The 57,372-nt window shown below is 69.7% G+C and carries 48 protein-coding genes (2 of these 48 only partly in view); 20 read left to right on the top strand and 28 right to left on the bottom strand.

Annotation, left to right across the window (positions count from 1 at the left end):
• Together edd and glk are read right to left on the bottom strand one after the other, a co-directional pair.
• Positions 1-883, bottom strand: the beginning of a protein-coding gene (gene edd, locus EAT51_RS10820) for a phosphogluconate dehydratase (RefSeq protein ID WP_130517841.1). 1,028 nt of this gene lie to the left of the window's left edge; the window shows 883 of its 1,911 coding nt (coding positions 1-883); the start codon lies at positions 881-883; its stop codon lies beyond the left edge, outside the window.
• Between the two features lie 170 nt (positions 884-1,053).
• Positions 1,054-2,082 (bottom strand): glucokinase, encoded by a 1,029-nt coding sequence (gene glk, locus EAT51_RS10825; RefSeq protein ID WP_130517843.1) that lies wholly within the window; start codon positions 2,080-2,082, stop codon positions 1,054-1,056.
• Positions 2,083-2,383: 301 nt separating this feature from the next.
• Here glk and EAT51_RS10830 point away from each other — a divergent pair, with 301 nt between their 5' ends.
• The 3 genes from EAT51_RS10830 (at position 2,384) to zipA (ending at position 8,272) form a co-directional block, all read left to right on the top strand.
• Positions 2,384-3,463 (top strand): ABC transporter ATP-binding protein, encoded by a 1,080-nt coding sequence (locus EAT51_RS10830; protein WP_130522799.1) that lies wholly within the window; start codon positions 2,384-2,386, stop codon positions 3,461-3,463.
• 434 nt (positions 3,464-3,897) lie between these two features.
• Positions 3,898-7,401, top strand: coding sequence for a chromosome segregation protein SMC (gene smc / locus EAT51_RS10835; protein WP_130561603.1), 3,504 nt, complete (start codon positions 3,898-3,900; stop codon positions 7,399-7,401).
• A 151-nt stretch (positions 7,402-7,552) separates the two neighbouring features.
• Positions 7,553-8,272 (top strand): cell division protein ZipA, encoded by a 720-nt coding sequence (gene zipA, locus EAT51_RS10840; protein WP_130517849.1) that lies wholly within the window; start codon positions 7,553-7,555, stop codon positions 8,270-8,272.
• Positions 8,273-8,355: 83 nt separating this feature from the next.
• Here zipA and opgC read toward each other — a convergent pair whose 3' ends face one another.
• On the bottom strand, positions 8,356-9,495 hold the full coding sequence (opgC, locus tag EAT51_RS10845) for an OpgC domain-containing protein (RefSeq protein WP_165422705.1): 1,140 nt from the start codon (positions 9,493-9,495) through the stop codon (positions 8,356-8,358).
• A 264-nt stretch (positions 9,496-9,759) separates the two neighbouring features.
• Between opgC and ligA the strand changes: the two genes are divergently transcribed.
• From ligA to pbpC, 9 genes are all read left to right on the top strand, one after another.
• Positions 9,760-12,318 carry an NAD-dependent DNA ligase LigA gene (gene ligA / locus EAT51_RS10850; RefSeq protein WP_130517853.1) on the top strand — a complete coding sequence of 853 codons (2,559 nt, stop codon included), beginning with the start codon at positions 9,760-9,762 and terminating at the stop codon, positions 12,316-12,318.
• Complete coding sequence (gene epmA, locus EAT51_RS10855) at positions 12,315-13,280, top strand: EF-P lysine aminoacylase EpmA (RefSeq protein WP_130517856.1); 966 nt, start codon at positions 12,315-12,317, stop codon at positions 13,278-13,280. Before ligA ends, epmA begins: the two co-directional genes overlap by 4 nt.
• 95 nt (positions 13,281-13,375) lie before the next feature.
• Positions 13,376-13,903, top strand: a complete 528-nt coding sequence (locus tag EAT51_RS10860; protein WP_130517858.1) for a DUF3011 domain-containing protein — start codon at positions 13,376-13,378, stop codon at positions 13,901-13,903.
• Positions 13,904-13,934: 31 nt separating this feature from the next.
• A complete protein-coding gene (gene mtnA / locus EAT51_RS10865) occupies positions 13,935-14,990 on the top strand; it encodes an S-methyl-5-thioribose-1-phosphate isomerase (RefSeq protein ID WP_130517860.1) in 1,056 nt (351 codons plus the stop codon).
• A 241-nt stretch (positions 14,991-15,231) separates the two neighbouring features.
• Positions 15,232-17,925 (top strand): DNA gyrase subunit A, encoded by a 2,694-nt coding sequence (gene gyrA / locus EAT51_RS10870; protein WP_130517862.1) that lies wholly within the window; start codon positions 15,232-15,234, stop codon positions 17,923-17,925.
• Between the two features lie 372 nt (positions 17,926-18,297).
• Complete coding sequence (locus tag EAT51_RS10875) at positions 18,298-23,292, top strand: alpha-2-macroglobulin family protein (RefSeq protein ID WP_130561605.1); 4,995 nt, start codon at positions 18,298-18,300, stop codon at positions 23,290-23,292.
• Between the two features lie 249 nt (positions 23,293-23,541).
• The gene (locus EAT51_RS10880) at positions 23,542-23,778 is read left to right on the top strand and encodes an antitoxin (RefSeq protein WP_130517866.1); all 237 of its coding nucleotides are present in this window, start codon (positions 23,542-23,544) and stop codon (positions 23,776-23,778) included.
• On the top strand, positions 23,775-24,188 hold the full coding sequence (gene vapC / locus EAT51_RS10885; protein ID WP_228257895.1) for a type II toxin-antitoxin system tRNA(fMet)-specific endonuclease VapC: 414 nt from the start codon (positions 23,775-23,777) through the stop codon (positions 24,186-24,188). Before EAT51_RS10880 ends, vapC begins: the two co-directional genes overlap by 4 nt.
• Positions 24,189-24,317: 129 nt before the next feature.
• Positions 24,318-26,678 carry a penicillin-binding protein 1C gene (gene pbpC / locus EAT51_RS10890; protein WP_130517868.1) on the top strand — a complete coding sequence of 787 codons (2,361 nt, stop codon included), beginning with the start codon at positions 24,318-24,320 and terminating at the stop codon, positions 26,676-26,678.
• Positions 26,679-26,859: 181 nt separating this feature from the next.
• On the opposite strand, the gene EAT51_RS10895 is transcribed toward pbpC, so the two are convergent.
• Positions 26,860-27,432, bottom strand: coding sequence for a ferritin-like domain-containing protein (locus EAT51_RS10895; protein WP_130517870.1), 573 nt, complete (start codon positions 27,430-27,432; stop codon positions 26,860-26,862).
• A 37-nt stretch (positions 27,433-27,469) separates the two neighbouring features.
• Positions 27,470-27,952, bottom strand: coding sequence for a peroxiredoxin (locus tag EAT51_RS10900; protein ID WP_130517873.1), 483 nt, complete (start codon positions 27,950-27,952; stop codon positions 27,470-27,472).
• Positions 27,953-28,130: 178 nt separating this feature from the next.
• On the opposite strand from EAT51_RS10900, the gene EAT51_RS10905 reads away from it, so the two are divergent.
• The gene (locus EAT51_RS10905; RefSeq protein ID WP_130518741.1) at positions 28,131-28,571 is read left to right on the top strand and encodes an Hsp20/alpha crystallin family protein; all 441 of its coding nucleotides are present in this window, start codon (positions 28,131-28,133) and stop codon (positions 28,569-28,571) included.
• Between the two features lie 121 nt (positions 28,572-28,692).
• Positions 28,693-29,574, top strand: a complete 882-nt coding sequence (locus EAT51_RS10910; protein WP_130517876.1) for a DnaJ C-terminal domain-containing protein — start codon at positions 28,693-28,695, stop codon at positions 29,572-29,574.
• Between the two features lie 78 nt (positions 29,575-29,652).
• Here EAT51_RS10910 and pilH read toward each other — a convergent pair whose 3' ends face one another.
• The 12 genes from pilH to purB all read right to left on the bottom strand — a co-directional run bounded on the left by pilH (position 29,653) and on the right by purB (position 42,292).
• Positions 29,653-30,045: a twitching motility response regulator PilH gene (pilH, locus tag EAT51_RS10915; RefSeq protein ID WP_130517878.1), complete on the bottom strand. Its 393-nt coding sequence runs from the start codon at positions 30,043-30,045 to the stop codon at positions 29,653-29,655.
• Between the two features lie 692 nt (positions 30,046-30,737).
• Complete coding sequence (locus EAT51_RS10920; RefSeq protein WP_130517879.1) at positions 30,738-31,331, bottom strand: LOG family protein; 594 nt, start codon at positions 31,329-31,331, stop codon at positions 30,738-30,740.
• A 136-nt stretch (positions 31,332-31,467) separates the two neighbouring features.
• Entirely contained in the window at positions 31,468-32,910 is a 1,443-nt protein-coding gene (gene lpdA, locus EAT51_RS10925; RefSeq protein ID WP_130553976.1) for a dihydrolipoyl dehydrogenase, read from the bottom strand.
• Positions 32,911-33,029: 119 nt separating this feature from the next.
• Complete coding sequence (sucB, locus tag EAT51_RS10930; RefSeq protein WP_130553977.1) at positions 33,030-34,247, bottom strand: dihydrolipoyllysine-residue succinyltransferase; 1,218 nt, start codon at positions 34,245-34,247, stop codon at positions 33,030-33,032.
• A gap of 50 nt (positions 34,248-34,297) precedes the next feature.
• Positions 34,298-37,126 (bottom strand): 2-oxoglutarate dehydrogenase E1 component, encoded by a 2,829-nt coding sequence (locus tag EAT51_RS10935; protein ID WP_130561606.1) that lies wholly within the window; start codon positions 37,124-37,126, stop codon positions 34,298-34,300.
• Positions 37,127-37,353: 227 nt separating this feature from the next.
• The gene (locus EAT51_RS10940; RefSeq protein WP_130561607.1) at positions 37,354-37,824 is read right to left on the bottom strand and encodes a DUF7931 domain-containing protein; all 471 of its coding nucleotides are present in this window, start codon (positions 37,822-37,824) and stop codon (positions 37,354-37,356) included.
• 7 nt (positions 37,825-37,831) lie between these two features.
• Positions 37,832-38,281 carry a GNAT family N-acetyltransferase gene (locus EAT51_RS10945; RefSeq protein ID WP_165394515.1) on the bottom strand — a complete coding sequence of 150 codons (450 nt, stop codon included), beginning with the start codon at positions 38,279-38,281 and terminating at the stop codon, positions 37,832-37,834.
• On the bottom strand, positions 38,256-39,497 hold the full coding sequence (locus EAT51_RS10950; RefSeq protein WP_130561608.1) for a ribosomal protein uL16 3-hydroxylase: 1,242 nt from the start codon (positions 39,495-39,497) through the stop codon (positions 38,256-38,258). The genes EAT51_RS10945 and EAT51_RS10950 overlap by 26 nt, the downstream gene beginning before the upstream one ends.
• A 17-nt stretch (positions 39,498-39,514) precedes the next feature.
• Complete coding sequence (locus EAT51_RS10955; protein ID WP_130561609.1) at positions 39,515-39,865, bottom strand: DUF2834 domain-containing protein; 351 nt, start codon at positions 39,863-39,865, stop codon at positions 39,515-39,517.
• Between the two features lie 65 nt (positions 39,866-39,930).
• On the bottom strand, positions 39,931-40,392 hold the full coding sequence (locus EAT51_RS10960) for a DUF3060 domain-containing protein (RefSeq protein WP_228257896.1): 462 nt from the start codon (positions 40,390-40,392) through the stop codon (positions 39,931-39,933).
• Between the two features lie 80 nt (positions 40,393-40,472).
• On the bottom strand, positions 40,473-40,871 hold the full coding sequence (locus EAT51_RS10965) for a VOC family protein (RefSeq protein WP_130561611.1): 399 nt from the start codon (positions 40,869-40,871) through the stop codon (positions 40,473-40,475).
• A gap of 53 nt (positions 40,872-40,924) precedes the next feature.
• A complete protein-coding gene (purB, locus tag EAT51_RS10970; protein ID WP_130561612.1) occupies positions 40,925-42,292 on the bottom strand; it encodes an adenylosuccinate lyase in 1,368 nt (455 codons plus the stop codon).
• A 195-nt stretch (positions 42,293-42,487) separates the two neighbouring features.
• Here purB and EAT51_RS10975 point away from each other — a divergent pair, with 195 nt between their 5' ends.
• The gene (locus tag EAT51_RS10975; RefSeq protein WP_130561613.1) at positions 42,488-43,921 is read left to right on the top strand and encodes a class II fumarate hydratase; all 1,434 of its coding nucleotides are present in this window, start codon (positions 42,488-42,490) and stop codon (positions 43,919-43,921) included.
• 176 nt (positions 43,922-44,097) lie between these two features.
• On the opposite strand, the gene EAT51_RS10980 is transcribed toward EAT51_RS10975, so the two are convergent.
• The 8 genes from EAT51_RS10980 to EAT51_RS11015 all read right to left on the bottom strand — a co-directional run bounded on the left by EAT51_RS10980 (position 44,098) and on the right by EAT51_RS11015 (position 50,192).
• Positions 44,098-45,615, bottom strand: a complete 1,518-nt coding sequence (locus tag EAT51_RS10980) for an alpha/beta fold hydrolase (RefSeq protein ID WP_130561614.1) — start codon at positions 45,613-45,615, stop codon at positions 44,098-44,100.
• A 70-nt stretch (positions 45,616-45,685) separates the two neighbouring features.
• Complete coding sequence (locus EAT51_RS10985) at positions 45,686-46,117, bottom strand: hypothetical protein (RefSeq protein ID WP_130522772.1); 432 nt, start codon at positions 46,115-46,117, stop codon at positions 45,686-45,688.
• A gap of 59 nt (positions 46,118-46,176) precedes the next feature.
• Positions 46,177-46,791 carry a YggN family protein gene (locus EAT51_RS10990; protein WP_130517905.1) on the bottom strand — a complete coding sequence of 205 codons (615 nt, stop codon included), beginning with the start codon at positions 46,789-46,791 and terminating at the stop codon, positions 46,177-46,179.
• Positions 46,792-46,826: 35 nt separating this feature from the next.
• Entirely contained in the window at positions 46,827-47,672 is an 846-nt protein-coding gene (locus EAT51_RS10995) for a DUF2807 domain-containing protein (RefSeq protein ID WP_228257897.1), read from the bottom strand.
• A 32-nt stretch (positions 47,673-47,704) separates the two neighbouring features.
• Complete coding sequence (locus EAT51_RS11000; RefSeq protein ID WP_130561615.1) at positions 47,705-48,700, bottom strand: ABC transporter permease; 996 nt, start codon at positions 48,698-48,700, stop codon at positions 47,705-47,707.
• The gene (locus EAT51_RS11005; protein ID WP_130522771.1) at positions 48,697-49,569 is read right to left on the bottom strand and encodes an ABC transporter ATP-binding protein; all 873 of its coding nucleotides are present in this window, start codon (positions 49,567-49,569) and stop codon (positions 48,697-48,699) included. The genes EAT51_RS11000 and EAT51_RS11005 overlap by 4 nt, the downstream gene beginning before the upstream one ends.
• Positions 49,566-49,925 (bottom strand): GntR family transcriptional regulator, encoded by a 360-nt coding sequence (locus tag EAT51_RS11010; protein ID WP_130532124.1) that lies wholly within the window; start codon positions 49,923-49,925, stop codon positions 49,566-49,568. The genes EAT51_RS11005 and EAT51_RS11010 overlap by 4 nt, the downstream gene beginning before the upstream one ends.
• Before the next feature lie 3 nt (positions 49,926-49,928).
• Positions 49,929-50,192 carry a hypothetical protein gene (locus EAT51_RS11015; protein WP_130561616.1) on the bottom strand — a complete coding sequence of 88 codons (264 nt, stop codon included), beginning with the start codon at positions 50,190-50,192 and terminating at the stop codon, positions 49,929-49,931.
• A gap of 272 nt (positions 50,193-50,464) precedes the next feature.
• Between EAT51_RS11015 and EAT51_RS11020 the strand changes: the two genes are divergently transcribed.
• From EAT51_RS11020 to EAT51_RS11030, 3 genes are read left to right on the top strand one after another with little or no spacing between them, the layout of a single operon-like run.
• Positions 50,465-51,328 (top strand): FKBP-type peptidyl-prolyl cis-trans isomerase, encoded by an 864-nt coding sequence (locus EAT51_RS11020; RefSeq protein WP_379655308.1) that lies wholly within the window; start codon positions 50,465-50,467, stop codon positions 51,326-51,328.
• Positions 51,328-51,564: a SlyX family protein gene (locus EAT51_RS11025; RefSeq protein ID WP_130517917.1), complete on the top strand. Its 237-nt coding sequence runs from the start codon at positions 51,328-51,330 to the stop codon at positions 51,562-51,564. Before EAT51_RS11020 ends, EAT51_RS11025 begins: the two co-directional genes overlap by 1 nt.
• Positions 51,565-51,584: 20 nt before the next feature.
• The gene (locus EAT51_RS11030; protein ID WP_130561617.1) at positions 51,585-52,271 is read left to right on the top strand and encodes a DUF2058 domain-containing protein; all 687 of its coding nucleotides are present in this window, start codon (positions 51,585-51,587) and stop codon (positions 52,269-52,271) included.
• An 83-nt stretch (positions 52,272-52,354) separates the two neighbouring features.
• On the opposite strand, the gene EAT51_RS11035 is transcribed toward EAT51_RS11030, so the two are convergent.
• The 3 genes from EAT51_RS11035 to cysS form a co-directional block, all read right to left on the bottom strand.
• On the bottom strand, positions 52,355-53,605 hold the full coding sequence (locus EAT51_RS11035; protein ID WP_425477747.1) for an MFS transporter: 1,251 nt from the start codon (positions 53,603-53,605) through the stop codon (positions 52,355-52,357).
• A gap of 2 nt (positions 53,606-53,607) precedes the next feature.
• Positions 53,608-54,048: a SufE family protein gene (locus tag EAT51_RS11040; protein WP_130517923.1), complete on the bottom strand. Its 441-nt coding sequence runs from the start codon at positions 54,046-54,048 to the stop codon at positions 53,608-53,610.
• Positions 54,049-54,183: 135 nt separating this feature from the next.
• A complete protein-coding gene (gene cysS, locus EAT51_RS11045) occupies positions 54,184-55,641 on the bottom strand; it encodes a cysteine--tRNA ligase (RefSeq protein WP_130517925.1) in 1,458 nt (485 codons plus the stop codon).
• A 128-nt stretch (positions 55,642-55,769) separates the two neighbouring features.
• Here cysS and EAT51_RS11050 point away from each other — a divergent pair, with 128 nt between their 5' ends.
• A complete protein-coding gene (locus EAT51_RS11050) occupies positions 55,770-56,273 on the top strand; it encodes a hypothetical protein (RefSeq protein ID WP_228257898.1) in 504 nt (167 codons plus the stop codon).
• Between the two features lie 277 nt (positions 56,274-56,550).
• On the top strand, positions 56,551-57,372 hold the 5' portion of the coding sequence (locus tag EAT51_RS11055) for an N-acetylornithine carbamoyltransferase (RefSeq protein ID WP_130517927.1). The gene runs 204 nt beyond the window's last position; the window shows 822 of its 1,026 coding nt (coding positions 1-822); its start codon is at positions 56,551-56,553; its stop codon lies beyond the right edge, outside the window.

The following is a 57,372-nucleotide window of genomic DNA, read 5'->3' on the forward strand; positions in this document are numbered from 1 at the left end:
CGGCGATCGCGTTGACGATCGCGCGCTCGTCCACCAGATGCCCGATCGGGCGGTAGTCCTCGCCCAGGGCGGTGATGCGCAGCGCGCGCTCGGCCGCCGCGCGGGTCAGCACGTCGCGCAGCGGCAGGTCCGGGTTGACGAAGCTGGTGCCCGGCAGCTGCAGGCCCATGGCCTCCAGCAGGGTCTGGTTGGAGTTGGCCGTGCCGTAGAAGGTGCAGGTGCCGGCGCCGTGGTAGCTGGCCGATTCGGCCTCCAGCAGCTCCTCGCGGGTGGCCTCGCCGGCGGCGTAGCGCTCGCGCACGGCCGCCTTTTCCTTGTTCGGGATGCCCGGCGTCATCGGCCCGGCCGGCACGAACACCGCCGGCAGATGGCCGAAGGCCAGCGCGCCCATCAGCAGGCCCGGCACGATCTTGTCGCACACGCCCAGGTACAGCGCCGCGTCGAACATGTCGTGGCTCAGCGAGATCGCCGTGGCCTGGGCGATGACATCGCGCGAGAACAGCGACAGCTCCATGCCCGGCCGGCCCTGGGTGACGCCGTCGCACATCGCCGGCACGCCGCCGGCGACCTGCGCGGTGGCGCCCAGCTCGCGCGCCAGCTGACGGATCATCTCGGGGTAGTGCTCGAAGGGCTGATGCGCCGAGAGCATGTCGTTGTAGGCGGTGACGATGCCCAAGTTGGGCGTCACGTCCGCACGCAGCCGGCCCTTGTCGGTCGGTCCGCACGCGGCGAAGGCGTGGGCCAGGTTGCCGCAGCTCAGGCGGGTGCGCTGCGGGCCGTCCTTGAGCACCGCGTCGATGCCTTCCAGGTAGGCCCGGCGCGGCTGCGCGCTGCGGCGGCGGATGCGGTCGGTAACGGCTTCGATGCGCGGATGCAGGGTCATGGCAGGCGGCTGTGACAGGCGGGAAAGAGGGCGCGTCGCGAACCGGGCTGAAGCAGACCACTGGCAATACCAGTGGGATCTGCAATTCCGCTGCGGTCGTCAGCAGGCCCCAAGTCTAGCGCGATCGCGTTTCGACCGGGCGCGCGGCGAAGATACCAATACGATTCCAGTCAGGCGACCGGCGGTTCCGGCGCGTGCTTGTAGGCGGGTCCGAACACCTCCACGGCCATGGCCGCCGCGCCCAGCAGGCCCGGCTGCTTGTGCAGGTTGGCCAGCACCGGGATCTTGCCCATCGCCGGCGAGAAGCGGCCCTTGTGCTCGAAGCGCTGGCGGAAGCCCGAGCGCTGCAGCTGCGGCAGCAGGCGCGGGACCAGCCCGCCGCACAGGAACACGCCGTCCCAGGCGCCCAGGGTCAGCACCAGGTCGCCGGCGATCGCGCCGAACACGGCGAAGAACACGTCCAGCGCATGCAGGCAGCGCGCATCGCCTTCGGCCGCGCGCGCGGTCACGTCCGAGGGCTGCATCGGACCGGGGTCCTCGCCGGCCATCTCGCTGAGCGCGCGATGGATGTTGACCAGGCCCGGGCCGCAGATCAGCCGCTCGTTGGACACCCGGCCGAACTGGCGCGAGAGCCGCTCCAGGATCTCGATCTCCTCCGGATTGCCCGGCGGGAAGCTGACATGGCCGCCCTCGGTCTCCAGCGCATAGCGCTTGCCGTCGCGCACCAGCAGGCCGCCGGCGCCCAGGCCCGTGCCCGGGCCGATCACCGCATAGGTCAGGTTGCGCGACAGCGGCACCGGTTTCCACGGCGTGCCGCCGACCTGGGCCACGTCGTCCGGGCCGAGCAGGGAGGAGGCCATGGCCTGGGCGGCGAAGTCGTTCATCAGCTTCACGCCCTCGAAGCCGAGCATCTTCTTCAGCCGCGGCACGCGGATCACCCAGGGGTGGTTGGTGACGCGGACCTCGTCGCCGTCGACCCGGCCGGCCGCGGCGAACACGCCGTTGCGCGCCGTGGTCCCGGTCTGGTCCATGTAGTGCTTGGCCGCATCGGCCAGCGAGGGGAAGTCGGCCACGACGTACTCGCGCGTGCTGTCCACCAGCAGCGGGTTGTCGGCACCGGTGTCGGCCAGCGCAAAGCGCACGTTGGTGCCGCCGATGTCGGCCAGCAGGACGCACTGCGCGGGGTCGGAAGAGCTCATGCGGGATTCCTGGAACGAGGAAGAAGGATCGGGCGCCGGCCACGTCGACGGGCCGGGGCGCGAGGCGCGACGGATGGTAGCGCGTGGCCCCGTCCGGCCATGCGGCGCATACGAATGCGTGGGAGATTTCGACATCGCCCCCTCCGGCAAGTCGATTGTGGGATTGGCGTGGTGAAAACGCTTACATGGCAGAATAGCGCGTCGCGCCTGCGCTCGTCACTGGGTCGGGCGTAGCCTTCGCCGCAGCGCGCGCCCAGCGCGATGCCGTGTGCGGTGCAGCAACGAAACTGAAGGAGACACGATGGCGAGTGTGCAGCTGGATCAGGTCCGCAAGGTGTACGACAACGGCCAGGTGGCCGTGCACGGCGCCAGTTTCGAGGTCGCCGACGGCGAGCTGATGGTGCTGGTGGGGCCCTCGGGCTGCGGCAAGTCCACCCTGCTGCGCATGATCGCCGGGCTGGAGGAGATCAGCGGCGGCACGCTGAAGATCGGCCCGCGCGTGGTCAACGACGTGGCGCCCAAGGACCGCGACATCGCCATGGTGTTCCAGTCCTACGCGCTGTATCCGCACATGACGGTCGCGCAGAACCTGGCCTTCGGCCTGAAGCTGCGCAAGCACGACAAGGCCACCATCGCCGCGCGCATCCAGGCCGCGGCCGAAACGCTCGGGCTGACCTCGATGCTGGACAAGCTGCCCAAGGCGATGTCCGGCGGCCAGCGCCAGCGCGTGGCGCTGGGCCGGGCGCTGGTGCGCGAGCCGGCGGTGTTCCTGCTGGACGAGCCGCTGTCCAACCTGGACGCCAAACTGCGCAACTCGGTGCGCAGCGAGATCGCCCGCCTGCACCGGCAGCTGGGCACGACCATGATCTACGTCACCCACGACCAGGTCGAGGCCATGACCCTGGGGCAGCGCATCGTGGTGCTCAAGGACGGGCAGATCCAGCAGATCGACACGCCGATGGCGCTGTACGACCGGCCGGCCAACCTGTTCGTGGCCGGCTTCCTGGGCAGCCCGGCGATGAACGTGCTGCGCGGCACCGCGCAGGCCGAGGGCCTGCGGCTGGACGACGGCACCGTGGTGCCCTGGCACGGCGCCGCCCCGGCGCCGGCCACGCCCGGCCGGGCGCTGATCGTGGGCGTGCGCCCGGAGGACCTGCATCTGGTCCAGGCCGGCGCCCCGGGCAGCTTCGCGGCCACCGTGGAGAACATCGAGCCGGTCGGCAACGAGATCTTCGTCCACCTGCTGGCCGGCAAGCTGGCGCTGGTGGCCCGCGTGGCCCCGCGCGCGCTGCCCGCGCCGGGCGAGCCGATCGGCCTGCAGCTGGACCCCGCGCGCCTGCACTGCTTCGACCCGGCCGACGAGCGCCGCCTGGAAGCCTAGGGCCTGCCATCAACTCCTGGGCAGGTCGCGTTGGCGCTGCAAGGCCGTCAGGTTCGCGTCGCGTGGCGCAGGCTTGACTGGCCGTCAGGCCAAGCCGCGCGGCGCGAAGATGGCGGCCTTGCAGCGCCAACCCGAAGGGCCGCCCTTGCGCGCACCCGGGGCCGCGTCATTGCTCGGTCGTGGACGGACGTCCACTCCCTCCCGCTTCCTTGCCCCGGGCACGCGCAAGGGCGGCGCGACCCACCCAGGAATTAATGACAGGCCCTGGGTCCGGCCGCCCAGGTAGGGCGCCGGTATACTCCGGTGTCCGCCGACGGCCGTGCCGCGCCGGGCCCCGCAGGCCCGCGCCAAGCGCCGCCGGACTCCATCACCCCGGCTGCGCGGCCTTCTCCCCCCTTTGAGAGGGCCCGCGCGCCGCCAACGCGACGCGACGCATGCGCCTGTCCACGATCAAGCTGTCCGGCTTCAAATCCTTCGTCGATCCCACCACGCTGCACCTGCCGACCAACATGACCGGCGTGGTCGGCCCCAACGGGTGCGGCAAGTCCAACATCATCGACGCGGTGCGCTGGGTGATGGGCGAGAGCTCGGCCAGCCGCCTGCGCGGCGATTCGCTGACCGACGTGATCTTCTCCGGCTCGGCGGCGCGCAAGCCGGTGGCGCAGGCCACGGTCGAGCTGATCTTCGACAACGCCGACCACACCATCTCCGGCGAATTCGCCGCGTTCAACGAGATCTCGGTCAAGCGCACCGTCAGCCGCGACGGGCAGAGCAACTACTACCTCAACGGCACCAAGTGCCGCCGGCGCGACATCACCGACCTGTTCCTCGGCACAGGCCTGGGGCCGCGCAGCTACTCGATCATCGAGCAGGGCATGATCAGCCAGATCATCGAGGCCCGGCCCGAGGACCTGCGCGTCTACCTGGAGGAGGCCGCGGGCATCTCCAAGTACAAGGAGCGCCGCAAGGAGACCGAGACCCGCATCCGCCACACCCGCGAGAACCTCGAGCGCCTGTCCGACCTGCGCGAGGAAGTGGACAAGCAGCTCGAGCATCTCAAGCGGCAGGCGCGCCAGGCCGAGCAGTACCAGGCCTACCAGGAAGAGCGCCGGATCAAGGACGCGCAGTGGAAGGCGCTGGAATATCGCGGCCTGGACGGCCAGCTGCGCGGCCTGCGCGAGGGCCTCTCGGTCGAGGAGACCCGCCTGCAGCAGCTGATCGCCGAGCAGCGCGAGGCCGAGGCCCAGATCGAGGGCGACCGCGTGCGCCGCGACGAGGCGGTCGAGGCGCTGGGCCGCGCCCAGGCCGATGTCTACCAGGTCGGCAGCACGCTGGCCCGCATCGAACAGCAGATCCAGCATCAGCGCGACCTGTCCACGCGCTTGGTCAAGGCCCAGGCCGAGGCCCAGGCGCAGCTGGCCGAGCTGGGCACGCACATCGAAAGCGACAGCGCGCGCCTGGACGTGCTGCGCGAGGCGGTGGAAGAGGCCGAGCCGCAGCTGGAGCAGCTGCGCGAGGACGACGTCATGCGCCAGGATGCCTTGCGCGAGGCCGAGGCGAAGCTGGCTGACTGGCAGCAGCGTTGGGAAGCCCACAACCGCGCCACCGCCGAGTCCTCGCGGGCCGGGGAGGTCGAGCGCACCCGCGTGGACTACCTGGATCGGCAGTCGCTGGAATCCGAGCGCCGGCGCGAGGCGCTGACCGCCGAGCGCGCCGGGCTGGACCTGGAGGCGCTGTCGGCCGCCTACGAGGCGCTGTTCGAGCAGTACGAGGTCAAGAAGGCCTCGCTGGACGAGCTCAACGAGACCGTCGAGCAGCACAAGCAGGCCGTCTCCGGCGTGGCCGAGCGCCAGCAGGCGCTGCAGGCGCAGCTGGCCCAGGTGCGCAAGGACGCCCAGGCCGCGCGCGGCCGGCTGTCCTCGCTGGAGACCCTGCAGCAGGCCGCGCTGGGTCAGGAGCAGGGCGCCGCGCTGGCCTGGCTGCGGGCGCGCGGACTGGATTCGGCCACCCGCGTGGGCGAGTCGCTCACCGTCGAGGCCGGCTGGGAGAACGCGGTCGAAGGCGCGCTGGGGCGGCTGATCGAAGGCGTGCTGGTGCAGTCGCCCGAGTCGCTGGTCGAGGCGCTGGCCGACCTGGACGAGGGCCGCATCGCGCTGGTCTCGCCGCAGGAGGGCGAGGAGACCTTCGCGCCGACCTCGCTGGCGGCCAAGGTGCGCGGGCCCCTGGCCGTGCGCCGCCTGCTGGCCCGCCTGCACGCGGCCGAGGACCTCGCCCAGGCGCGTAGCCTGCTGCCGACCCTACCGGCCGGCGATGCCATCGTCACCCGCGGCGGCGAGCGCCTGGGCCAGGGCTGGGTGCACGTGCAGCGCTCCAGCGCGTCCAGGCAGGGCGCCCTGCTGCGCGAGCGCGAGATCCAGACCCTGCGCGAGCAAATCGACCAGCTGCAGGCGCAGGAGGCGCAGGCCGAGCAGGACCTGGCCGAGCTGCGCGAGGTCGCCCTGGCCGGCGAACAGGCGCGCGAGGAAGCCCAGCGCAGCCTGTACCAGGCCCATCGCGCCGTGTCCGAACTGGCCGGCCAGCTGCAGGGCCAGCAGGGCCGGCTGGACGCCGCGCGCACCCGCATCGAGCGCATCGATGGCGAGCTGGCGCAGCTGTCCGACGCGCTGGAACAGGCCCGCGACCAGGCCGCCGAGGCCCGCGCCCGCCTGGAGGACGCGGTCACCCGCATGGCCGACCAGGAGGACGCGCGCCAGCAGCTGGACGCCGAGCGCCGCGCCCTGACCGCCGCGCGCGATGCCGCCCGCGAAGCGGCCCGCACCACGCGCGAGGCGACCCACGCGCTGGCCCTGACCCTGGAATCCCAGCGCACCCAGATCGCCTCGCTGACCCAGGCGCTGGAGCGCATGGGCGGCCAGCGCGGCCAGCTCGATTCGCGCCTGGGCGAGATCACCGCCCAGCTCAACGGCGGCGAGGATCCGGTGTCCGAGCTGGAAGCCCAGCGCGAGAACGCCCTGCACGAGCGCGTGCGCGTCGAGCGCGTGCTGGCCGAGGCGCGCACCGCGCTGGACGGCATCGACAACGGCCTGCGCCAGTACGAGCAGACCCGGCAGAAGCGCGACGAGCAGGCCCTGGCCCAGCGCGAGGCCATCGCCCAGCGCCGCCTGGACCAGCAGGCGCTGGTGCTCAAGGCCGAACAGCTGTCCACCGCGGTGGAGCAGGCCGGCTTCGTGCTGCAGGCGGTGATCGAGACGCTGCCCGAGATCGCCGACCCGGCCGAGTGGGAAGCCGCGGTGCAGCAGCTGGACTACAAGATGCGCCGCCTGGAGCCGGTCAATCTGGCGGCCATCCACGAGTACGGCGAGGCCAGCACGCGCAGCGAATACCTCGAATCGCAGAACGCCGACCTCACCGCCGCGCTGGAAACGCTGGAGGAGGCCATCCGCAAGATCGACCGCGAGACGCGCGGCCGCTTCAAGGAGACCTTCGACCGGGTCAACTCCGGCGTGCAGGCGCTGTACCCGCGCCTGTTCGGCGGCGGCCATGCCTATCTGGAGCTGACCGGCGACGACCTGCTCGACACCGGCGTGTCGATCATGGCGCGCCCGCCGGGCAAGCGCGTGTCCAGCATCTCGCTGCTGTCGGGCGGTGAGAAGGCGATGACCGCGGTGGCGCTGGTGTTCGCCATCTTCCAGCTCAATCCCGCGCCGTTCTGCCTGCTCGACGAGGTCGACGCGCCGCTGGACGAGGCCAACGTCGGCCGCCTGGCCAACATGGTCAAGGAGATGAGCGAGAAGGTGCAGTTCCTGTTCGTCAGCCACAACAAGGCGACGATGGAAGCGGCCGATCAGCTCTCCGGCGTGACCATGCGCGAGCCGGGCGTTTCGCGCCTGGTGTCGGTCGATCTGGCCGAAGCCTCGCGCCTGGCGGGCGCGGCCTGAAGGCAGGAGTGAGTGTGGAGGCGTGAGGAGTAAGCAAGGCAAATGCCGTACTCCCGCTTTCACTCGCTCCTCACTCCTCAGCGCTCGCTTCTGGCCCTGAAGCACCAGCCGTGGCACCATCCGGCCAGTTTTTGAGAAGGAGCCCCAGCCCATGTCGGACGTGATGATGCTGAGGATCGGCATTGCCGTGGTGGGCGTGATCCTCATCATCGCGATGGTGATCTTCGGCCGACCCAAGAAGGCGCCGCAGGGGCGCCGCGTGGAATCCGGCGAGCGTGGCGATGCGGCGCGGGTCGAGCCCAGCCTGGGCGGCGATCCGGCCGATCCGGACTACAGCGGCGAGGGCGTCAGTCAGCCCGACCTGGGCCTGGCCGATCCCGGCGCCGGCGACAGCGACCTGGGCAAGCGTCCGGGCTCGGACTTCGACAAGATCATATCGCTGTACGTGGCGGCCAAGTCGGGCCAGATGCTGCGCGGCGAGGACATCGTGGTGGCCGCGGAGAAGACCGGCCTGACCTTCGGTCACATGAACGTGTTCCACCGCCTGATCGAGCATCACCCCGAGCGCGGCCCGGTGTTCAGCATGGCCAACATCATGCAGCCCGGCAGCTTCGACATGGCCGCCATCCGCGAGCTGGAAACCCCGGCCATCGCCTTCTTCCTGACCCTGCCGGCGCCGATGACTGCGCTGGACGCCTGGGAGATGATGCTGCCCAACGTGCAGCGCATGGCCGAACTGCTCGACGGCGTGGTCCTGGACGACAGCCGCAACGCGCTGGGCCGCCAGCGCATCCAGCACATCCGCGAGGAGCTGCGCGGCTACGACCGCCAGCACGAGGCCCCGCCGCTGAGCAAGGCGCCGCGCTGGTAATCCGCGGCTTGCGGCGTCGCCTCGGCGACGCCAGGCCGACGCGCTAGCGTCGCATCACTCCCTCCAGGAACCGCGTCGGCGCCTCATCGCGGCTGCGCCGTTTGGGCGGCGCGCGGGCGCGACACGCGCCGGCGCCAGGCCAGGTAGCGGGAGAAACCCCACAGCACCGCGGCCAGGCAGGCCAGGGTGAGGAAGTAGCCGGCGGTGCCCAGGTCCAGCCTGCCCACCAGCAGCGCGGCGGCGTAGGTGAGCAGGATGCCGGCGGTGAAGACCTCCAGCGAATGGCGGCCCATCGCGGCGAATACCTCGTGCAGCGCCAGCGCCGGGCGCGGCATCCGCCGATCGCGCAGTGCGGCGGACAGCCAGAAGTAGGCGGCCAGCACCAGCGCCGCATGCGGAATGCGCAGCAGGCCGAGCTGATGCTTGTCCCACCACCAGGCATCGCTCAGGCCCAGCTTGCGGTCGGCGACGAAGGCCACCGTCGCCAGCGCCAGCGCGCCCAGGACCGCGACGGCCGCCGCGGGCCGTCGCATCCAGCGCTCGAGCCGGTCCAGGACGCCCAGCCGCCCGCACAGCAGGCCGCCCATGAAGCACAGCTGCCAGGCGAAGGGATTGAGCCCGTAGCCCTCGCCGTGCAGGCCCAGCGCCGCGCGCGCGGCCGGCAGCTGGCACAGCAGGTACAGGCCGAGCGTCAGGCCGAAGGCCAGCGGCGCGGCGCGCTGGGCCAGCGGCACGAACACGATCGACACCAGCAGGTAGGCCACGTACAGCGACAGGATGTCCAGCAGCGGCGGGCTGTTGGCCAGCAGCAGGAAGGACAGCGCCGAGTCGTCCGGGCGCTGCACGTGGTCGGCCAGGCCCAGCGCCTCCAGGCTGGAGGGCAGCATGATCGAGCAGATCGCCAGCAGCGCGACGAAGGCCAGCGCGTTGTACAGGTACAGGTGCCCGGCCCGGTGCGAGAGGCGCACGAAGCGCTGGGCGAAGGTCACGCCCGGGCGCGTGTGCAGGATCCCGATCAGCGCGCCGGAGACGAACAGGAACAGCTCGGCCGCCGAGGAATACCCCAGCATCGTCGGCGTGAACCATTCGCGCCCGTCGTAGCCCAGTTTGCGCGCGAAGCTGGAGGTGTGGTCGAAGGCGATCACCAGCAGGCAGAGGCCGCGGACGAAATCCAGCGCCTCGATCCGGCTGCCCGCGCGCGGCGCGGCGACCGGCGCGTTCAAGCCCAAGGCTCCGAACGGTGGGGCACGATGCGTGTGCAGGGATCGTGGCTCCCGCGGCCGAACGGCTGGGCGCAGGTGAGGAGCGAGGGGAACAGAAACAGGGCCGACGGGCGGCCGTGTGCGGACGTGGGGGTTCGCATGGGCAAGGGCAGCGGCGGGGGAGATCCGACCCTAACGCCTGCCATGTTCAGTGTTTGTAAGTCGCCACGCCTAGCGTGCATCGACATCGCAGGCTGTGACATGCCGCTCGCGTAAGATTTGCCGATGAGCCCGGCCAAGACCCCCCAGGCGCGCGTGACCGAGCTGCGCCAGCAGCTGGATGACGCCAGCTACCGCTACCACGTCCTCGATGAGCCCAATATTCCCGATGCGGAATACGACCGCCTGCTGCGCGAGCTGGACGAGCTGGAGGCCGCCCATCCCGAGCTGGTGACGCCCGATTCGCCGACCCAGCGCGTGGGCGCGGTGGCCTCGGGCCGCTTCGCCGAGGTGCGCCACGCGCTGCCGATGCTGTCGCTGGGCAATGCCTTCGACGACGCCGAGGTGGAAGACTTCGTGCGGCGCATCGCCGAACGGCTGGGCCGGCGCACGCTGAAGTTCTCGGCCGAGCCCAAGCTCGACGGCCTGGCGATCAGCCTGCGCTACGAGCAGGGCGTGTTCGTGCAGGGCGCCACGCGCGGCGACGGCACCACCGGTGAGGACGTCACGGCCAATCTGCGGACGGTGCGGGCCATTCCGCTGCGGTTGCGTGTGGCGGGAATGGGGAATGGGGAATCGGGAGTCGGGAAAGGCAAGAGCGGAGCTGCTTCTGCCATTCCCCATTCTCCATTCCCCATTCCCAGCGTCCTGGAAGTCCGTGGCGAGGTATATATGCCGCGGGCGGCGTTCGAGGCCTATAACGAACAGGCGCGCCTGCATGGCGGCAAGGTGCTGGCCAATCCGCGCAATGGCGCGGCCGGTTCGCTGCGCCAGCTCGATGCGCGCATCACCGCGCAGCGGCCGCTGGCGTTCTACGCGTACGGCGTCGGCGAGGTCGAGGAGGGCGCGCTGCCGGACACGCACTCGGGCACGCTGCAGCGCCTGCGCGAATGGGGCTTCCCGGTCAGCGACTTGTCGCAGGTGGTCGAAGGCGCCGAGGGGCTGTTGCGCTACTACCGCGAGATCGGGCAAAAGCGCGATTCGCTGCCGTTCGACATCGACGGGGTGGTCTACAAGCTGGACGACGTGGCCGGCCAGCGCGAGATGGGCTTCGTCTCGCGCGCGCCGCGCTGGGCGCTTGCGCACAAGTATCCGGCGCAGGAACAGGCCACCACGGTGGAGGACATCGAGATCCAGATCGGTCGCACCGGCGCGGCCACGCCGGTCGCACGCCTGGCGCCGGTGCAGGTGGCCGGGGTCACCGTCACCAACGCCACCCTGCATAACGCCGACCAGATCGCGCGCCTGGACGTGCGCGTGGGCGATGCGGTGATCGTGCGCCGCGCCGGCGATGTGATCCCCGAGGTGGTCAGCGTGATCCTCGAGCGCCGTCCCGCCGACACCGCACCCTGGCAGATGCCGGCGCAGTGCCCGGTGTGCGGCTCGGACATCGTGCGCGAGGAGGGCGCGGCGGTGTGGCGCTGCTCGGGCGAGCTGAGCTGCCCGGCCCAGCGCAAGGAGGCCATCCGCCACTTCGTCTCGCGCCGGGCGATGGACGTGGACGGGCTGGGCGAGAAGTTCATCGAGGTGCTGGTCGATGCCGGCGTGGTCCAGGGCGTGGCCGATCTCTACACGCTCGACCTGGATCAGCTGCTGCAGCTGCGTCTGGTCACCGGTGCCGAGACGCCGGAGGGCTTCCTGCGCGAGGCGCGCGAGCATCTGGCCGCCGGCGCGTACGCGAAGCTGGAGGCCGCACTCGCCCGCGTGCGCGGCGACGGCGATGCAGTGCCGGAGACCTGGCAGGCCGACCTGCTGCGCGCCGGCCTGCCGGCCTTCGATTGGAACCGCAAGAAGATCGCGACCAAGTGGGCCGAGAACCTGGTCGCCGCGCTGGAGGCCAGCAAGCGCACGACCCTGGAGCGCTTCCTGTTCGCCCTGGGCATCGAGCATGTCGGCGAGAGCACGGCCAAGGCGCTGGCAGCGTGGTTCGGCGACCTGGAGCTGGTGCGCAGGCTGCCCTGGCCCGTGTTCAAGCGCGTGCCGGACATCGGCGGCGAGGTGGCGCGCGCGCTGGGGCGTTTCTTCGAACAGTCCGGCAACCAGCAGGCCATCGACGACCTGCTGGCGCGCGGGGTGGAGATGGTCGACAGCCATCCGCCCAGCGCGCTGCTGCGCGAAGGCCTGGACCTGGCCACGCTGCTGGTCGACCTGGAGATCCCCAAGCTGACCCGGATCCGCGCCACCGCGCTGGCCGCGGCGATGCCGCAGGTCGCCCAGATCCTCGCGGCCGACCAGGACGCGCTGGTCGCCGCCGGCCTGCCCAAGGACACCGCGGCCGCCCTGGTCGAATGGCGCGACGCGGACGACCACGCCCACCTGCTGCAGGCCACCGGCGAGGCCCTGGCGCGCCTGGACGCGATCACGCCCCAGGCCAGCGCGATCCAGACCGGACCGCTGACCGGCCAGACCGTGGTGCTCACCGGCAGCCTGGAATCGATGACCCGCGACGAGGCCGGCGCCCGGCTCGAGGCGCTCGGCGCCAAGGTCGCCGGCAGCGTGTCGAAGAAGACCGCCTTCGTGGTCGCCGGCAGCGAGGCCGGTTCCAAGCTGACCAAGGCGCAGGACCTGGGCATCGAGGTTTGGGACGAGGCGCGGCTGACCGCCTTCCTGGATCAGTACGCGTGAGCTGGCAGCCCAGCGCCCGCCTGGAGGTGCTGCGCCTGCGCGCCAGGCTCAACGCCCAGGTGCGTGCGTTCTTCGCCCAGCGCGAGGTGCTGGAGGTCGAGACGCCGGTGCTGTCCCAGGCCGGCAACACCGAGCCCAACATCGACAGCTTCACGACCGCGTTCAGCGGCCATGTCAGTGCCGGCGCGCGCACGCGCTGGCTGCGCACCTCGCCCGAGTACCCGCTCAAGCGCCTGCTCGCCGCCGGCATCGGCGACTGCTACGAACTGGGCCGCGTGTTCCGCAATGGCGAGGCCGGCGGCCGCCACAACCCCGAGTTCACCATGCTCGAGTGGTACCGCGTGGGCTGGGACCACCGGCGCCTGGCGCAGGAGACGGTCGAGCTGGTGCGCCTGGCCCTGGCCCTGGTCGATCGCCGGGCGCGCGTGGACGAGCTGACCTACCGCGAGCTGTTCCTGCGCGGCCTGCGGCTGGACCCGTTCAGCGCCACGCTGGAACAGCTGCAGGCGCCGCTGGCGTCGGTGCGCATCGACGGCGAAGGGCTCACCCGCGACGACTGGCTGGACCTGCTGATCACCCACCACCTGCAGCCGGCGTTCGCCGCCGACTGCATCACCATTGTCCATGACTGGCCGGCCAGCCAGGCCGCCCTGGCCAGGCTGCGCCCGGACGACCCGCCGGTGGCCGAGCGCTTCGAGCTGTACCTGGGCGCGGTCGAGCTGGCCAACGGCTACCACGAGCTGCGCGACGCGGCCGAGCAGGGCGCACGCTTTACCGGCGACCAGCGGCGCCGGGCCGAACGCGGTCTGGTGCAGCCGCCGCAGGATCGCCTCTTGCTAGAGGCCCTGCCCCTCATGCCACACTGCGCCGGCGTGGCGGTAGGCATCGACCGGTTGCTGATGGCGATGCTGGGGACGGCGAGCATCGCCGACGTGCTGGCCTTCGATTTCGCACGGGCCTGACACACCAAAGGCATACACGGATCGTAAACAGGTCACTATGCTGGCATGCAGTGCTCGCAGGGAGTTGAAGCTTGCGTATCGCTCAGGGGAATGTCGTGTCCATCCGTCGTGTGCTGCAGGCCGGGCTTCCGGGAACCGCCGCCTTGATGCTGTCCGCCTGCGGCAGCGTGGGCTGGATGTTCGGCGGCCACGACACGCCGCCGGGCGAGGTGCCGGTGGAGCACTTCAGCTGCGAGTCCAAGGACCAGAACCTGAGGTATTGCGACGTGGACACTTCGGCCGGCGTGCGCCTGACCCGGCAGGTGTCCAACATGCCGTGCATCAAGGGCCGTACCTGGGATTACGGCCGCTTCGGCGTCTGGGTCGATCATGGCTGCCGCGGCGAGTTCATCAGCGGCGCCGGCGATGACGACGGCGGCGAGTTCGACCTGCGCCACAAGGTGCTGCGCTGCGAATCGCAGGACCAGCAGCGCCGCCGCTGCGATGCGCAGGTGACCAGCCCGCCGGCCACGCTGCTGCGCCAGCTCTCCGACACCGCCTGCAAGGAAGGCAGCACCTGGGGCTGGGACGCGCAGGGCGTGTGGGTCGATGGCGGATGCCGGGGCCTGTTCCGGGTCCGATGAACCGCCACATCGGCGCGGGTAAAATGCGCCGATGAACGAGACCTTCGATTACGCCCGCTACGACCGCATCCGGCCCCTGCTGTGGACCGGCGATGCCCTGCAGCTGCTCGACCAGCGCAAGCTGCCCTTCGTCGTAGAACACCTGACCTGCAGCACCAGCGACGAGGTCGCCGCGGCGATCCACGCGCTGGCCGTGCGCGGCGCGCCGGCGATCGGCATCGCCGCGGCCTGGGGCACGGTGCTGGCCGGGCGCGCCATCGAGGCGTCCGACGGCGCCGAGGCCGCGCTGAAGCTCGAACCGGCCCTGCAGCGCCTCAACGCCGCCCGTCCCACCGCGGTCAATCTGGCCTGGGCGCTGGCGCGCATGCGCCGCGCGCTGCAGCCCGCCGGCGCCGACTGGCGCGCCGTGCTGGAGCGCGAGGCGCAGGCCATCGCCAGCGAGGACCTGGCCGCCAACCGCCACATGGGCGAGCTGGGCGCGGCACTGATCGGCGAGGGCAGCGGCGTGCTGACCCACTGCAACACCGGCTCGCTGGCCACTGCCGGCTTCGGCACCGCGCTGGGCGTGATCCGCGCCGGCGTGGCGCAGGGCCGCATCGGCAAGGTCTTCGCCGACGAGACCAGGCCGTGGCAGCAGGGCGCGCGCCTGACGGTGTGGGAGCTGCAGCAGGACGGCATCGACGCCACGCTGATCGCCGACTCGGCCGCCTCGCACCTGATGAAGACCGGCGCGGTGCAGTGGGTGGTGGTCGGCGCCGACCGCATCTGCGCCAACGGCGATACCGCCAACAAGATCGGCACCTATCAGCTGGCCATCGCCGCGCGTCACCACGGCCTGAAGTTCATGGTGGTCGCGCCGTCCTCGACCGTGGACATGGACACGCCCAGCGGCGAGCTGATCGAGATCGAGGAGCGCGATCCGGGCGAGCTGCACGGCATCGGCGGCGTGCGCACCGTGGCCGAGGGCATCAAGGCCTGGAACCCGGTGTTCGACGTCACGCCGGGCAGCCTGATCGATGCCATCGTCACCGAGAAGGGCGTGGTCGAGCGGCCCACCACCGAGAAGATGCGCGCCGCCTTCGGCTGAAGAACGCGACCGGGGCTTGCGATGCGCCCCGCGCAAGGCCTTGGGCGCGGTCGCCGCAGGCCCGCGCGCAAGGCCCGCTTCCGCGCGCAAGTGATTGATTCTTGGCGCTTCCCGGTACGCATCGGGGGGCGTGCGCGTGTTACAATTTCAAGGTTGAAATCCCCTCCGAAACCAGCCTGCCGCGCCGTTGGCGGCCTGGCCTGTTTCGGCCCGATGTACCGAACACAAGCACGGACCTCGAATGGCTGATCTCGCCAAGGAAATCATCCCCGTCAACCTCGAAGACGAGATGCGCAAGAGCTACCTCGATTACGCCATGAGCGTGATCGTGGGCCGCGCCCTCCCGGACGTCCGGGACGGCCTGAAGCCGGTGCATCGCCGCGTGTTGTACGCGATGAACGAACTGGGCGCGCACAGCAACAAGCCGTACTACAAGTCCGCGCGCATCGTCGGCGACGTGATCGGTAAGTACCACCCGCACGGCGACCAGTCGGTGTACGACACGCTGGTGCGCATGGCCCAGCCGTTCTCGCTGCGCTACCTGCTGGTGGACGGGCAGGGCAACTTCGGTTCGGTCGACGGCGACTCGGCCGCGGCGATGCGTTACACCGAGGCGCGCATGTCGCGCCTGACCCACGAGCTGATGGCCGACATCGACAAGGAAACCGTCGATTTCGTGCCCAACTACGACGAGAAGGAGCTGGAGCCGTCGGTGATGCCGACGCGCTTCCCGAACCTGCTGGTCAACGGCTCGGCCGGCATCGCGGTGGGCATGGCGACCAACATCCCGCCGCACAATCTGTCCGAGGTGGTCGACGGCCTGATCGCGCTGATCGACAACCCGCTGATCGACATCGATGCGCTGATGGACTACATCCCCGGGCCGGACTTCCCGACCGCGGGCATCATCAACGGCACCGCCGGCATCATCGCCGGCTACCGCACCGGCCGCGGCCGCGTGCGCATGCGCGCCAAGGCCGAGGTCGAGGTCGACGACCGCACCGGGCGCGAGGCGATCATCGTCACCGAGATCCCGTACCAGGTGAACAAGGCGCGGCTGATCGAGAAGATCGCCGAGCTGGTCAAGGAGAAGAAGCTCGAGGGCATCAGCGAGCTGCGCGACGAGTCCGACAAGGACGGCATGCGCATCTACATCGAGGTCAAGCGCGGCGAATCGGCCGAGGTGGTCCTCAACAACCTGTATTCGCAGACGCCGATGGAATCGGTGTTCGGCATCAACATGGTCGCCCTGGTCGACGGGCGACCGCAGCTGCTGAACCTCAAGCAGATGCTGGAAGCCTTCGTGCGCCATCGCCGCGAGGTGGTGACCCGCCGCACGATCTTCGAGCTGCGCAAGGCGCGCGCCCGCGCCCACATCCTCGAAGGCCTGACCGTCGCGCTGGCCAACATCGATGAGATGATCGAGCTGATCAAGACCTCGGCCAACCCGAACGAGGCGCGCGAACGCATGCTCGCCAAGACCTGGGAGCCGGGCCTGGTGGGTTCGCTGCTGGCCGCCTCCGGCGCCGAGGCCTCGCGTCCGGAAGACCTGCCCAGGGGCGTGGGCTTCATCGACGGCCGCTACCAGCTGACCGAAGTCCAGGCCACGCAGATCCTGGAGATGCGCCTGCACCGCCTGACCGGGCTGGAGCAGGAAAAGCTCACCGAGGAATACCGCCAGCTGCTGGACACCATCGCCGGGCTGATCCGTATCCTGGAAAACCCCGACGTGCTCAAGGAAGTCATCCGCGAGGAGCTGCTGAACGTCAAGGCCGAGTTCGGCGATGCGCGCCGTAGCGAGATCCGCCAGAGCGAGGAAGACCTGGACATCCTGGATCTGATCGCCCCGGAAGACATGGTGGTCACCCTGAGCCACGCCGGCTACGCCAAGCGCCAGCCGGCCAGCAGCTACCGCGCGCAGAAGCGCGGCGGCCGCGGCCGCAATGCGGCCACGACCAAGGACGAGGATTTCATCGACCAGCTGTGGCTGGTCAACACCCACGACACGCTGCTGACCTTCACCAGCAAGGGCCGCGTGTTCTGGCTGGCCGTGCACCAGCTGCCCGAGGCCGGGCCGAACGCGCGCGGCCGCCCGATCATCAACTGGATCCCGCTGGAAGGCGATGAGAAGGTGCAGGCGGTGCTGCCGGTACGCGAGTACGCGCAGGGTCGCTACGTGTTCTTCGCCACCCGCAACGGCACGGTCAAGAAGACCCCGCTGACCGAGTTCGCCTTCCGCCTGGCGCGCGGCAAGATCGCCATCAACCTGGACGAGGGCGATGCGCTGGTCGGCGTGGCGCTGACCGACGGCGAGCGCGACGTGCTGCTGTTCGCCTCCAACGGCAAGGCCGTGCGCTTCGGCGAGGAGGCGGTGCGCTCCATGGGCCGTACCGCCACCGGCGTGCGCGGCATCAAGCTGGCCAAGGGCGAGGACGTGGTCAGCCTGATCGTGGCCGAGCGCGCGGCCGGCGCCGGCGCCGAGTCGGAGGACGAGTCCACCGACGAGGTGGCCGAGTCCAATGATGAGACCGTGCTGGAGACCCTCCAGGACGAATCGGGCTGCTACATCCTCACCGCCACCGAGAACGGCTACGGCAAGCGCACTCCGCTGGCCGACTACCCGCGCAAGGGGCGCGGCACCCAGGGCGTGATCGGCATCCAGACCAACGAGCGCAACGGCAAGCTGGTCGGTGCGCTGCTGCTGGGCAATACCGACGAGGTGATGCTGATCTCCGACGGCGGCACGCTGGTGCGCACGCGCTCGACCGAGATCTCCTGCGTGGGCCGCAACACCCAGGGCGTGACCCTGATCCGGCTGTCCAAGGGCGAGAAGCTGCAGGCCATCGAGCGTCTGGACGCCTCGCTGGAGGAGGAAGAGGATGCGGTGGCGGCCGACGCCAGCGCAGAAGCGCCGCCGCCGTCGCCTGCGGGCTGAGCCGGCAGAGCGGCCGGCGGCGCGGTTCACCGACCGCACCGCCGCCAGCGCTTCATCCTCCAGCGGCCGCGCCCTCAAAGGCGCGGCCGCTTCGTCTTTGTGGGAGCAACGGTCTTTCCGATCAAGTCACGGCCTGTTTGTAGAGCGGAGCTTGCTCCGCTGCTCTTCGTCTGGTTCATGGGAAAGCCCCAGCGGAGCAAGCTCCGCTCTACAGGGTGCGCCGCGCTTGTGGTCTTTTTGGCCGACGGCGGCGATGAGGCTCTACCGGTTCAGCCCATCGCCGATTGCCCCAAAAGCCACAAATCGCAGCACCGGCCCGCATCCGCGCCCTCTATACTCCCGCGCAAAACCGGCTGAAGGGACTGGTGTTGCATGGAGAGTATCCAGGGTCGCGGCGCGCTGTCGCCGCAACGTGTCGCCGCGCAGGACGCGCCTTCTTCGATCCGGTCGCGACCGTCGCGCCGCCCCTGGCGTGCAGCCCTGCTGGCCGGCGCCTTCGCGCTGCTCGCCCTGACCGGCTGCGACCGTAACAAGACCGGCGATCTGCCGGCGGTGTCCGGCGAGGCGGTACAGGCGCAGAAGGCCAGGTCCGTCGCCGGCTTCGGCCTGGTCAACGCTTATCCGGACCAGCACGAGGGCCAGGTGGCCATCGCGCTGGAATTCAGCCAGCCGCTGGTCGAGTCGCAGGACTTCGACAAGCTGATCCACGTCAGCGACGACAAGGGCGCGGTGGTCAGCGGCAGCTGGGTGCTGGATGAGCACGCCAAGATCCTGCGCTTCCCGTCGGTGGAGGCCGCGCGCGACTACACGGTCAAGATCGATGCGGGCCTGCTGGCCGCGGCCGGCGGCAGCCTGGGCAAGGCGGTCGAACAGGTCGTGCACACCGGGCAGATCGAGCCGGCGGTGGCCTTCGCCTCGCAGGGCAGCGTGCTGCCGGCCAAGGACACCCGCGGCCTGCCGGTGGTGTCGATCAACGTGCCGGAAGTGGACGTGGAATTCCTGCGCGTGCGCGAATCGCAGCTGCCGCGCTTCTTCGCCCAGTACCAGCGCGGCGGCAGTCGCGGCGCCTGGTCGCTGGACGAGGACTATAGCGAGAACAAGCCGCTGGGCGAGCTGGCCGATTCGGTCTACCTCAACCGCTTCGTGCTGGGCGGCAAGCCCAACGAGCGCATGGTCAGCTATCTGCCGGTGCAGGACATCAAGCAGCTGCAGGAGCCGGGCCTGTACTTCGCGGTGATGAAGCGCGTGGGGCGCTACTCAGACCAGCTGCAGACCGCGTTCTTCAGCGTCAGCGACCTGGGGCTGCACGCGCGCGCCTACAAGGACACGCTGTTCGTCCACACCGCCTCGCTGGCCGACGGCAGCGCCACCGGCGGTGCGCAGCTGCGCGTGCTCGACGCCAAGGGCGAGACCGTGCTCAAGGGCGAGACCGACGGCAACGGCAACGCGCTGCTCAAGTACACGCTCAACGCCGGCCAGGTGCTGGTGGCCAGCCGCGGCAAGGATGTCACCCTGCTGCCGTTCAACCAGCCGGCGCTGGACCTGTCCGAATTCGCCGTGGCCGGGCGCGAGCAGGCCTGGTTCGACGTGTTCGCCTGGTCCGGCCGCGACCTCTATCGCCCCGGCGAGACGGTGCGCGTGTCGGCGCTTCTGCGCGACTTCGACGGCAAGCCGGTCAAGGCCGGGCAGCCGCTGTACCTGCGCCTGAAGCAGCCCGACGGCAAGATCTTCCGCGAGACCCGGCTGACGCCGGGCGAGCAGGGCTATTTCGCCTTCGAGCAGGCCATCCCGGTGGAGGCGCCGACCGGGCGCTGGCAGGTGGAGTTCCGCACCGACCCGGCCAGCGCGCAGGCGGTGCAGGGCATGACCCTGCGCATCGAGGAGTTCCTGCCCGAGCGCATGAAGCTGGACCTGTCCGCGCCGGAGATCCTCAAGCCCGGCCAGGGCCTGGCGCTGAAGGCCGACGCGGCCTATCTGTACGGCGCGCCGGCCGACGGCAACCGCTTCACCGCCAAGCTGGCCGTGGCGGTGGAGCAGCATCCGCTGGACAAGCTGCCGGGCTGGTTCTTCGGCGATGCCACGGTGGATTTGCCCAAGGAGGCCAAGGACGTGGTCGATGCCACGTTCGACGCCAAGGGCCACTACGAGGACACGCTGTCGCTGCCTGACGAGGTCAAGCCGGTCACCCCGGTGGCGGCGATCGTCACCGGCAGCGTGTACGAAACCGGCGGACGCACGGTCAACCGCTCCCTCAAGCGTGTGCTGTGGCCGGCCGACGTGCTGGCCGGCGTGCGGCCGCTGTTCGACGACAAGGAAGGCTCGGCGGCCAACGGTACGGCGGGCTTCGAGATCGCCCGCTTCAACGCCGCCGGCGCGCGCCAGCCGGGCAAGGGCCTGAAGGTCACCCTGGTACGCGAGCGCCGCGACTACCACTGGACCCATGACGAGGACACCGGCTGGTCGTTCGACTACACCCAGCGCTTCGAGAACGTCGACACCAAGACCGTCGATGTCGGCGGCGATGCGGTGCGCGTGGACTTCCCGGTGGAGTTGGGCGGTTACCGGCTGGAGGTGTTCGACCCGGCCACCGGGCTGACCACGCGCTATCCGTTCACCGCCGGCTGGAGCTGGAACGACGACAACCGCGGCCTGGACGCGCGCCCGGACAAGGTCAAGCTGTCGCTGGACAAGACCGGCTACCGCGCCGGCGACACGCTCAAGGTCACCCTCACCCCGCCGCACGACGGCAAGGGCGTGCTGATGGTCGAGTCCGACCACATGCTCTACGTCAAGAACATCGAGGCCAAGGCCGGCAGCGTGTTCGAGATCCCGGTCACCCCGGACTGGGAACGCCACGACGTCTATGTGACCGCGCTGGTGTTCCGCGGCGGCAGCGCGCCGTCCAAGATCACCCCCGCGCGCGCGGTCGGCGTGGCGCACGTGCCGATGGACCGCAGCGCCCGGCGCGTGGCCGTGGGCCTGAAGGCGCCCGAGCAGATGAAGCCCGGCCAGGACCTGGCCGTGACGGTCAGCGTGCCGCAGCTGGCCGGCAAGGACGCGCATGTCACCGTCTCGGCGGTGGACGTGGGCATCCTCAACATCACCCGCTATCCGGTGCCCGACGCCACCGCGCACTTCTTCGCCCAGCGCCGCCTGGGCGTGGACAGCTACGACGTCTACGGCCGGGTGATCGAGAGCTACGAGGGCGACACGGCCAAGCTGCGCTTCGGCGGCGACATGGCGCTGGGTGCCTTGCCGCAGGCGCGGCGGCCGACCGCCAAGGTGCAGACCGTGGACCTGTTCGCCGGGCCGGTGAAGCTGGACGCCAAGGGCAATGCACGCGTGCTGCTCAAGGTGCCCGACTTCAACGGCACCCTGCGCGTGTCGGCGCTGGTCTATTCGGACGACCACTACGGCAGCCGCGACACCCAGATCCTCGTGCGCGCGCCGGTGGTGGCCGAGGCCAGCATGCCGCGCGTGCTGGCGCCGGGCGACCGCAGCATGGTCACCCTGGATGTGCAGAACTTCACCGGCAGGCCGGGCACCTTCCGCGTGCAGGTGGACGGCACCGGGCCGCTGGCCATCGGCGAGGGCAGCCGCAGCGTGTCGCTGGCCGACGGCGCCAAGACCACGCTGAGCTTCCCGCTGCAGGCGCGCGAGGGCTATACGACCGCGCAGGTGCGCGTGCGCGTGGACGGCGCGGCCGACGGCTTCAAGGTCGACCGCAGTTTCGACCTGCCGGTGCGCGCCGGCTGGCCCAGCGTGACCCGCACCGAGAGCCGGGTGATCGATCCGCTGGCGCCGGTGACGATGGGCGCGGGCTTCGCCGATGGGCTGATGCCCGATTCGGTGCGCGCGCGCATGGTGGTCAGCGCGCTGCCGCCGATTCCCTTCGCCGCCGCGCTGGAGGACCTGCTCAAGTACCCCTACGGCTGCATCGAGCAGACCACCAGCAAGGGCTACGCCGCCCTGGTGATGGACCAGGCCACCGCCGACCTGCTAGGCACCAAGGGGCTGGACCCGGTCAAGCGCCGCGAGCGCATGGAGGGCGCCTTCGCCCGCATCGCCTCGATGCAGGTGGCCAACGGCAACTTCTCGATGTGGGGCGACGATGGCGACGTGGTGCCGTACATCACCCCATACGTGGCCGACTTCCTGCTCGACGCGCGCGAGGGCGGCTTCGCCGTGCCCGACACGGTGCTGCAGAAGGCCTTGAACCGCCTCAGCGAGGATTTGCTGTCCGGCGGCAACCAGTTCTACGGGTCCAACTTCCGCGATCACCTGCGCTTCGCCAACCAGGCCTATGCCGGCTACGTGCTGGCGCGCGTGGGCCGCGCGCCGCTGGGCACCCTGCGGGCGCTGTACGACAACGACCGGGGCAAGTCGATGACCGGCCTGCCGCTGGTGCAGCTGGGGCTGGCGCTGTCGCTGCAGGGCGACACCAAGCGCGGCGCACGCGCCATCGCGCTGGGCTTCGACAAGACCGGCGACCGGCCGGAGTGGCTGGGCGACTACGGCACCCGGCTGCGCGACGACGCGCTGATGCTTGCGCTGGTGCGCGAGCGCAAGCTGTCCAAGCCCGAGTACGACGCGCGCGTGATCGCCCTGGGCCGCGAGCTGGACGAGCGCCGCAAGGCACGCTGGTTCTACCTGAGCACGCAGGAACAGGTCGCGATCGCGCGGCTGGGCAAGTCGCTGCTGGGCGATGCGCAGGCCAAGACGCTCGGCGGCACCTGGTCGGCCGACAGCGCCAGCGAGACGGTGCAGGACCTGCGCCTGTTCGCGCGCAGCTTCGACATGGCCACCCTGGCCAAGGGCGTGAGCTTCAGCCCACAGGGCCAGCCGCCGCTTTACGCCAGCCTGGAGATCGCCGGCGTGCCGCGCACCGCACCGGCCGAGGACCAGTCGAAGATCGGCGTCACCCGGCGCTACTACGCCACCGACGGCAGCGAGTGGAAGGGCGGCACGCTGAAGGAGGGCGAGGCGCTGATCGTGGGTCTGCGCATCACCGCCGACACTGAGGTGCCCGACGCGCTGCTCACCGACCTGCTGCCGGCGGGGCTGGAGATCGAGAACTTCAACCTGTCCGACGCCAAGCAGTGGGCCGACGTGGTGGTCGATGGCATCACCCTTACCGAGCGCGGCGAGGCGGCCGAGGTCAAGCACGAGGAGTTCCGCGACGACCGCTACGTGGCCGCCCTGCGCCTGGGGCGCGGCGGCAGCGGCGCCAAGGTGTTCTATCTGGTCCGCGCCGTCACCCCGGGCACCTACACCGTGCCGCCGCCGCTGGTGGAGGACATGTACCGCCCCGACATCCGCGGCGTCGGTACCTCCACTCCGACCACGATCACGGTGGTGCAGCCGTAGTGCCCGTCGATTGGAGTGCCGTTGTTCCCGCCTGATCGGGATGGCGGTGCAACACACCCGGCGAGACGGGTGCTTCGGCCTGCGTGCAAGACGTCCTGTTCGGCGCGGCGGTGCCTAACCGCCGGTGTTCGTGCGGTGATCGCTGCGATCAGCACGCGCGACCGTCCCGGACGTCGAGGCGCATGCCATTGACTCGGTGGACATGATATCTATCATTGGTGTATACCTGGCCTCAGTCGGAGCATCGCCATGACCACGACCGCAAAACTTTTCCAGTCGGGACGCAGCCAGGCCGTGCGCCTGCCCAAGGCCTTGCGCTTTGAAGGTGATCAAGTCATTGCTCGGCGCTTCGGCAACGGCGTGTTGTTGCTGCCGGTGGAGGCGCCCTGGCAGTTGATGCGTGAGGCAGTCGAAGAGTTCGAGCCAGGCTTTGCCCTGCAACGCGACCAACCCGAGCAGCAGGTGCGGGAGGACTGGTTGCGATGAGCCGCGTGCTCTATCTGCTGGATACCAACATCTGCATCTACATCATCAATCGGCGTCCGCCTAGGGTGTTCGAGCACTTCGCTGGCCTGCAGATCGGGCAGGTCGCGATTTCCAGCATCACCGGCGCCGAGTTGGACTATGGCGTGGCCAAGAGTGGATCCCAGCGCAACCGTCAGGCGCTGGACAAGTTCCTGGCACCGCTGGATGTGCTTTCCTTCGATGAAGCCGCCATGCGTCGTTATGGCGCGCTGCGCAGCGGATTGGAGCGTCAGGGCACACCGATCGGAGCAATGGATCAATTGATCGCGGCGCATGCGCTGGCGCTGGACGCGGTGCTGGTCAGCAACAACCTACGTGAGTTCGAACGTGTGCCTGGGCTGCGACTGGAGAACTGGGTGTCCGCCGGATGAGTTCGCCGGTCGCAACGGTGCCGCGCCAGGATTCCGCCTGGCCGCAAGGCTTTGCCGATCAGGCGATGCGCTGGCACCAGTCGACCCCGTGATTCAGGCCCTGCGCCAGCTGGCCCCGCCGGGGCCGGAATGAGGCGGCCACCACGCTTGCACCTGCATGGGTGGTTGCGGACCTTGCGCTGGACGGCCGTCGCTGTGCTGGTGGCGCTGATGGTCCTGGACTTCGCCTTCCCGCCGCCGCTGCCCAAGGCGCGCGATACCAGCACGCTGGTGGTGGCGCGCGACGGCACGCCGCTGCGGGCCTTCGCCGATCGCGACGGGGTGTGGCGCTATCCGGCCTCGCCCGAGGGCGTCTCGCCGCTGTACCTGCAGGCGCTGCTGACCTACGAGGACCGCTGGTTCTGGCGGCATCCGGGCGTCAATCCGTGGGCGCTGCTGCGCGCGGGCGGGCAGATGCTGCGGCGCGGGCAGATCGTCTCGGGCGGCTCGACGCTCACCATGCAGGTCGCGCGCATCCTCGACCCGCACACGCGCACGCCCTGGGGCAAGGCCAAGCAGCTGCTGCGCGCGCTGCAGCTGGAGGCGCACCTGAGCAAGCGGCAGATCCTCGACCTGTACCTGGAGCGCGCGCCGTTCGGCGGCACCATCGAGGGCGTGGAGGCCGCCAGCTGGGCCTACCTGGGCAAGCCGGCCGCGCGCCTGTCGCATGCCGAGGCCGCGCTGCTGGCGGTGCTGCCGCAGTCGCCCAGCCGGCTGCGCCCGGACCGCCACCCGCAGGCCGCGCGGGCGGCGCGCGACAAGGTGCTGGCGCGCATGGTCGCCCTCGGCGTGTGGACCCAGGCGCAGGTGGACGATGCCCGCATCGAACCGGTGGTCGCGCGCGCCCTGCAGCCGCCGCTGAGCGCGGCGCTGCTGGCCGAGCGCCTGCATCAGCAGCAGCCGCGCGCCGCGCGCATCGTCTCCACGCTGGACGCCGACCTGCAGCGCACGCTGGAACAGCGCGTCACCGCCTACTTCTCCAACCTGCCGGAGCGCACCTCGGCGGCGCTGCTGGTGGTGGACAACACGACGATGGAGGCGCGCGCCTACGTGGGCTCGGTGCAGTTCGGCGACGACAAGCGCCTGGGCCACGTGGACATGGTGCAGGCCTGGCGTTCGCCGGGCTCGACGCTCAAGCCCTTCCTGTACGGGCTGGCGCTGGACGATGGGCTGATCCACTCGGAGAGCCTGCTGGTCGATGCGCCGCAGGGCTTCGGCGGCTACCGGCCGGGGAACTTCGATGCCGCCTTCAACGGGCCGGTCGGCGCGGCCGAGGCGCTGCGCCTGTCGCTCAACGTGCCCGCGGTGGACGTGCTGGACCACGTCGGCCCGACGCGCTTCGCCGCGCGGCTGGCCAACGGCGGCATCGCGCTGCGCTTCCCGCGCGGGGCGGTGCCCAACCTGGCGATGATCCTGGGCGGCACCGGCGCGCGCCTGGAGGACCTGGTCGGCGCGTTCGCCGCGTTCAACCGCGACGGGCTGGCCGGGCGCGTGCGCTATCGCCCAGAAGACCCGGTGTCCGACCGTCGACTGCTCTCGCCGGGCGCGGCCTGGATCATCCGCCAGGTGCTGCAGGATAACCCACGGCCCGGCGAGAGCGTGGGCACCTTCGACACTGGTGGCCGCCCGCGCGTGGCCTGGAAGACCGGCACCAGCTACGGCTACCGCGACGCGTGGGCGATCGGCGGCACGCGCCGCTATACGGTCGGTGTGTGGGTCGGCCGGCCCGACGGCACGCCGCTGCCGGGCCAGTACGGGGCGGTGACCGCGCTGCCGCTGATGTTCGAGGTGATCGACAGCCTGCCGCGCAGCCGTGGCGATGCGGCGGCCGTGGCGCCGCCGGCCAACGTGGCCCAGGTCGAGGTGTGCTGGCCGCTGGGCCTGCCGCCCGACCCGCAGGCGCCGCAGCTGTGCCAGCGTCGGATGCAGGCCTGGACGCTGGACGGCAACGTGCCGCCGACCTTCGCCGAGCGCGACGCGCGGCTCTGGCGTGCCGGGCGCGAGAGCTTCCAGCGCGATGCCGCCAGCGGCCAGCGTCTGTCGGCCGAATGCACCCGGCCGCATGCGGCGCAGGAGGCGAGCATTGCGCGCTGGCCGGCGCTGACCTCACCCTGGCTGAGCGTGGCCGAACGCCGCGCCGCCCAGCTGCCGCCGCTGGCGCCGGACTGCGCGCCGGATGGACGCGAGGCCAGCGCCGCGCTGCGCATCGAGGGCCTCAACGACGGCGCCACGCTGGCGCGTGCGCCGGGCAGCGACAAGCCGGCCAGCGTGCGCCTGCGCGCCTTGGGCACCGAGGCCGAGGTGCAGTGGCTGCTCGACGGGCGCTGGATCGGCCTGACCCGCGGCGCGCGCAGCTTCGAGCACGGCTTCGAGCAGCCGGGCGAGCACACGCTGACCGCGCTGGCCGACAGCGGCGCGTGGAGCACGCTGCGTTTCCGTGTGCTGCGGTAGGGAAGCAGGGGGCAGGGGTCAGAGGTTGGCGCTAGTCGTCCGGGCGCGCATGCAGGGATTGGGGGCATGTCCTAAAGAAAACGCCGGGCGATGCCCGGCGTCTGTGTGTCAAATCAACTTCCTTGCAGGAGATGCTTACTGAAGCAAGAGTCGGCGATACGCCTGGCCCCTGTCCCCAGCCTTACTTACCGATCCACCCTTCCAGCATGTCCGCGAACTCATCGGCATGCTCTTCTTCCTGCTCCAGGATGCGCTCGAGGATGCGCTTGGTGGTGGTGTCCTTGTCGCCGATGTAGTTGATCATCTGGCGGTAGCTGTCGATGGCGATGCGCTCGGCGATCAGGTTCTCCTTGACCATGTCGCGCAGGTCGCTGCCTTCCTTGTACTCGGCGTGCGAGCGCGCGGTCAGGGTGTCGGGGTTGAGATCCGGCTCGCCGCCGAGCTGGACGATGCGCTCGGCCAGCATGCCGGCGTGGTCCTGCTCCTGCTTGGCGTGCTCCAGGAACTCGGCCTTGACCGCGTCGGCCAGCATGCCCTTGGCCATGAAGTAATGGCGGTAGTAGCGCAGCACGCACACGTATTCGGTGGCCAGCGCCTCGTTGAGCAGCTTGACGACTTCCTTGCGGTCGGCCGTATAGGAATCGGTGATCGCGCCGTCCTCGAGCTTCTTGCGCGCGTTGGCGCGCAGGGTCTCGCGATCGGCCAGGTCGGCGGCCGAGGTGTGGTTGAACTTGGTGGCTGATGTCTTGGACATTGGCTTGCCTCGCTTGATGGATGTGCGGTGGGAAGGATCAGTCGGGAAGGTGTTGCAGCACGTAGTCGGCGGAGGAGACCTCGAACGCACCGGGCTCCTCGACCCAGAGTTGCTTGACCACGCCGTCCTCGGCGTAGAGCGCGTAGCGCCTGGAGCGCAGGCCCATGCCCTGCGCGCCCAGGTCCAGCTCCAGGCCCAGCGCGCGTGCGAAGTCGCCGCTGCCGTCGGCCAGCAGCTGCAGCCCTTCGGGCACGTGCAGCGATTCGCCCCAGGCCTTCATCACGAACGCGTCGTTGACCGACACGCAATACACCTCGATGCCGCGCTTGCGGAATGCGTCGAAGTGCTCGATGAAGCCAGGCAGATGACGCGCCGAACAGGTCGGGGTGAAGGCGCCCGGGACCGCGAACAGCACGACCTTGTGCGCGCCGAACAGGGTCGGGGTGTCGACCTTCTCCACGCCCTGGCGGATGCGGGTCAGGATGACTTCGGGGATGGGGTCGCCGATCTGGATCGTCATGGGAGCTTTGGAGGCGCGGGAGGGCGGCCGCGTGAACCGTACCCTAGGCAGGGCCGTGGGAAGGCGGCGTCAAAACCCTTGAAAAGCCGCATGCCGCGCTTATCTGTTGGTCACGGAGGCCACGGGCCCCTGCCGCACGCACGTCGCGTCTGCGGCCATCCAATCGGAGACATTCATGATGAATTTCGTGCGCTATCAAGGCTGGCCCGTCCGCCCCGGCCAGCTCGAACTGGGACGCGTGTTGGACCGCTTCGCGCAGGCCGGCCAGGCCGCCACCGACAGCGTGGGCTGGACCCCGCGCGTGGACGTGAAGGAAGAAGCGAACCGCTTCGTGATCTTCGCCGACCTGCCGGGCGTGGACCTGGAGGCGATCGAGGTGCAGATGGACAAGAACGTCCTGAGCATCCGTGGCGAGCGCGCCGCGCCGCAGGCCGGCGAGGACGCCCGCTTCACCCGTCAGGAGCGTCGCCATGGCGCGTTCGCGCGCAGCTTCACCCTGCCGGACACCGCCGACGCCGAGGGCATCGTCGCCACCGGTCGCAACGGCGTGCTGGAAGTGGTGATTCCCAAGCGGCCCGAGGCCGCGCCGCGTCGCATCCAGGTCGGGTCGATCCAGTAACCTGTACCCCGGCCCGCGTTCCGCGCGGGTCCCATGAACCGGTCGCGATGCGGTGTTTGCCGCATCGTGGCCAGGATCGGGCCCGCGGCTGCCAAGCCGCGGGCCTTCTTGCGGAGGTACGATGGAATTCAAGGACTACTACCAGACGCTTGGCGTTGAACCCACGGCCGGCGAGGCGGAGATCAAGACCGCCTACCGCCGCCTGGCGCGCAAGTACCACCCCGACGTCAGCAAGGAGGCCGATGCCGAGGAGCGCTTCAAGGCGGTCAACGAGGCCTACGAGGCCCTGCGCGATCCGGAGAAACGCGCGGCCTACGATCAGCTGCGCGCGCGCGGCTATCGGCCCGGGCAGGAATACCAGCCGCAGGACTTCGGCGGCGGCTACGGCGGCCAGGGCTTCGACTTCGAGGAAGTCTTCGGCAGCGCCGGGGGCGGCGGTGCTGGCTTCAGCGATTTCTTCGAGAACCTGTTCGGCCAGCGCGCGCGCGGCGGTCCGGGCTTCCGCAGCGGCCAGGCGCCGCGCGGCGATACCCGCGCCAAGCTGTCGGTGCCGCTCAAGGCGGTCTACGAGGGCAGCAGCATCCGCGTGACCGTCAACGGCAAGCAGCTGGACGTGCGCGTGCCCAAGGGCATCAAGCCCGGCCAGGCAATCCGCCTGAGCGGGCAGGGCAACGGCGGCGGCAACCTGCTGCTGGAGATCGAGTACGCGGCCGATCCGCAGTTCGAAGTGGACGGGCGCAACATCATCCACGTCCTGCAGGTCACGCCCTGGCAGGCGGCGCTGGGCGCCACGGTGAGCGTGCCGACGCTGGGCGGTTCGGTCGAGCTGAAGATCCCGCCCGACTCCGACGCCGGGCGCAAGCTGCGCCTGCGCGGCCGCGGCCTGCCGGGTCCGCCGGATGGCGACCAGATCGTGGAGCTGGAGATCACCGCGCCACGCGCGGTCACCGAGGCCCAGCGCAAGGCCTACGAGAAGCTGGCAAAGGCCTTCGCCGACAGCTGACCCACGCCCGCGTTGAGCCAGAATGCGAAACGGGCGCCGCAGGGCGCCCGTTTCGTGTTTCGCGATGGCCGGCTGGCGTCAGGCGGCCGAGGTCGGCGGCTGGCGCGCGGCGCTGAGGATGCGCTCGATGACCTCGGACAGTTCGTCCTCGGAGAAGGGCTTGGTCAGATAGGCCTTGGCCCCCTGGCGCATGCCCCACATGCGGTCGGTGTCCTGGTCCTTGGTGGTCACCAGGATCACCGGGATGTGCTTGGTGGTGGGCTCGCGGCTGAGCTGGCGGGTGGCCTGGAAACCGTTGAGGTTGGGCATCACCACGTCCATCAGGACCATGTCGGGCAGCTCGCGCTTGGCCAACTCGACCCCCTGCACGCCATCCTCGGCGGTGATCCACGTGTGTCCCAGCTTTTCCACGATGCGCTGGATGCCCAGCAACTGCGACGGTGAATCGTCGACGATGAGAATGCGCGCCATACCCTGTGTCCTGACCTGTCCCCTGCGCAGGATTGTAGAGGCCTTTGGTGGCGCTGCGTAGGCGGCGCGCACCGTCAATCCGCATGCCTTCTGCCGTCCATCCGCGGCCGCGACCCGCAGCGTGATCGCGCTCACGGAATCTTCGCTGGTACGAGGCGACGCGACAGCGCCGGTCGCCCGCGTGGAGACGTCGATCGACAGGCCCGTGGCCTGACGCCTCCGTTGCCTTGGCTCAGCGCAGCGCCTGCGGCGCTTTCCGTCGATCCGCACCGCAACAGGCTTTGGGCGCCAATCCGATCAACGCGTCGCTACGCGCCTGTTGCTTACCGCAGCGCCTCGCGGCGCTTCTCGTCGATCCGCGCCGCAACAGCCCTTGGGCGCCAGTCTGATGAACGCGTCGCTACGCGCCTGTTGCTTACCGCAGCGCCTCGCGGCGCTTCTCGTCGATCCGCGCCGCAACAGCCCTTGGGCGCCAGTCTGATGAACGCGTCGCTACGCGCCTGTGGCTCACCGCAGCGCCTCGCGGCGTTTCTCGTCGATCCGCGCCGCAACAGCCCGTGGGCGCCAGTCTGACCAACGCGTCGCTACGCGCCTGTTGCTTACCGCAATGCTTCGCGGCGCTTTTCGTCGATCCGCGCCGCAACAGCCTTTGGGCGCCAGTCCGATCAACGCGTCGCTACGCGCCCTATTGCTTACCGCAGCGCCTCGCGGCGCTTTTCGTCGATCCACTTGCTCGCCTGTGCTGGCGTATACGCGCGCATCCACCCCAGCAGCGCATCAATCTCCTCGCCATGCCACAGATCGGCGCGCTGGGCCGCGTGCAGGAAGCGCTGCTCGACCATGCGGTCGATCATCGCGATCAGCGGCTGGTAGAAGCCGTCGATGTCCAGGAACGCGCAGGGCTTGTTGCCGATGCCCAGCTGGCGCCAGGTCAGCATCTCGAAGATCTCCTCCATCGTGCCGAAGCCGCCGGGCAGGGTGATGAAGCCATCGGCCAGGTCGAACATGCGCGCCTTGCGCTCGTGCATGGAGCCGACAATCTCCAGCTGGGTCAGGCCGCGATGGGCCACTTCCCAGTCCACCAGCTGCTGCGGAATCACGCCGACCACCTCACCGCCGGCGGCCAGCACCGCATCGGCCACCGCTCCCATCAGCCCGACCTTGCCGCCGCCGTAGACCAGGCGCAGGCCTTCGGCCGCCAGCCGCTGACCGAGTTCGGTGGCGCGCTGGACGTAAACGGGCTTGGCGCCGGCGTTGGAGCCGCAGTAGACGCAGATGCTTTTCATCGGGGATTCGGGATTGGGGATTGGGGATTTGTAAAAGCAGACGCCGGGCGTGTGCCCGGCGCGGTGGTGCGGGAGGAGATCCAGGAGCAGGGACGTGCTTTCGCCAATCCCCAATCCCGAATCCCCAATCCCAACTTCAGTTGGCCTTATGAATCGCCCGCTTGCCCACCGCCATGGCGGCGTCGTGCACCACCTCGGACAGCGAGGGGTGGGCGTGGCAGATGCGGGCCAGGTCGTCGGCCGAGCCGCTGAACTCCATGGTCAGCACGCCTTCGTGCACCAGCTCGGAGACGTTGACGCCGACCAGGTGCATGCCCAGCACGCGGTCGGTCTCGGCGTGGGCCAGGACCTTGACGAAGCCGGCCGGCTCGGCCATCGCCACGGCGCGGCCGTTGGCGGCAAACGGGAAGCTGCCGGCCTTGTACGGCACGCCCTCGGCCTTGAGCTGCTGCTCGGTCTTGCCGACCCAGGCGATCTCCGGCTCGGTGTAGATGACCCACGGGATGGTGTCGAAGTTGACGTGGCCCGGCAGGCCGGCGATCAGCTCGGCCACCGCGATGCCTTCCTCGAAGCCCTTGTGCGCCAGCATCGGGCCGCGCACGCAGTCGCCGATGGCCCACACGCCGTCCACACCGGTGTGGCAGTGCTCGTCGACCACGATCTGGCCGCGCTCGTTGAGCTGCACGCCGGTGCCCTCGGCCAGCACGCCCTTGGTCGCGGCGCGACGGCCCACGGCCACCAGCAGCTTGTCCACGGTCAGGGTCTGCTCGCCGGAGGCGTCGGTGTAGGTGACCACGACCTCCTTCTTCTTGCCCTTGCTGGTGACCTCGGTCGCGCTGACCTTGGCGCCGAGCTTGATGTCCAGGCCCTGCTTCTTGAACTCCTTGGCGGCGGCCTTGGCCACTTCGGCATCGGCGGCGGCCAGGAACTCCGGAAGCGCCTCCAGGATGGTGACTTCGGCGCCCAGGCGCTTCCACACGCTGCCCAGCTCCAGGCCGATCACGCCCGCGCCGATCACCGCCAGGCGCTTGGGCACCTCGGTGAAGTCCAGTGCGCCGACGTTGTCGACGATGTTCTCGCCGTCGAACTTGGCGAACGGCAGCTCGATCGAATCCGAACCCGGCGCCAGGATCACGTTGGTGCCCTGCAGCTCGACCTCGCTGCCGTCGTGCTGCTTGACCTTGACCAGGTTGCCCGGCTGCAGCTGGGCGAAGCCGTAGTACGGGATCACCTTGTTGGCCTTGAACAGCATGCCGATGCCGCCGGTGAACTGCTTCACGATCTTGTCCTTGCGGCCGACCATGGTGGCCACATCGATCTTGGCGTCCTTGAAGCTGATGCCGTGCTCGCCGAACAGGTGGCCCATGTTCCAGAACTGGCGCGAGGAGTCGAGCATCGCCTTGGAGGGGATGCAGCCCACGCGCAGACAGGTGCCGCCCAGGGCCGGCTTGCCGTCCTTGCCGAGCGCCGCATCGATGCAGGCGACCTTCATGCCCAGCTGGGCGGCGCGGATGGCCGCGTGATAGCCGGCCGGACCGGCACCGATGACGACGACGTCGTATTGCTGTGTTTCGCTCATTTCATTCGCTCACGGGATTCGGGATTCGGGATTGGAGATTCGGGATTAGTAAAAGCCGGTGGGGAATAGGACTGGGGACGCTGTTAAGAATCCCCAATCCCGAATCCCCAATCCCGGCCTCACAGACCGAACAACATCCGGCCCGGGTTCTCCAGCTGGTTCTTGATGTCCACCAGGAACTGCACCGAGTCCTTGCCGTCGATGATGCGGTGGTCGTAGGACAGGGCGATGTACATCATCGGCGCGATCACGACCTGGCCGTTCTCGGCGATCGGGCGCTCCTTGATGGCGTGCATGCCCAGGATGGCGCTCTGCGGCGGGTTGACGATCGGGGTGGACAGCAGCGAGCCGAAGGTGCCGCCGTTGGTGATGGTGAAGGTGCCGCCCTGCAGATCGTCCAGGCCCAGCTTGCCGGCGCGCGCCTTGGCGGCGTAGTCGGCGATGCCCTGTTCGACCTCGGCGAAGGACTGGCGCTCGACGTTGCGCAGCACCGGGGTGACCAGGCCCTTGTCGGTGGACACGGCGATGGAGATGTCGCTGTAGCCGTGATAGACGATGTCCTCGCCGTCGATCGAGGCGTTGACCAGCGGGAAGCGCTGCAGCGCGTTGGCGGCGGCCTTGACGAAGAAGCTCATGAAGCCGAGCTTGATGCCGTGGGCCTTCTGGAACTCGTCCTGCAGTTCCTTGCGCGCCGCGCTGACCTTGGCCAGGTTGACCTCGTTGAACGTGGTCAGCATCGCGGTGGAGTTCTTCGAATCCATCAGGCGCTTGGCGATGGTCTTGCGGATGCGCGTCATCGGCACGCGCTCCTCCGGACGGGCGCCGGCGGCCTTGCCCACGCCGCCACCGGCGGCGAACTTGACGATGTCTTCCTTGGTCACCGCGCCGCGACGGCCGGTGCCTTCCACCTGGGCCGGATCCACGCCCTGCGTGATGGCGGTGAAGCGCGCGCCCGGGGGCAGGTTGTCGGTGCCGGCGGCGACCTTGGGCGCCTCGGCCTTGGCCGGGGCGGGGGCCTGCGCCTTGGCCGGAGCCTCGGACTTGGCGGCCGGCTTGACCTCTTCCTCGGCCGGCTTGGCCGGGGCGGCCTGCGCGGCGGCGCCTTCCTCGATGATCGCCAGGACCTGCGAGGAGGTCACCGTGTCGCCCTCGGCGAACTTGATTTCCTTGAGCACGCCGTCCACCGGCGAGGGCACCTCCAGCACGACCTTGTCGGTCTCGAGGTCGACCAGATTCTCGTCGCGCTTGACGGCCTCACCGGCCTTCTTGTGCCAGCTGGCGATGGTGGCGTCGGAAACGGATTCGGGAAGGACCGGAACTTTGACTTCGGTGGCCATGCGGGAGCGTCCTAGGGATTTCTGGAGTGTTGATCGAAAGGGTGAAAGGCTTATTCGGCGACGAGGTCGTTGCCGAAGGTGTTGACCAGCGCGTCGGCGACCAGCTGCTGCTGCTCGGCCACGTGCTCGGCCATGTGGCCGGCGGCCGGGGAGGGCGAACGGGCGCGGCCGGCGTAGTGCAGCGACTGGCCCTGCGCCAGGCAGGCCTGCAGATGGTGCTTGATCTGATACCAGGCGCCCTGGTTCTGCGGCTCTTCCTGGCACCACACCACGTCGGTGGCGTTGGCGTACTTCTTCAGCTCGGCCGCCAGCAGCTCGCGCGGGAACGGATAGAGCTGCTCCACGCGCAGGATCGCCACGTCGTCCTGGCCGCGCTTGGTCGCATCCTCGAGCAGGTCGTAATAGACCTTGCCCGAGCAGGCCACCACGCGCTTGACCTTCTTCGCATCGGCCTTGGCGTCGGGGATCAGGTGCTGGAACTCGCCGTCGGCCAGCTCCTCGAGCGTGGACACGGCCAGCTTGTGGCGCAGCAGCGACTTGGGCGTCATCACGATCAGCGGCTTGCGCGTGGTCATGCGCATCTGCCGGCGGATCATGTGGAAGCACTGGGCCGGAGTGGTCGGCACGCAGACCAGCATGTTCTCCAGCGCGCACAGCTGCAGGAAGCGCTCCAGGCGCGCCGAGCTGTGCTCGGGGCCCTGGCCTTCGTAGCCGTGCGGCAGGAACAGCGCCAGGCCGGTGATGCGGCCCCACTTGGCCTCGCCGGCGGCGATGAACTGGTCGATCACCACCTGCGCGCCGTTGGCGAAGTCGCCGAACTGGCCTTCCCAGATGCACAGCGCGTTGGGATCGGTGGTCGAGTAGCCGTACTCGAACGCCATCACCGCCTCCTCGCTGAGCAGCGAGTCGATCACGGTGGCGTCCTGCGGATCGTCCACCAGCTGGCGCAGCGGCAGGTAGTAGCTGTCGGTCTTCTGGTCGTGCAGGATCGCGTGGCGATGGAAGAAGGTGCCGCGGCCCGAGTCCTGGCCGACCAGGCGCAGGGTGTTGCCCTCGGACAGCAGGGTGGCGTAGGCCAGGTTCTCGGCGAAGCCCCAGTCGCCCGGCAGCTCGCCCTCGGTCATCTTGGCGCGGTCCTCGTAGATCTTGGCCACGCGCGCGTGCAGGCTCACCCCTTCCGGGATGGTGTTGATGACCTTGGCCAGCTGCTTGAGCTTGTCCAGCTTGACCGTGGTGTCGACCGGATCGGACAGCTTGCCCGACAGGTACTTGGACCAGTCGATGGCCAGCGGATCGCGCTCGGGCTTGGCCAGCTCGGTGGTGTAGGCGCCGGAGTCCAGCTTGTCGCGGTAGGCGTCGACCATGGCCTTGGCGTCGTCGGCGCCGATCACGCCGTCCTTCTCCAGACGCTCGGCGTAGAGCTCGCGGGTGGTCTTGTGCTTGCGGATGACCTGGTACATCAGCGGCTGGGTCGCGGCCGGCTCGTCGGCCTCGTTATGGCCCCAGCGGCGGTAGCAGACCAGGTCGATGACCACGTCCTTCTTGAACGCCTGGCGGAACTCGTAGGCCAGGTTGGCTGCGAACACCACCGCATCCGGGTCGTCGCCGTTCACGTGCAGCACCGGGGCGCCGACCATCTTGGCCACGTCGGTGCAGTACAGGGTCGAGCGCGCGTCGTCGCGGGCGCTGGTGGTGAAGCCGACCTGGTTGTTGATGACGATGTGCACGGTGCCGCCGATGGCGAAGCCGCGCGCCTGCGACATCTGGAACAGCTCCATCACCACGCCCTGGCCGGCGAAGGCGGCGTCGCCGTGGATCAGCACCGGCAGCACGTGGCTGCGCTCGGTGTCGTGGTAACGCTCCTGGCGCGAACGCACCGAGCCTGCGACCACCGGGTCGACGATCTCCAGGTGCGAGGGGTTGAAGGCCAGCGCCAGATGCACCGGGCCGCCGGGCGTGGCCACGTCGGCCGAGAAGCCCATGTGGTACTTCACGTCACCGGTGTGGGCGCGGTCGTCGTGGGCGTGCTCGAACTTGCCTTCGAACTCGTCGAACAGCTTGCGCGGGTTCTTGCCCAGGGTGTTGACCAGCACGTTGAGGCGGCCGCGGTGGGCCATGCCCACGGCGATGTCGCGCATGCCGTCGCTGCCGCTGCGGCGCAGCACCACGTCCAGCATCGGGATCAGCGAGTCGCCGCCTTCCAGCGAGAAGCGCTTCTGGCCCACGTACTTGGTGTGCAGGTAGCGCTCCAGTCCCTCGGCGGCAGTCAGCCGCTCCAGCGTGCGCTTGCGGGTGTCCGCGTCCAGGCCGTACTGGCCACCGGCGGTCTCCAGGCGCTCGTACAGCCAGCGGCGCTGCTCGAAGTCCGGGATGTGCATGAACTCGGCGCCGATCGAGCCGGTGTAGGTCGCCTTCAGGCGGGCCACCAGGTCGCGCAGGACCATGCGCGGCTGGCCGCCCACGCCACCGGTGCTGAACTCGCTGTCCAGATCGCGCTCGGACAGGTTGTGCCAGTCCAGGGTCAGGTCGGGCGGGTTGACCGGCTCGGTCAGGTTCAGCGGATCGAGGCGGGCGTTCAGATGGCCGCGCGAGCGGTAGGCGGTGATCAGGCGGCCGACGTGGCGCTCGCGCTCATCGGAGGGCGTCGCGCCGTTGGCAGCGTTGGCGGCCTGCTTGGCGGCCTGGGTGATGTGCGAGATGGCGGCCGAATGCGGCACATCGCCGGCCTCGCGGCCCTTGAAGCCGTCGAAATAGGCGCGCCACTTGGGATCCACGCTGTCCGGCGAGACCAGGTACTGCTCATAGAGGTCTTCGACGTAGGCGGCGCTGCCGCCGTTGAGCTGGGAGGACTGCACGAACTGCTTGAGAAGATTGTCCACGATGGTGGCCTTGAGGCGTCGTTTTGTGGGTTGGAAAGGCGGGCGCGGCGGTCGCGTCTCCCGCTCTGGCGGGTCCGATGCGCACCAATGCGGCGCAACCATCAAAGTATAGGCGTGGGCCTGAATCTCACCGGCGTGTGTCCGGCGTCAGCGGCGCGGCGTGGCGACAATGACCCACTATGCGGGACATTGCCGCGGACACCGCATTGCGGCCCTGCACAGGCGCTTCACAGGCCAAGCGCGCGCAGCTCGGTGCAGGGACGGGCGCGTTCCCAATAGCGGGCGAAGGCCTCGCGCAGCTGGCGGCTGCGGCCGGGTGCGTCGGGCTCGAATTCGCCCTCGATGCGGTGGCCGAGCGGGCGGAAGTAATGGCCACCGGTGTCGTTGACCGCGAAGGCGGCGGCATAGACCCGGTCCACCGGCTCGGTCACGAGGCGCAGCTGGAAGCTGGTCGGCAGGCGCTGGGCCAGCGGGATCAGGGCCGAGCCGGCGTGCTGCGGCGTTTCCAGGTCCTGCATCAGGATGCGGATCTCCACCCCGCGCTGGCGCACCGCCAGCGTGCGCAGGGCCTCCAGGACCGGCGGGGCGTCGAGCAGCCCCGGGTCCAGCTCGCGGGTGTAGCAGCACAGCAGGCTGCGGGCGGTGCCGGCCAGGGCGACCAGGGCCTCGACCGCCTCGGACTGGCGCTCGACCAGCATGGCGCGCTCAGTCGCGCAGCTTCAGGCGCATGAACTGGTGCGGGATGCCGACATCGTCGAAGGGCTCGCCGATGGAAACGAAGCCGTGCCGGGTATAGAAGCCCTCGTTGGCGACCTGCGCGTACAGGGTCAGGTCCTTCCAGCCGTTGGCGCGGGCCTTGTCGATCATGGCCTTGAGCAGGGCCTCGCCGACGCCGCGGCCGCGCCAGGGCTTGAGCACCGCCAGGCGGCTGAAGCGGCCGTCCGGGGTCAGGCGCGCGGTGCCGATCGGCGCGCCGGTCGAGCTGATCGCCAGCAAGTGGTCGCCGGCCGGGTCCAGCGAGTCCCACTCGGTATCCGGCGGGATGTGCTGTTCGGCGACGAACACCTCCTCGCGCACCCAGCGCAGCGCCTCGCGGTCGGCGATGAACGAGGCCGGTCGCAGCGTGAAGTCAGTCGGTGTCGAAGTCGTGGTCATCCTCATCGCTTCCTGGCAGCAGGTAATGGCCGGAACTTACCAGAACCGATGTCGCCGCACGGCCGGCTTCGCCCAAGGTCTGATATGCCGCCTGGTCCAGGACCTCGGCGGCGGCCAGCAGGCGGGCATCGCGCAGCGGCATCGTCAGGGCCTGGCCGCTGGCGAACAGCACCGCGCCCTTGCGCGCCCGGCGCCAGGCCATGCGCGTCATCGGGTGGCGCTGCAGCACCGCGCCCTGGGCCAGGGCCGCCTCGACCTCGGCCCGGTCCGGGGCGTGCTCGGGCACGGCCGCGGTGCCGGCGCTGCGGTAGGTGGTGATGAAGCGGCCGAACCATTCGCCCAGCCGGTCCGGGTCGTTCATGCGCAGCGCGTTGAGCGCCTCGACCACCCGGCCCATCGCCGCCGCATCGATCTCGAAGGGATCGGCCGGGACGGTCAGATCGCGGTCCTGGTAGCGGATGCCCTCGTCGGCGTCGGCCACCAGCGTGTCCAGGTAGTCGCCGATCAGCTCGGCGGCCGAGGGCGCGCGCATGCCGACCGAGAAGGTCAGGCATGCATCCTCGGCCACGCCGTTGTGCGGCACGCCCGGCGGCAGGTAGAGCATGTCGCCCGGCGCCAGCACCCAGTCGTGGCTGGCGCTGAAGCGGCGCAGCAGCTTGAGGTCGACATCGTCGCGGAAGGCCAGCGGCGGATTGGGCGAGGCATCGATCTGCCAGCGGCGATGGCCATGGGCCTGCAGCAGGAACACGTCGTACTGGTCCACGTGCGCGCCGACCGAGCCGCCGGGCGCGGCGAAGCTGACCATGATGTCGTCGATGCGCCAGCGCGGCAGGAAGTCGAAGGCCTCCAGCAGCGCGGCGATGTCCGGATCCCACTTGTCCACGTCCTGCACCAGCAGGGTCCAGTCGTGGTCGGGCATGGCCGGGAACTCGGCCTCCTCGAACGGCCCGCTGCGCACGCTCCAGCCATCGCGGGCGCGGTCGTGCTGGATCAGGCGCGACAGCGCGGCCTCCTCGCAGGCCAGCCCGGCCAGATCCCCGGGCTCGATCGGCGAGACGAAGCCCGGGAAGGCGTTGCGCACCAGCAGCGGGCGCTTCTGCCAGTAGTCGCGCAGGAAGGCCTGCGGCGACATGCCCAGCAGCGAGCGGCCGCCGGCGTCGACTTCGATGGGCAGGGCGCGCGGGGCGCGCGCAGGCGGGGTGATGCGTTTGGACATGATGGGGTCGGATCGGGTCAGGAAGTCGGAACGGCGGCGTCCAGCGTGCGCTGGCGCAGATAGAGGTAGAGCGGCAGCCCGGAGGACACGCCGATGCAGCAGGTGGCCAGCGCCGCGAGCCAGGCGCGCCGGACCGGCAGGCGCCGGTGCTCCAGCTGCATCCAGACCAGCAGGACCACGGCAGAGCACAGCACGTCCAGCCCGAAGAAGCCGCCCACGCGCGTGGAGAACAGCTCGCTTACCAGCGCTGGCAGGTCCAGGCCGTGGGCGTTCAGCCAGGGCCAGAACCACAGCAGCGGCACCGCGGTGCCGACCACGAACAGCGTCAGGTACAGCGCGCGGGCGAACGGGGAAGCAGGCGAGGGCATGGCGGCGGGCCTGGGCGTGCCGACGGGCGGCGGAAGACGCGCATTGTCCCGCGATTGCCCGGCGCTTACAGCACCTTGTTGTCGCGACCGTGGTCTTCCACCGCGGGCTTGCCGGACGGATTGAGGGTATTGCCATTGCCAAGGAAGCGGATCCTGCCGATCCGCGTGGCCAGCACGACGTTGTCGTCGCCCTCCAGCTGGACCAGGTCGACCTGGGTCAGGTTGAGGGTGTTGCGCTGGCCGGTCACCGTCGCCTGACCGAGCTTTTCGTTGAGCACGGTGATGTCGTGGCCTTCCACGCGCAGGGACTGGGCCTGGCTCAGGTTGAGCTCGACGTGCGAGCCGGTGATCACCACCGCGCCGCAGGCCCCGTCGATGACCACGCTGGCGCGGTCGCGGGTCAGCCGCAGGTCCTTGCCGCCGCACTGCGCGCCGTTGGCAGGATCGACCAGGGTCTGCGCTGCCGCGGCGGGCGAAGCGGTGGGCGAGGCGCCGCCGCAGGCCGTCAGTGCCAGAATTCCCGGCATCAGTCCAATCGTCACCATGGTCCGGATCGCGCGCATAATCCAACGCCTCCTCCTTTGCGGGAGGGCGGAGCCTAGCAAGCTCAGCGTGCGATCGCCGCGTAGCCCTGCGCGCTGAACTGGATCAGGCACCAGCCATGGCCGAACGGGTCGTGCAGGGTGGCGATGCGGCCCCAGTCGGCCTGCCGCACCTGGCCTTCGCGCACCATGCCGGCCGCTTCGGCGCGGGCCAGGGCCTGGGCCAGATCGTCGACCACCACGTCCAGGTGCAGCGGCGTCCAGTGGCGCGCGTAGTCGCGCGGCCGGTCGGCCGCCGCGGGCGTGCCGGCCGAGGCCTGCAGCAGGTAGATCGGCACGGCCGCGCCGAGCAGTTCCAGCACGCCTTCGCCCAGGCGCCTTCCGGGTCTCAGGCCGAAGGCGTCGCCGTACAGCGCCTGCGCGCGATCCAGGTCCGCCACGTCGATGTTGATCAGCAGCCGCATGGCGCTGGCGCCCGATCGCGGCGATGGCTCGGCGCCGGCCACCGCGGCAGCGGTCAGATCTGGCGGGCCAGGGCCGCGGCCAGGCCGGTGTAGCGGCCCGGGGTCAGCGCGCGCAGCTGCTCCTTGTCCTGCGCCGGCAGGTCCAGGGTTTCGACGAAGGCGCGCATCGATTCGGCGGTGATGCCCTGACCACGGGTCAGGGCCTTGAGCTGCTCGTACGGGTTGGGCAGGCCATGACGGCGCATGACGGTCTGCACGGCCTCGGCCAGCACTTCCCAGGCCGCGTCCAGGTCGGCCTCCAGGCGCTCGGGCGCCACGGTCAGCTTGCCCAGGCCCTTGGCCAGCGAGTCCAGCGCCACCTGGGTGTGGCCGAAGGCCGTGCCCAGCGAGCGCAGCACGGTCGAGTCGGTCAGGTCGCGCTGCCAGCGGCTGATCGGCAGCTTGACGCTGAAGTGCTCGAACAGCGCATTGGCCACGCCGAAGTTGCCTTCGGCGTTCTCGAAGTCGATCGGGTTGACCTTGTGCGGCATGGTCGAGGAGCCGATCTCGCCTTCCTTGAGCTTCTGCCTGAAGTAGCCCAGCGAGATGTAGCCCCACACATCGCGCGAGAAGTCGATCAGGATGGTGTTGGCCCGGCGCGCGGCATCGCCCAGCTCGGCCACGTTGTCGTGCGGCTCGATCTGGGTGGTGTAGGGGTTGAACACCAGCCCCAGGCGCTCGACGAAGCCCTTGGCGAAGGCCGGCCAGTCCACCTCCGGGTAGCTGATGGCGTGGGCGTTGTAGTTGCCCACCGCCCCGTTGATCTTGGCGGTCAGCTCGACCGCGCCGAGCTGGCGGATCTGCCGCTCCAGGCGCGCCACGACGTTGGCGATCTCCTTGCCCAGCGTGGTCGGCGAGGCGGTCTGGCCGTGGGTGCGCGAGAGCATCGGCTGGTCGGCCTGGGCGTGGGCCAGCGCGCGCAGCGTGGCGGCGATGCCCTCCAGCGCCGGCAGCAGCACCTGCTGGCGGGCCTGGTGCAGCATCAGGCCGTAGGACAGGTTGTTGATGTCCTCGCTGGTGCAGGCGAAGTGCACGAACTCCAGCGCCGGGCCCAGCTCGGCGTCGCCGGCCAGCTGCTCCTTGATGAAGTACTCCACGGCCTTGACGTCGTGGTTGGTGGTGCGCTCGATCTCCTTGACCCGCGCGGCCTGCTCGACGCTGAAGTCCTCGGCCAGCGCGCGCAGCCGGGCGATGGCCTGGGCGGAGAAGGGCGCCAGTTCGACGATGCCCGGCTCGGCGGCCAGGGCCAGCAGCCATTCCACCTCGACCTTGATGCGGGCGCGGATCAGGCCGTACTCGGAGAAGATCGGGCGCAGCGCGTCGACCTTGGTGGCGTAGCGGCCGTCGAGCGGGGACAGGGCGAGCAGGGAGGCGTTGGTCATTGCGGCAGGCTGGCGAAGGAAGAAGCGGGGCGGACGCCGGCGCGCGGTGCGCAGGCCTGGCGTGGCGGGTGGGCCGCACAGTTTACCCGTCCCGTCCGGGTCACGCCCCGGGGCGTATCCTTCGCCGCGTCCAGCCAGCCGCTGCGGAACACGCGCGTGCCAGCCGTAGCCCTCGAAACAGAAGGAAACACGCTGATGTCGAACAAGGTCCGTCTAGAACACGACAGCATGGGCGAGCTGCAGGTGCCCGCCGAGGCCCTGTGGGGTGCGCAGACCCAGCGCGCCGTGCAGAACTTCCCCATCTCCGGCCGGCCGATGCCGCGCGGCTTCATCCGCGCCCTGGGGCTGATCAAGGCCGCCGCCGCGCAGGTCAATGCCGAGCTGGGCCTGCTGCCCAAGGCCACCGCCAAGGCGGTGCGCAAGGCCGCGCTGGAGGTGGCCGACGGCGCCTACGATGCGCACTTCCCGATCGACATCTACCAGACCGGCTCGGGCACCTCGTCCAACATGAACGCCAACGAGGTCATCGCCAACCTGGCCTCGCGCGCCGGCGGCAAGGGCGAGGGGGTGAAGAAGGCGGCGCAGGCCGTGCACCCCAACGACCACGTCAACCTGGGGCAGAGTTCCAACGACGTGGTGCCGACCGCGATCCGCGTCAGCGCGCAGCTGGCCGTGGTCGAGGACCTGCTGCCGGCGCTCAAGCACCTGCGCAAGACCATCACCGCGCGCGGCAACGCGGCCGGCGGCATCGTCAAGACCGGCCGCACCCATCTGATGGACGCCATGCCGCTGACCTTCGCCCAGGAGTTCGGCGCCTGGGCCGCGCAGCTGGCCTCGGCCGAGGACCGCATCGCCGATGCGCTCAAGCGCCTGCGCCGGCTGCCGCTGGGCGGCACGGCCATCGGCACCGGCATCAATGCCGATCCGCGCTTCGGCAAGCAGGTGGCCAAGGCGCTGAGCGAGCAGACCGGGGTCAAGTTCGAGAGCGCCGCCAACAAGTTCGAGGGCCTGGCCGCGCAGGACGACGCGGTCGAACTCTCCGGCCAGTTCAATGCGCTGGCCGTGGCGTTGATCAAGATCGCCAACGACCTGCGCTGGATGAACTCCGGCCCGCTGGCCGGCCTGGGCGAGATCGAGCTGCCCGCCCTGCAGCCGGGCAGCTCGATCATGCCGGGCAAGGTCAATCCGGTGATCCCCGAGGCCACGGTGATGGTCTGCGCCCAGGTCATCGGCCACCACACCGCGATCACCGTGGCCGGGCAGACCGGCAACTTCCAGCTCAACGTGGCCCTGCCGCTGATCGCCGCCAACCTGCTCGAATCGGTGCAGCTGCTGAGCAACGTCTCGCGCCTGCTGGCCGACTCGGCCATCGCCGGGCTGACGGTGCGCGAGGACAACGTGCGCGCCGCGCTGGAGCGCAATCCGATCCTGGTCACCGCGCTCAATCCGGTGATCGGCTACGAGAAGGGTGCGGCCATCGCCAAGCAGGCCTACAAGCAGAACCGGCCGGTGATGGAAGTGGCCATCGAGGTCACCGGGATGAGCGAGGCGCAGCTCAAGCCGCTGCTCGATCCGGCGGCGCTGGCCAAGGGCGGCATCCACGGCAAGCCGGGCGGTGGCGGCGGCTGAGATCTCGTCTTCTGTGCGCCATTCGCCGTGCGTCTTGCGCGCGATGAAAGAAGCCGGCGTATTTGCCCGCTTTTTTTGTTCTTCGCAGTATCGAGGGGGCGCGGTGGATGCGTGTTGCGGCTTCGGACGGGCCGCGGTCCGGCGGGCGCTGTCCGCTTTGCCCTCGATCGGGGCATTCAATCCGTTGCGAACGACAGGCCCGGCGACTTCGCGATGCAATCCAGGTCCAACGCCGCGCTGGGATCATGCAGAAACGCCAGGGTCAGTTGCCCGCCGCAGCGGTTGAACATGGCGCCGTGCGCCTGGCCGGGGACCATGACGAATCGCGCGTAGGGCAGGGTCCGCAGCAGACGCCGCCCCCAGGCCGGCGGCGTGACGGGATCGAATTCGCCGGCCAGGATGAGCGTTGGCACCTCGCTGCGGACCGGCGCGTTGGCGTCGGCATCGGCGGCGGCGACATGCCAGGCCGCGCACGTTTCGGGCGTGGTGGTGCGGGCGTCGAAGCCGCCCAGACCCAGTGCGGGCGAGACTTGCGCGGCCATGCGCTGCGGCGACTCGAACGGCATTTCCTCGCTGCACCAGATCGACAGGCGCAGCCCCCAGTTGAAGCGCGAGGGCGTCTGGTCGCGCAACGCCAGCAGTGCCCGCGGATGGCCGTCCGCCGCTTCGGAGATCAGGCGCGGGAGCGTCGGAATCTTCGCAGGCTGCTGAAGCGCGCTGGCGAGTGCGTCCACCACCTCGCGCCCGCGCAGCGCCTGGCCGTCGGGTCCTGCGATGCCCTGACGATCGGCCTGCGCGACCAGCGATGCGAAACGCTCCCGCAGCCGCGGATAGCGCGTCGCGCAGGCCGGCTCGCTCGAGCAGCCATCGAAGACTAGGTCGAGCGCGCGCTGCAGCGCGGCCGTCGCCATTTCGTCGTAGTGGATGTCGATCGGCAGCACCGAATCGAGGATCGCGCTGCGAACGCCTTGCGGATGGCGCGCCAGCACGGTCTGCACCAGGCGGGTGCCGGAGGAATAGCCGATCAGATTCCACTGCGCGATGCCCAGCAGTTGACGCAGGTCCTCCAGGTCATCGGCGGTCTGCGCGTAGGTATAGCCGTCCAGATCGATGCCCGCCGCGGACAGGGCCGCACGGCAGCGCGCCGCGGCCGCGGTCTGCGCTGCCGAAGCCGCAGCGGAGGCGCGCAAGGTGTTCAGTTCCGGGCACGCCAGCGACGGCTGGGCGTACAGGTTGCCGCGGCCCTCGAGCAGGATCTGATCGCGCTCGGCGAGAAACGGATTGCCTTTCCCCGAGACCCGGCCCTCCACGCTGCTCAGGCCCGGTCCGCCCGGCAGGTAAACCACCGGATCCGGCGCGGGCGCGGCGGCGGTACTGCGGAAGATCATCACCGGCAGGCGGATCGGCCGGGTCTGGCGGGCCTGGCGGTTCTCGGCAACGATCAGCACGCCGCAGTCGATGCGCTCGTCCCTGGCGACCGTCGCCGGACAGGCGCCGGGTTCGAAACGTGGGGTCACCGAACGCGCGGCAGGCACCCCGGCGGCGGCGGACAGGGCGGCGCCCAGGCAGAGGGCCAGGACAGGAAAACGGCAAACCTTGAGCATCGCGCTCTCCTCGATCGGGAACGTGCGGTGGGCTTTACGTGTCGATTTCAACTGCTCGATGAGGCCGCCGAAGAACGGCGTGCCACGCACTGCGCTGCCCCTGCCGGCGTGCTGGCAGGTCTTGGATCAGGCGCCTGTCAGCGCCCCTGGAACCGCCGACTCAGCGGGCCTCGAGCCGGATGGTCTCCATGCTGGCCGAGTAGGCGCGCAGCTCGGGGAAATCCGTCAGCAGCTGCTGCTGCAGGGTACGCAGCTGCGCGTCAGGCGCGATGGTGACCGGCTTGCCGCCGCTGGCCTGCAGCTGGTCGAGCACCTGCTGACGACGCATCTGCAGCTGGCCGAAGTAGTGCTGCAGCTCGGCGGTTTTTTCCGACGATTGCGGCAGCACCACGTCGTCGATCTTCAGCGTCCCGCCCGGACCGATGCCCACCGGCGCGCCCGGCGACTGGCGCAGGATGACCTCCATCGTGGTCACCGAGGTGGCCGGCTTCATGCGCTCGGCGCGGGCCGAAGGCTGGCCGCCGTTGCCGCAGGCGGTCAGGACGAGCGCGGCCGCGGCCGCGAGCAGGGACGGGCGAAGGAATCTGGACATGAGGCGCATTGTAAGCACCGTGCCCCGTGACGCCCTTGCCCATCGCGGCCGCATTGTCGTCAGAAGTCCCAGTCCTGCTTGTTCATGCAGTCCTTGACGTCGCTTTCGTCCATGGTCGCGTACGGCCGGAACTCCGGCTGGGCCGCGGCCCAGGCCTGCTGCGCCTGCAGCAGGGCCGGCATGCGCGCGCACAGCTGTTGGACGCGTGGCTTGATCTTCTCCTTGACGGTGGCCTCGGTCTGCTTGCTGATCTCATCGTCGGACTTTCCGGACAGCACGCCCTTGAGCGCGCTGGCGGCGGCGTCGATGCCGAGCTTGGCGCCTTCCAGGCCGATGGCGATGCCGTCGCGGGCCACGCTCTGGATCTGCGTGCGATAGGCCCGGCCCAGCGCCTTCTGCTCGGCGTTCATCGGCACCGGCTTGCCCTCGATCAGCAGTTCGCCGTCCGGGGTCAGTTCGGCCTTGGGCAGGTGGCTGCCATCGTCCTTCAGCGAGAAGTTCTCGGTGGCCAACTTCTCCTGGGCCTTGGCCAGCTCGCCCTTGCTGTCTTCCATCTCGGCCGAGGCCTTCTCCAGACCCTTCTGGGCCTCGGCCAGGCCGTTCGTGGCCGGCTGGCAGGCGGCCAGGATCAGCACGCCGGTGCTCAGCATCACGCGCAACGGGGACATCTTCATGGCGGATGGTTCCTTGCAGGAAGTGGATGTGGAGTTCAGCGGTCCTTGGGGACGCTGACCGTGCCGCTGACGTGCCCGGTGTCGACATCGCCGCTGCCGACGCTGTGGACGGTGAAGTTGCCGCGCACGTCATCCACGCGCAGGTCGCCCGAGCCGATCGAGCCGACCTCGACGTTCCCGGACACACCGCGCAGGCCGACGTCGCCCAAGCCGATCGACTTCACCGTCACCGCGCCGGTCTGGCGCAGCGTCAGGTCGCCCGAACCGACATCGCCGACCTCGACCGCGCCGCCGATGCGATCGCCCTCGACATCGCCCGAGCCGATCGAGAGCAGCCTGAGGCTACCGGCGCCATGCAGCTTCAGATCGCCGGAGTTGACCTTGGCGGTCACCGGCCCGGCGATGTCGCGCAGCTCCACATCGCCCGAACCCACATCGGCGCTGGCCGCCCTGGCGCCGTCCAGCGTGGCATCGCCCGAGCCGACATCCAGCTGCACCAGCACATCGGTGGGCACGGTGCCGGTGATATCCAGGTAGGTATAGCTCTCGCCCATGGAGAAGCGCAGCGGCCGGTCCTCGGCCAGGCTGACCACCAGCTTGTCGCCCTGGCGCTGCTGGGTCAGGGTCAGATCCTTGATGCGGTCCTGGCTGGCCGCGCACGCGCGTCCGGAGAGCGCGCCGGATGCGCCGGCCGAGGCCTTGAGCTTGAGGTCGTTGGAGCCGACCTTGAACAGCACCGACTTGGCCCCGGCCAGGTCAAGATCGAGCTTGCGCGGCTCGGAGAACTTGCAATGCGCCTCGTCGGCGGCATGGGCCAGCAGCGGGGTGGCGCCGGACACGGCCAGGGCGGTGAACAGCAGGCAGCGGGTGAGCGTTTGCATCGTCGAATCCTTGCGAGGAGATGAAGGGGAAATCAGGCGTCGTCGCGGCGGCGGCGGATGACCACGGCCAGGGCGATCAGCGCGATGCCGACCGCGGCGCCGATCCACAGGTCCGCGCTGGCGTAGATGGAAGGGTCGGTCAGGTTGTGCAGGCCCATGCGCAGGCTGTCGGTCGGATCGCCGGCGGCGTTGAGCGCGCTCTCGGCCGTCTCGTTGTGGGCCATGCGCGCCGGCTGCCACATGCCCGGGATCACGCTCAGCAGGCCGCGGTACATCACCGTGTACCAGACCGGACCCAGCGGCAGGCGCACGCCCGGCATCGCCGCCATGATGCTGACCACCAGGCACAGCAGCAGCGGCACCAGCACCGCCCACAGGAAGGGCACGCGCCGCGCCCAGGCCGAGCACAGCATCAGCCAGCCGATCGCCGGCAGCGACCACAGCATGTAGATGGGCAGGGTGGCCAGCACAGAGCCGATGATGCGGAACGGATGCGAGGCGGTGAAGATCGCGCCGGCGCCGGGCAGACCGGCCGCCGAGGAGGCCACGGCGATGATCACCCACAGGCCTAGCCCGACCAGGAGGCCGACCACCAGCGACACCACCTGCGTCAGCAGCAGTGCCCAGGTCAGCTTGGAGGCGACCGTCATCGTGTCCGATACCGGCAGCGACTTCCAGAACAGCACGCTGCGGTCGTGGCGGTCGTTGTACAGGCTGCCCAGGCAGTAGAAGAACACCACGAAGGCGACCACCACGCTGGCGATGGCGAAGCCGGACAGCAGCGCGATGTCGACGGCGATGCCGTAGCCGGTGGCCAGCTTGCTGAAGTCGCTGCCGACGGTGTCGCCGCCCATGTGGCTGCGCATCTGGATCGCGCCGATCACCGCGCCCAGCGCGGCGAAGAACAGCACGATGCCGCCGGTGATCACCTGGGCCCAGAGGAAGCCGCCGCGGTTTTCCCAGTATTCGCGGCGCAGCAGCCAGGCGAACACGCCGGGCTTGGTCAATGTGCGGGCAGGGGCGTTCATGCGTAGGTTCCTTTCATGATGGCCACGAACAGATCGGCCAGGCCGGGGTTGCGGGTTTCGCCCAGGGCGTCGAGCTGCGCGCGCGGCACGCCGTCGAACAGCATCACCGTCTTGCCGAACGGCAGGGCGCGCTGGTCGATCGGGCGCAGGCTGCGGGCCTGCTCGACGCTGGCCTCGGAGACCAGCAGCTCGGTGTAGCGCGAGCCGACCTCGTCCATGGTCGCGGTCAGGGCGATGCGCCCATCGCGGATGAACATCACGTCGGTGAGGATGTGCTCGATCTCCTCCACCTGGTGGGTGGTGACGATGATCGTCTTGTCCTCATCGAAGTAGTCCTCCAGCAGGCGCTGGTAGAACTGCTTGCGATAGAGGATGTCCAGGCCCAGGGTCGGTTCGTCCAGCACCAGCAGCCGGGCGTCGATGGCCATCACCAGGGCCAGGTGCAGCTGCACGATCATGCCCTTGGACATCTCGCGCACCCGCAGGTTGGGCTTGAGCTGGGTGCCCTCGAGGAAGCGCAGACACTTGGCCCGGTCGAAGCGCGGATGCACGCCGCCGACGAAGTCGATGGCCTCGGACACCTTCATCCAGCGCGGCAGCACGGCCACGTCGGCGATGAAGCAGACCTCGCGCATCAATGCGTCGCGGCTATGGCGCGGGTCCATGCCCAGCACCTTCAGCTCGCCCTCAAACGGGGTCAGGCCCAGGATCGCCTTGAGCGCGGTGGTCTTGCCGGCGCCGTTGGGGCCGATCAGGCCGACGATGCGGCCGGATTCGATCAGGAAGCTGGCGCCGTCCAGCGCGGCCTTGTTGCGGTAGGTCTTGCGCAGGTCGCTGGCCTGCACGACCGGGGTGGTCACGGCATTCATGGATTGCCTCCCTTGGGCAATTCTTCGAAGGTCAGGCCCAGGCGGGCGATGCGTTCGGCCACGGCCGGCCATTCGTCCTTGAGGAAGCGCTCGCGCTCGGTGGCCAGCAGTTTCTTGGCCGCCTCCTCGGTGACGAACATGCCCAGGCCGCGCCGCTTCTCGACCAGGGCCTCGTCGGCCAGTTCCTGGTAGGCACGCGAGACGGTGATGGGGTTGAGCTGGTATTCGGCGGCCACCTGGCGCACCGAAGGCAGGGCGTCGCCGGGCTTGAGTTCACCATCGAGCATCATGGCGATGACCTTTTCCTTGAGTTGGCGGTAGATGGGAGCGCCGTCGCTCCACTGGATGGGTGTCATGGTTCAGCTCCCGGGTCGCAGCAGTCGGGCAAAGGAGAAGTAAGGCATCGACAGCGAGTGCCGTCGTGCGCGGGTGCCGTCCTGGGCGGGTGAGGCCGTGGCCGCGGCGGTGTCGTCCAGCACCTGCGGCAGGGCTGTGGCGGCCGCGGCGGTCGGCAGCGAGACGGCCGACGCGGCACGCAGATGGCCGAACAGACCGACGGTGCCCATGGCCAGCAGCAGGAGCGCGAAGGCCACGGTCGGGGAGGTCCTGAGACGCTTGTCCATCGCTTCCTCTGCTTTGGGTTAGTGGTGTTGTAGGTGACTATAACACCAAAGCGAGCGACGTCAAGCGCCGTCCCCTGTTTTTTTCCCCAACCAATGGCAGGGGTGGTGCCACGTGCTGCAAAGCGGCAGCGCCGCCGTGCATGCCACAATGTGCGTCTGTCGCGCCGGGAGCCCCGGCGCTTTTTGTCGCACGAGGGATGCACTGGATGAAATCGATTGGCACTTGGGTGGCGGGCCTCGGCCTGGCTTCGGCCCTGATCGCAGGCACTGCGATGGCGCAGGACAAGACCACGCTGGAGACCCAGCGTGACAAGGTGAGCTATGCCATCGGCATGGACATCGGCCGCTCGTTCGCGCCGATCGCCGACTACATCGACCCGGCCTCGCTGCAGCAGGCCCTGCAGGGCGCCATGAAGGGCGAGAAGCCCACCCTGAGCGAAGCCGAGGCCCAAGCCACCGACACCGCGCTGCGCGCCAACATGGCCGCCAAGGCCGGCCAGACCCCGCCGGGCCAGCCGCCGGGCGCCCAGCCGCCGGCCGTGAACAAGCAGCACGTCGGTCAGCTGATCGGCAGCTACATGGTCGGCCCCAAGCTGGCCTCGCTGAAGGACGAGGTCGAACTGCCGGTGGTCATGCAGGCCGTGCGCACCGTGCTGGCCAAGGGCAACACCCTGCTCACCGAGGACCAGGCCAAGCAGACCGTGCAGGCCTACGCCAGCGAGCGCCAGGCCGGCCTGTCCCAGCGCAACCGTGACGAGGGCGCGGCGTTCCTGAGCAAGAACAAGGACGTCAAGGGCGTGGTCACCACCCCCTCCGGCCTGCAGTACATGGTGCTGCGCCAGGGCAGCGGCGAGCGTCCGACCGCCGCCAGCACCGTGCGGGTGAACTACGAAGGCAAGCTGCTGGACGGCACCGTGTTCGACAGCTCCTACCAGCGCGGCGAGCCGGCGACCTTCCCGCTGGCCAATGTGGTGCCGGGCTGGACCGAAGGCCTGCAGCTGATGCCGGTGGGCTCCAAGTACCGCTTCTGGATCCCGGCCAGCCTGGGCTACGGCGATGCCGGCGCGCCGGGCGGCGGCATCGGCCCGAACGCGACGCTGACCTTCGACGTGGAACTGCTCGGCATCGCCAAGTAATGTCCACGCCGTCCGACCCCCTGCCGGACAGCCTGGAACGGCGCTTCGTCGAACTGGAGATGCGCCTGGCCTTCCAGGAGCACGCGCTGGCCGAGCTGAGCGAGGCCCTGGCCGACGCCAGGGCCGAGGGCAGCCGCAATGCCGAACTGGTCCGCCACCTGCTGGCGGACCTGAAGAAGGTCCGCTCCGAGCTGTATTCCGACCCGGGCGACGAACCGCCGCCCCCGCATTACTGATCCACCGAACTGATCCACCGATGACCGATTCGTTGCGAGACCAGCTGCTGGGCCTGGGCTTCAAGCCTTCGCCCAAGCCCGAGCGCCCGGCCGAGCGCAAGCCCGGCGGCAAGCCGTCGCAAGGACACAAGCCCCAGGGCGCGCGTCCGGGCGGCGGCAAGGGCGAGGGGCGTCCGCACGCCGGCGGCAAGCCGGGCGGGCAGTCGCACCACCGCGGCCCGCAGCCGCAGGGCGTGCGCCCGAGCGGTCAGCCGCAGCGCCCGGGCAAGTCGCGCTCGCGCGAGGACATCGACCTGGCCAAGGCCTATGCGATCCGCGCGCAGAAGGAAAAGGACGAGCGCATCGAGGCCGAGCGCCTCAAGCAGGAAGAGGCCCGCCTGCGCCGCGAGGCGCGGGCCAAGGTCGACGCCATGCTGGTCGGCAAGACACTCAACGACCCGGCCGCCGAGGTCGTGCGCCACTTCCCCTACGGCGGCAAGATCAAGCGCATCCACGTCACCGCCGATCAGCTCAAGGCGCTCAACGCCGGCGAGCTGGGCGTGGTGCAGCAGGCCGGGCGCTATCTGCTGGTCGAGGCGGCGCTGCTGGCGCAGATCGAGGAAGTCTTCCCCCAGGCGGTCGCGCTCAAGGTCGATCCCAACGCCCCGGCCGAGGACGATCCCTACGCCGATCCGAAGTACCAGGTCCCTGACGATCTGATCTGGTAGCACCCGCCTCCCGGTAGAGCGGAGCTCGCTCCGCTGAGGCTTTCCTAAAGATCTGTACGGAAAGCAGCGGAGCAAGCTCCGCTCTACTGTAGATCTTTGATCGCCAGGCCGCGCAGCTTGGGGGCCTTGAACGCGGTGATGCCGACCACGCACAGGGTCACGCAGCCGCCCAGCACCACCGCCGGCACCAGGCCGAGCAGACGCGCCATCACCCCGTCGTAGAATGCGCCCAGCTCGTTGGACGAGCTGATGAAGATGCTGTTGATCGACGACACGCGGCCGCGCATTTCATCGGGCGTCGCCAGCTGCATGATCGTCCCGCGCAGCACCATCGACACACCGTCGCACAGGCCATAGACGACCAGGATCGCGGCCGAGAGCCAGAAGTGCCGCGACAGCCCGAAGGCGATCGTGCACAGGCCGAAAGCGGCCACCGCGATCATCAGGATGCGGCCGGCGTTCTTGTCGATGGGATGGCGCGCGACCCACAGGCCGGCGGCGACCGCGCCCAGCGACGGGCAGGCGCGCAGGATCCCCAGGCCTTCCGGACCGTAGTGCAGGATGTCGTGGATGAAGGCCGGCAGCATCGAGACCGCGCCGCCCAGCAGCACCGAGAACATGTCCAGCGCCATCGCGCCGAGCATGATCTGGTTGGAGAACACGAAGCGCATGCCCTCGGCGATGCTGCTGAACACCGGCGCGCGCGGCCCGGTGGCGACCGGCTCTTCGACCTTCAGCGGCACCAGCACGCCGATGGCGACCGCCGCCAGCACCGCGGCGACGGAATAGGCCAGCGTGGTGCCGCCCCAGGCCACCAGGCCGCCGCCCAGCGCCGGGCCGAGCACCAGCCCGGTCTGGAAGAACACGTTGGCGATGCTGGTGCCGCGCGCGTACTGGCGGCGCTGCAGCACCCGCGCGAACAGCGCGTTGTACACCGGGGTCAGGAAGCAGCGGACCATGCCGGTCAGGCACACCGCCGCGTACATCGGCCACACGCCCTGGGCCGGCAGCCAGCCGCGGGTGACGCACAGCAGGATCAGCGGCGTGAGCAGCAGGCCGAAGGAGGCGGCCATGCCCAGCTTGCGCCGCGGCAGGTGGTCCACCAGATAGCCGGCGAACGGCGCGGTGCACACGAACGGCAGCACCTCGGCCAGTCCGATCAGGCCCAGCGCCAGCGGATTGCCGGTGATCTGGTAGATATGCCAGCCGACCGCGACCGAGACGACCTGGTAGGAGAGGATGGCGCCGATGCGGTAGGCCAGGGTGCGGATGAAGCCCGGCTGGGCCAGCACTTCGCGGACGCTGACGTCCGCTTCCGGGGCCGGCGGCGGCACGCTCACGCAGCCTGCGCCTTGGCGGTGTCCTGGATGAAGGCCAGCAGCGCGGCCAGGCCGTTGCTGCGGGTCGGCGAGAGATGCTTGGCCAGGCCGATGTCGGCGATGTAGCCGGGCTCGGTCGCCAGGATCTCGGCGGCCGGGCGGCCGGAGTACACGCGCAGCGCCAGGTAGATCAGGCCCGAGACGATGGCCGAGTCGCTGGCCGCCTGGAAGTCCAGCCGCTGCGCGCTGCCCTGCGGCACGATCCACACCATCGACTGGCAGCCGAGCAGGCGGTGTTCATCGGTCTTCCATGCATCGGGGAAGGGCGGCAGCTTGCGGCCCAGGTCGATCAGATACTGGTAGCGCTCGGCCCAGTCGGAGAAGAACGCGAACTCCTCCTTGATCGCCGCCTGCGCTTGCACGGCGGTGGGTTCGAGCGGGAATACGGTGTCGGTCACGTCAGTACGTCTCTTGGAGTCGTCATTCCCGCGAAAGCGGGAATCCAGTGGCTTTGTTGCGGCATTCCAACGCGCGCGGCGCTTGGCGCGGAAGTCCCTGGATCCCCGCGTTCGCGGGGATGACGAGGGGGTAGGTCAACCACGCTTCCAGCGCACGCCCTGCGGGGTGTCTTCCAGCAAAATTCCTTCACTAGCCAGCTGTGTGCGGATCGCATCGGCGCGGGCGAAATCACGCGCCTGCTTGGCTTGGTTGCGTTCCTCAATCAGCCGTTCGATACGTTTATCGGGAGCGGTTTCGAGCTCAGCATGCAGGCTTTGACCATCAGCCAGTGCCACAGTCCGGGAGCCATGGAACCATTCCCGCGGCGATTGTTGTAGCAGTCCCAAGGCCAGCCCGGCTCCCAGCAGTGCGGACTTGGCCTGGCGCAGGCGGGCCGCGCGCGCTTCAGCATTTCCTCTGTCGAGGCCCCCTGGAGGAGCTACTTGGGCTAGGGCCTTGCGCGCCTCAGCGGCTATGCGCGCAAGCTCGGCCAGCGCCTGAGGCGTATTGAGGTCTTCGTCAAGTGCGTCTTCCACCGCTTGCGGGATGACGGCAGCGGCATCGATGCCGCCCAGATCGCGCAGCGTGCCGTACAGGCGATCCAGCGTGCGCACCGACTGCTCGATCAGCGCGTCGGACCAGTCCAGCGGCTGGCGGTAGTGCGCCGAGAGCAGGGCATAGCGCAGCGCCTCGGGCGGGTGCTGCTGCAGCAGGTCGTGCACGCGCTCGATGTTGCCCAGCGACTTGCTCATCTTGGCGCCGCCGAAGTTGAGCATGCCGTTGTGCAGCCAGAACCGCGCGAAGGTCGCCCCGCCGTGCGCGCACTCGCTCTGCGCGACCTCGTTCTCGTGGTGCGGGAACTGCAGGTCCACGCCGCCGGCGTGGATGTCGATGGTGGTACCCAGGTGGGCGGCGGCCATGGCCGAGCACTCGATGTGCCAGCCCGGCCGACCGCGGCCCCAGGGCGAGTCCCAGCCGGGCAGCTCGTCGCTGGAGGGCTTCCACAGCACGAAGTCGCCGGCGTCGCGCTTGTACGGCGCCACGTCCACGCGCGCGCCGGCCAGCAGTTCGTCCGGGTCGCGGCGCGAGAGCTGGCCGTAGCGGGCGAACGAGCCGACCGAGAACAGCACGTGCCCGTCGGCGGCGTAGGCGTGGCCGCCGGCGATGAGCCGCTCGATCATGGCGATGATCTGCGGGATGTGCGCGGTGGCCTCCGGCTCGATGTCCGGCGGCACCACGCCCAGGGCCGCCATGTCGGCCCGGTAGGCCGCGGCGAACTTGTCGGTGATGGCACTGATCGGCACGCCCTGTTCGGCCGCGGCGGCGTTGATCTTGTCGTCCACGTCGGTGATGTTGCGCGCGTAGCGCAGGCCGCCATAGCGGCGGCGCAGCAGCTGCGCCAGCACGCCGAACACCACCGGGCCGCGCGCGTTGCCGATGTGCACGTAGTTGTAGACGGTGGGGCCGCACACGTACATGGTCGGGCTGGCCGGATCCAGCGGCGCGAACGGCTGCACGCTGCGCGTGAGGGTGTTGAACAACTGCAGGGACATGGAGGCGGGGGCGCGGAAGCAGGGCAGCGATTCTACCCCGGACCGCAGGCGACAGCCCGGATTCAGCGTGGGTGTGGGACCGCTGCCTACACTGTGGAGTCGTTGCTCGCTCATCTCCCCCGCGCTGCATGCCTCCAGCTTCCCGTGCCCTCCTGATCGCGTGCCTGTCCGTATGCCTCCCGGTGGCCGCGCAGCAGGTCGCTGTCGTGCCGGTGGAGAACGTGCGCATCGACTACGCCCAGGTCCTGTCGGTCGAGCCGGTCTACCAAACCCTGCGCGCCACCCGCAGCGAGCCGCAGTGCGACCCGCCGGCGGCCGGTGAGGCCGACGACGCGCCCAAGGCGGAGGGGCGCATCGCGCGCCTGGTCGATTCGGTCAAGGGGGTCTTCAGCAGCGACGAGAAGAACGCCAAGCCCGAGGAGGCCCCGGCCAAGCCGCCCACCACCGGGCAGAACTGCCGCATGGTCACCGTCGAGCGCGAGTTCCGGCGGCCGATCGCCTACGACGTGGACTACGTCTACAAGGGCACCAAGTACCGCTCGCGCCTGCCCGAGGATCCGGGCAACCGGCTGCGCATCCGCGTCTCGGTCACGCCCTATGCGCCGGGCCAGCAGCGCGCCGGCAATCCTTGAGTGCCGCGGCGGCCTTGCGCCGCAGCATGGCGCGTGCGAGGATGCGCGCCCGATGAAGACCTCTTCGCACCTGTACGCAAGCGCCGCCCGGATGGCCTCGGGCATGACTTCGCGTGCTCGCCGACCGGAATCCGCACACTAGCTGGGTCCCCGGAGGTCTTGTCCTGCACACCGGAAAAACCCAGCCTACAGGCTGGGTTTTTTCGTTTTCCATGACGCCAAGGTTTCAACCGCAACCGCGCGCCCCGCGCCCCGACCTCTCGCAAAGGATGATCCGATGCCGCTGAAGCACTTCTTGAACACGCAGGACTGGAGCCGTCCGGAGCTGGACGCCCTGCTGACCCAGGCCGCGCTGTTCAAACGCAACAAGCTGGGCAACGAGCTGAAGGGCAAGTCGGTGGCGCTGGTGTTCTTCAACCCGTCCATGCGCACGCGCACCAGCTTCGAGCTGGGCACCTTCCAGCTGGGCGGCCATGCCGTCGTGCTGCAGCCGGGCAAGGACGCGTGGCCGATCGAGTTCGACTTCGGCAAGGTGATGGACGGCGAGGCCGAGGAGCACATCGCCGAGGTGGCCCAGGTGCTGGGCCGCTATGCCGACCTGGTGGCCGTGCGCGCGTTCCCGAAGTTCGTCGACTGGGCCACCGACCGCGAGGACCGGGTGCTGAAGAGCTTCGCCAAGTACAGCCCGGTGCCGGTGATCAACATGGAGACCATCACCCATCCGTGCCAGGAGCTGGCGCACATCATGGCGCTGCAGGAACACTTCGGCACCAGCGACCTGCGCGGCAAGAAGTACGTGCTGACCTGGACCTACCACCCCAAGCCGCTCAACACCGCGGTGGCCAACTCGGCCCTGACCATCGCCACGCGCATGGGCATGGACGTGACCCTGCTGTGCCCGACGCCCGAGTACGTGCTGGACCGGCGCTACATGGGCTGGGCCGAGGCCAACGTCGCCGAGAGCGGCGGCTCGCTGCAGGTCAGCCACGACATCGAAAGCGCCTATGCCGGCGCCGATGTGGTCTACGCCAAGAGTTGGGGCGCGCTGCCGTACTTCGGTAACTGGGGCCCGGAGAAGCCGATCCGCGATGCGTACAAG

The sequence above is a fragment of the Pseudoxanthomonas winnipegensis genome (assembly GCF_004283755.1).
Taxonomy (GTDB): domain Bacteria; phylum Pseudomonadota; class Gammaproteobacteria; order Xanthomonadales; family Xanthomonadaceae; genus Pseudoxanthomonas_A; species Pseudoxanthomonas_A winnipegensis.

Bases quoted from the DNA above. Each gene is read 5' to 3' on its own strand.
- glk (WP_130517843.1), bottom strand. From the start codon at position 2,082: ATGAGCTCTTCCGACCCCGCGCAGTGCGTCCTGCTGGCCGACATCGGC.
- EAT51_RS10830 (WP_130522799.1), top strand. From the start codon at position 2,384: ATGGCGAGTGTGCAGCTGGATCAGGTCCGCAAGGTGTACGACAACGGC.
- smc (WP_130561603.1), top strand. From the start codon at position 3,898: ATGCGCCTGTCCACGATCAAGCTGTCCGGCTTCAAATCCTTCGTCGAT.
- zipA (WP_130517849.1), top strand. From the start codon at position 7,553: ATGTCGGACGTGATGATGCTGAGGATCGGCATTGCCGTGGTGGGCGTG.
- ligA (WP_130517853.1), top strand. From the start codon at position 9,760: ATGAGCCCGGCCAAGACCCCCCAGGCGCGCGTGACCGAGCTGCGCCAG.
- mtnA (WP_130517860.1), top strand. From the start codon at position 13,935: ATGAACGAGACCTTCGATTACGCCCGCTACGACCGCATCCGGCCCCTG.
- gyrA (WP_130517862.1), top strand. From the start codon at position 15,232: ATGGCTGATCTCGCCAAGGAAATCATCCCCGTCAACCTCGAAGACGAG.
- EAT51_RS10875 (WP_130561605.1), top strand. From the start codon at position 18,298: ATGGAGAGTATCCAGGGTCGCGGCGCGCTGTCGCCGCAACGTGTCGCC.
- EAT51_RS10880 (WP_130517866.1), top strand. From the start codon at position 23,542: ATGACCACGACCGCAAAACTTTTCCAGTCGGGACGCAGCCAGGCCGTG.
- vapC (WP_228257895.1), top strand. From the start codon at position 23,775: ATGAGCCGCGTGCTCTATCTGCTGGATACCAACATCTGCATCTACATC.
- pbpC (WP_130517868.1), top strand. From the start codon at position 24,318: ATGAGGCGGCCACCACGCTTGCACCTGCATGGGTGGTTGCGGACCTTG.
- EAT51_RS10895 (WP_130517870.1), bottom strand. From the start codon at position 27,432: ATGTCCAAGACATCAGCCACCAAGTTCAACCACACCTCGGCCGCCGAC.
- EAT51_RS10900 (WP_130517873.1), bottom strand. From the start codon at position 27,952: ATGACGATCCAGATCGGCGACCCCATCCCCGAAGTCATCCTGACCCGC.
- EAT51_RS10905 (WP_130518741.1), top strand. From the start codon at position 28,131: ATGAATTTCGTGCGCTATCAAGGCTGGCCCGTCCGCCCCGGCCAGCTC.
- EAT51_RS10910 (WP_130517876.1), top strand. From the start codon at position 28,693: ATGGAATTCAAGGACTACTACCAGACGCTTGGCGTTGAACCCACGGCC.
- pilH (WP_130517878.1), bottom strand. From the start codon at position 30,045: ATGGCGCGCATTCTCATCGTCGACGATTCACCGTCGCAGTTGCTGGGC.
- EAT51_RS10920 (WP_130517879.1), bottom strand. From the start codon at position 31,331: ATGAAAAGCATCTGCGTCTACTGCGGCTCCAACGCCGGCGCCAAGCCC.
- lpdA (WP_130553976.1), bottom strand. From the start codon at position 32,910: ATGAGCGAAACACAGCAATACGACGTCGTCGTCATCGGTGCCGGTCCG.
- sucB (WP_130553977.1), bottom strand. From the start codon at position 34,247: ATGGCCACCGAAGTCAAAGTTCCGGTCCTTCCCGAATCCGTTTCCGAC.
- EAT51_RS10940 (WP_130561607.1), bottom strand. From the start codon at position 37,824: ATGCTGGTCGAGCGCCAGTCCGAGGCGGTCGAGGCCCTGGTCGCCCTG.
- EAT51_RS10945 (WP_165394515.1), bottom strand. From the start codon at position 38,281: ATGACCACGACTTCGACACCGACTGACTTCACGCTGCGACCGGCCTCG.
- EAT51_RS10950 (WP_130561608.1), bottom strand. From the start codon at position 39,497: ATGTCCAAACGCATCACCCCGCCTGCGCGCGCCCCGCGCGCCCTGCCC.
- EAT51_RS10955 (WP_130561609.1), bottom strand. From the start codon at position 39,865: ATGCCCTCGCCTGCTTCCCCGTTCGCCCGCGCGCTGTACCTGACGCTG.
- EAT51_RS10960 (WP_228257896.1), bottom strand. From the start codon at position 40,392: ATGCCGGGAATTCTGGCACTGACGGCCTGCGGCGGCGCCTCGCCCACC.
- EAT51_RS10965 (WP_130561611.1), bottom strand. From the start codon at position 40,871: ATGCGGCTGCTGATCAACATCGACGTGGCGGACCTGGATCGCGCGCAG.
- purB (WP_130561612.1), bottom strand. From the start codon at position 42,292: ATGACCAACGCCTCCCTGCTCGCCCTGTCCCCGCTCGACGGCCGCTAC.
- EAT51_RS10975 (WP_130561613.1), top strand. From the start codon at position 42,488: ATGTCGAACAAGGTCCGTCTAGAACACGACAGCATGGGCGAGCTGCAG.
- EAT51_RS10985 (WP_130522772.1), bottom strand. From the start codon at position 46,117: ATGTCCAGATTCCTTCGCCCGTCCCTGCTCGCGGCCGCGGCCGCGCTC.
- EAT51_RS10990 (WP_130517905.1), bottom strand. From the start codon at position 46,791: ATGAAGATGTCCCCGTTGCGCGTGATGCTGAGCACCGGCGTGCTGATC.
- EAT51_RS10995 (WP_228257897.1), bottom strand. From the start codon at position 47,672: ATGCAAACGCTCACCCGCTGCCTGCTGTTCACCGCCCTGGCCGTGTCC.
- EAT51_RS11000 (WP_130561615.1), bottom strand. From the start codon at position 48,700: ATGAACGCCCCTGCCCGCACATTGACCAAGCCCGGCGTGTTCGCCTGG.
- EAT51_RS11005 (WP_130522771.1), bottom strand. From the start codon at position 49,569: ATGAATGCCGTGACCACCCCGGTCGTGCAGGCCAGCGACCTGCGCAAG.
- EAT51_RS11010 (WP_130532124.1), bottom strand. From the start codon at position 49,925: ATGACACCCATCCAGTGGAGCGACGGCGCTCCCATCTACCGCCAACTC.
- EAT51_RS11015 (WP_130561616.1), bottom strand. From the start codon at position 50,192: ATGGACAAGCGTCTCAGGACCTCCCCGACCGTGGCCTTCGCGCTCCTG.
- EAT51_RS11020 (WP_379655308.1), top strand. From the start codon at position 50,465: ATGGCGCAGGACAAGACCACGCTGGAGACCCAGCGTGACAAGGTGAGC.
- EAT51_RS11025 (WP_130517917.1), top strand. From the start codon at position 51,328: ATGTCCACGCCGTCCGACCCCCTGCCGGACAGCCTGGAACGGCGCTTC.
- EAT51_RS11030 (WP_130561617.1), top strand. From the start codon at position 51,585: ATGACCGATTCGTTGCGAGACCAGCTGCTGGGCCTGGGCTTCAAGCCT.
- cysS (WP_130517925.1), bottom strand. From the start codon at position 55,641: ATGTCCCTGCAGTTGTTCAACACCCTCACGCGCAGCGTGCAGCCGTTC.
- EAT51_RS11050 (WP_228257898.1), top strand. From the start codon at position 55,770: ATGCCTCCAGCTTCCCGTGCCCTCCTGATCGCGTGCCTGTCCGTATGC.